The organism is Burkholderia sp. TSV86 (assembly GCF_001522865.1).
GTDB lineage: Bacteria > Pseudomonadota > Gammaproteobacteria > Burkholderiales > Burkholderiaceae > Burkholderia.
In genome coordinates this window covers 1-57671 of sequence record NZ_LOWB01000042.1, presented here as the reverse complement: position 1 = coordinate 57671, position 57671 = coordinate 1, and the positions used below count along the sequence as shown (strand labels likewise).

General features: G+C 64.0%; 51 protein-coding genes (1 of these 51 running past the window's edge). 21 read left to right on the top strand and 30 right to left on the bottom strand.

Annotation, left to right across the window (positions count from 1 at the left end; all coding sequences use genetic code 11):
- Window positions 1-176 carry the 3' portion of a YciI-like protein gene (locus WS68_RS07580; protein WP_059570210.1) on the top strand. The gene continues 115 nt to the left of window position 1, outside the view, so 176 of the gene's 291 nt are visible here — the last part of the coding sequence; the start codon falls outside the window, past its left edge; its stop codon occupies window positions 174-176.
- 15 nt (window positions 177-191) lie between these two features.
- Here WS68_RS07580 and corA read toward each other — a convergent pair whose 3' ends face one another.
- Window positions 192-1169: a magnesium/cobalt transporter CorA gene (corA, locus tag WS68_RS07575; RefSeq protein WP_059570209.1), complete on the bottom strand. Its 978-nt coding sequence runs from the start codon at window positions 1167-1169 to the stop codon at window positions 192-194.
- 186 nt (window positions 1170-1355) lie between these two features.
- Here corA and cydX point away from each other — a divergent pair, with 186 nt between their 5' ends.
- On the top strand, window positions 1356-1508 hold the full coding sequence (cydX, locus tag WS68_RS29350) for a cytochrome bd-I oxidase subunit CydX (protein ID WP_059570208.1): 153 nt from the start codon (window positions 1356-1358) through the stop codon (window positions 1506-1508).
- Window positions 1505-2125: an AAA family ATPase gene (locus tag WS68_RS07565; protein ID WP_059570207.1), complete on the top strand. Its 621-nt coding sequence runs from the start codon at window positions 1505-1507 to the stop codon at window positions 2123-2125. Before cydX ends, WS68_RS07565 begins: the two co-directional genes overlap by 4 nt.
- Before the next feature lie 119 nt (window positions 2126-2244).
- Here WS68_RS07565 and WS68_RS07560 read toward each other — a convergent pair whose 3' ends face one another.
- From WS68_RS07560 to WS68_RS07545, 4 genes are all read right to left on the bottom strand, one after another.
- Entirely contained in the window at window positions 2245-3345 is a 1101-nt protein-coding gene (locus WS68_RS07560; RefSeq protein ID WP_059570206.1) for a saccharopine dehydrogenase family protein, read from the bottom strand.
- Between the two features lie 201 nt (window positions 3346-3546).
- Window positions 3547-4935, bottom strand: coding sequence for a hypothetical protein (locus WS68_RS07555; RefSeq protein WP_197419552.1), 1389 nt, complete (start codon window positions 4933-4935; stop codon window positions 3547-3549).
- Window positions 4936-5124: 189 nt separating this feature from the next.
- Window positions 5125-7863 (bottom strand): hypothetical protein, encoded by a 2739-nt coding sequence (locus WS68_RS07550; RefSeq protein ID WP_156429393.1) that lies wholly within the window; start codon window positions 7861-7863, stop codon window positions 5125-5127.
- Between the two features lie 487 nt (window positions 7864-8350).
- Entirely contained in the window at window positions 8351-8815 is a 465-nt protein-coding gene (locus tag WS68_RS07545) for an Lrp/AsnC family transcriptional regulator (RefSeq protein ID WP_059570203.1), read from the bottom strand.
- Between the two features lie 256 nt (window positions 8816-9071).
- Between WS68_RS07545 and WS68_RS07540 the strand changes: the two genes are divergently transcribed.
- Together WS68_RS07540 and WS68_RS07535 are read left to right on the top strand one after the other, a co-directional pair.
- Window positions 9072-9542, top strand: a complete 471-nt coding sequence (locus tag WS68_RS07540; protein WP_059570202.1) for a Spy/CpxP family protein refolding chaperone — start codon at window positions 9072-9074, stop codon at window positions 9540-9542.
- A 151-nt stretch (window positions 9543-9693) separates the two neighbouring features.
- Window positions 9694-10125 (top strand): PGDYG domain-containing protein, encoded by a 432-nt coding sequence (locus WS68_RS07535; protein ID WP_059570201.1) that lies wholly within the window; start codon window positions 9694-9696, stop codon window positions 10123-10125.
- 44 nt (window positions 10126-10169) lie between these two features.
- Here the strand turns inward: WS68_RS07535 and WS68_RS07530 are convergent, their stop codons facing one another.
- The 7 genes from WS68_RS07530 to WS68_RS07500 all read right to left on the bottom strand — a co-directional run bounded on the left by WS68_RS07530 (window position 10170) and on the right by WS68_RS07500 (window position 17096).
- Window positions 10170-10532, bottom strand: a complete 363-nt coding sequence (locus WS68_RS07530; RefSeq protein WP_059570200.1) for a DUF3022 domain-containing protein — start codon at window positions 10530-10532, stop codon at window positions 10170-10172.
- Between the two features lie 13 nt (window positions 10533-10545).
- The gene (locus WS68_RS07525) at window positions 10546-11340 is read right to left on the bottom strand and encodes a YhfC family intramembrane metalloprotease (RefSeq protein ID WP_059570199.1); all 795 of its coding nucleotides are present in this window, start codon (window positions 11338-11340) and stop codon (window positions 10546-10548) included.
- A gap of 52 nt (window positions 11341-11392) precedes the next feature.
- Complete coding sequence (locus WS68_RS07520) at window positions 11393-12436, bottom strand: LacI family DNA-binding transcriptional regulator (RefSeq protein ID WP_059570198.1); 1044 nt, start codon at window positions 12434-12436, stop codon at window positions 11393-11395.
- Window positions 12437-12735: 299 nt separating this feature from the next.
- Window positions 12736-13713, bottom strand: coding sequence for an NAD(P)-dependent oxidoreductase (locus tag WS68_RS07515; RefSeq protein WP_059570197.1), 978 nt, complete (start codon window positions 13711-13713; stop codon window positions 12736-12738).
- A 4-nt stretch (window positions 13714-13717) separates the two neighbouring features.
- Complete coding sequence (locus WS68_RS07510) at window positions 13718-14995, bottom strand: MFS transporter (protein ID WP_059570196.1); 1278 nt, start codon at window positions 14993-14995, stop codon at window positions 13718-13720.
- Between the two features lie 251 nt (window positions 14996-15246).
- A complete protein-coding gene (locus tag WS68_RS07505; protein WP_059570195.1) occupies window positions 15247-16212 on the bottom strand; it encodes a sugar kinase in 966 nt (321 codons plus the stop codon).
- Window positions 16213-16325: 113 nt separating this feature from the next.
- A complete protein-coding gene (locus WS68_RS07500; protein ID WP_059570194.1) occupies window positions 16326-17096 on the bottom strand; it encodes a sugar phosphate isomerase/epimerase family protein in 771 nt (256 codons plus the stop codon).
- A 315-nt stretch (window positions 17097-17411) separates the two neighbouring features.
- On the opposite strand from WS68_RS07500, the gene WS68_RS07495 reads away from it, so the two are divergent.
- Window positions 17412-17765 (top strand): SdpI family protein, encoded by a 354-nt coding sequence (locus WS68_RS07495; protein ID WP_059570193.1) that lies wholly within the window; start codon window positions 17412-17414, stop codon window positions 17763-17765.
- Here WS68_RS07495 and WS68_RS07490 read toward each other — a convergent pair.
- The gene (locus WS68_RS07490; RefSeq protein ID WP_059570192.1) at window positions 17762-18703 is read right to left on the bottom strand and encodes a LysR family transcriptional regulator; all 942 of its coding nucleotides are present in this window, start codon (window positions 18701-18703) and stop codon (window positions 17762-17764) included. The two genes, WS68_RS07495 and WS68_RS07490, sit on opposite strands and share 4 nt — an antisense overlap.
- A 115-nt stretch (window positions 18704-18818) precedes the next feature.
- Between WS68_RS07490 and WS68_RS07485 the strand changes: the two genes are divergently transcribed.
- On the top strand, window positions 18819-19883 hold the full coding sequence (locus tag WS68_RS07485) for a YeiH family protein (protein WP_059570191.1): 1065 nt from the start codon (window positions 18819-18821) through the stop codon (window positions 19881-19883).
- A 117-nt stretch (window positions 19884-20000) separates the two neighbouring features.
- Window positions 20001-21740, top strand: a complete 1740-nt coding sequence (locus WS68_RS07480; protein WP_059570190.1) for a ClcB-like voltage-gated chloride channel protein — start codon at window positions 20001-20003, stop codon at window positions 21738-21740.
- 47 nt (window positions 21741-21787) lie between these two features.
- Here WS68_RS07480 and WS68_RS07475 read toward each other — a convergent pair whose 3' ends face one another.
- A complete protein-coding gene (locus WS68_RS07475; RefSeq protein WP_059570189.1) occupies window positions 21788-22408 on the bottom strand; it encodes a TetR/AcrR family transcriptional regulator in 621 nt (206 codons plus the stop codon).
- Window positions 22409-22604: 196 nt separating this feature from the next.
- Here WS68_RS07475 and WS68_RS07470 point away from each other — a divergent pair, with 196 nt between their 5' ends.
- The 3 genes from WS68_RS07470 (at window position 22605) to WS68_RS07460 (ending at window position 28620) form a co-directional block, all read left to right on the top strand.
- Window positions 22605-23723: an efflux RND transporter periplasmic adaptor subunit gene (locus WS68_RS07470; protein WP_059570188.1), complete on the top strand. Its 1119-nt coding sequence runs from the start codon at window positions 22605-22607 to the stop codon at window positions 23721-23723.
- Window positions 23720-26932 carry an efflux RND transporter permease subunit gene (locus tag WS68_RS07465; RefSeq protein WP_059570187.1) on the top strand — a complete coding sequence of 1071 codons (3213 nt, stop codon included), beginning with the start codon at window positions 23720-23722 and terminating at the stop codon, window positions 26930-26932. Before WS68_RS07470 ends, WS68_RS07465 begins: the two co-directional genes overlap by 4 nt.
- Before the next feature lie 215 nt (window positions 26933-27147).
- The gene (locus WS68_RS07460) at window positions 27148-28620 is read left to right on the top strand and encodes an efflux transporter outer membrane subunit (RefSeq protein WP_059570228.1); all 1473 of its coding nucleotides are present in this window, start codon (window positions 27148-27150) and stop codon (window positions 28618-28620) included.
- A 170-nt stretch (window positions 28621-28790) separates the two neighbouring features.
- Here the strand turns inward: WS68_RS07460 and WS68_RS07455 are convergent, their stop codons facing one another.
- Both WS68_RS07455 and WS68_RS27340 read right to left on the bottom strand, forming a co-directional pair.
- On the bottom strand, window positions 28791-29678 hold the full coding sequence (locus WS68_RS07455) for a hypothetical protein (protein WP_059570186.1): 888 nt from the start codon (window positions 29676-29678) through the stop codon (window positions 28791-28793).
- Window positions 29679-30114: 436 nt separating this feature from the next.
- The gene (locus WS68_RS27340) at window positions 30115-30264 is read right to left on the bottom strand and encodes a hypothetical protein (RefSeq protein WP_156429392.1); all 150 of its coding nucleotides are present in this window, start codon (window positions 30262-30264) and stop codon (window positions 30115-30117) included.
- A 100-nt stretch (window positions 30265-30364) separates the two neighbouring features.
- Here WS68_RS27340 and WS68_RS07450 point away from each other — a divergent pair, with 100 nt between their 5' ends.
- Complete coding sequence (locus WS68_RS07450) at window positions 30365-31393, top strand: MerR family transcriptional regulator (protein WP_059570185.1); 1029 nt, start codon at window positions 30365-30367, stop codon at window positions 31391-31393.
- Window positions 31394-31510: 117 nt separating this feature from the next.
- The gene (locus WS68_RS07445) at window positions 31511-32395 is read left to right on the top strand and encodes an MBL fold metallo-hydrolase (protein WP_059570184.1); all 885 of its coding nucleotides are present in this window, start codon (window positions 31511-31513) and stop codon (window positions 32393-32395) included.
- 179 nt (window positions 32396-32574) lie between these two features.
- On the opposite strand, the gene WS68_RS07440 is transcribed toward WS68_RS07445, so the two are convergent.
- From WS68_RS07440 to WS68_RS07425, 4 genes are all read right to left on the bottom strand, one after another.
- Window positions 32575-33393, bottom strand: coding sequence for an ABC transporter permease subunit (locus WS68_RS07440; RefSeq protein WP_059519397.1), 819 nt, complete (start codon window positions 33391-33393; stop codon window positions 32575-32577).
- Window positions 33390-34319 carry an ABC transporter permease subunit gene (locus WS68_RS07435; protein WP_059570183.1) on the bottom strand — a complete coding sequence of 310 codons (930 nt, stop codon included), beginning with the start codon at window positions 34317-34319 and terminating at the stop codon, window positions 33390-33392. The genes WS68_RS07440 and WS68_RS07435 overlap by 4 nt, the downstream gene beginning before the upstream one ends.
- Window positions 34316-35458: an ABC transporter ATP-binding protein gene (locus tag WS68_RS07430; RefSeq protein ID WP_059570182.1), complete on the bottom strand. Its 1143-nt coding sequence runs from the start codon at window positions 35456-35458 to the stop codon at window positions 34316-34318. The genes WS68_RS07435 and WS68_RS07430 overlap by 4 nt, the downstream gene beginning before the upstream one ends.
- A gap of 88 nt (window positions 35459-35546) precedes the next feature.
- Entirely contained in the window at window positions 35547-36641 is a 1095-nt protein-coding gene (locus WS68_RS07425) for a polyamine ABC transporter substrate-binding protein (protein ID WP_059570227.1), read from the bottom strand.
- Window positions 36642-37184: 543 nt separating this feature from the next.
- Between WS68_RS07425 and WS68_RS07415 the strand changes: the two genes are divergently transcribed.
- Window positions 37185-37388 carry a DUF1289 domain-containing protein gene (locus WS68_RS07415; RefSeq protein ID WP_059519392.1) on the top strand — a complete coding sequence of 68 codons (204 nt, stop codon included), beginning with the start codon at window positions 37185-37187 and terminating at the stop codon, window positions 37386-37388.
- A gap of 106 nt (window positions 37389-37494) precedes the next feature.
- Here the strand turns inward: WS68_RS07415 and WS68_RS07410 are convergent, their stop codons facing one another.
- From WS68_RS07410 to WS68_RS07400, 3 genes are all read right to left on the bottom strand, one after another.
- On the bottom strand, window positions 37495-38139 hold the full coding sequence (locus WS68_RS07410; protein ID WP_059570180.1) for an OmpW/AlkL family protein: 645 nt from the start codon (window positions 38137-38139) through the stop codon (window positions 37495-37497).
- Window positions 38140-38213: 74 nt separating this feature from the next.
- On the bottom strand, window positions 38214-39404 hold the full coding sequence (locus WS68_RS07405) for an NAD(P)H-dependent flavin oxidoreductase (protein WP_059570179.1): 1191 nt from the start codon (window positions 39402-39404) through the stop codon (window positions 38214-38216).
- A gap of 143 nt (window positions 39405-39547) precedes the next feature.
- On the bottom strand, window positions 39548-40984 hold the full coding sequence (locus WS68_RS07400) for an aldehyde dehydrogenase family protein (protein WP_059570178.1): 1437 nt from the start codon (window positions 40982-40984) through the stop codon (window positions 39548-39550).
- A 450-nt stretch (window positions 40985-41434) separates the two neighbouring features.
- Between WS68_RS07400 and WS68_RS07395 the strand changes: the two genes are divergently transcribed.
- The 3 genes from WS68_RS07395 to WS68_RS07385 all read left to right on the top strand — a co-directional run bounded on the left by WS68_RS07395 (window position 41435) and on the right by WS68_RS07385 (window position 43695).
- A complete protein-coding gene (locus WS68_RS07395) occupies window positions 41435-42274 on the top strand; it encodes an AraC family transcriptional regulator (RefSeq protein ID WP_231752968.1) in 840 nt (279 codons plus the stop codon).
- A 95-nt stretch (window positions 42275-42369) separates the two neighbouring features.
- A complete protein-coding gene (locus tag WS68_RS07390; protein ID WP_059570225.1) occupies window positions 42370-43008 on the top strand; it encodes a LysE family translocator in 639 nt (212 codons plus the stop codon).
- Between the two features lie 258 nt (window positions 43009-43266).
- Entirely contained in the window at window positions 43267-43695 is a 429-nt protein-coding gene (locus WS68_RS07385; protein ID WP_059570177.1) for a hypothetical protein, read from the top strand.
- A gap of 416 nt (window positions 43696-44111) precedes the next feature.
- Here the strand turns inward: WS68_RS07385 and WS68_RS07380 are convergent, their stop codons facing one another.
- Both WS68_RS07380 and WS68_RS07375 read right to left on the bottom strand, forming a co-directional pair.
- Window positions 44112-45704, bottom strand: a complete 1593-nt coding sequence (locus WS68_RS07380) for an ABC-F family ATPase (protein WP_059570176.1) — start codon at window positions 45702-45704, stop codon at window positions 44112-44114.
- A 359-nt stretch (window positions 45705-46063) separates the two neighbouring features.
- On the bottom strand, window positions 46064-48496 hold the full coding sequence (locus tag WS68_RS07375) for an AsmA family protein (protein ID WP_059570175.1): 2433 nt from the start codon (window positions 48494-48496) through the stop codon (window positions 46064-46066).
- Window positions 48497-48633: 137 nt separating this feature from the next.
- Here WS68_RS07375 and WS68_RS07370 point away from each other — a divergent pair, with 137 nt between their 5' ends.
- Both WS68_RS07370 and WS68_RS07365 read left to right on the top strand, forming a co-directional pair.
- Window positions 48634-49329 carry an ABC transporter ATP-binding protein gene (locus tag WS68_RS07370; protein ID WP_059570174.1) on the top strand — a complete coding sequence of 232 codons (696 nt, stop codon included), beginning with the start codon at window positions 48634-48636 and terminating at the stop codon, window positions 49327-49329.
- Window positions 49326-50144, top strand: coding sequence for an ABC transporter permease (locus WS68_RS07365; RefSeq protein ID WP_059570173.1), 819 nt, complete (start codon window positions 49326-49328; stop codon window positions 50142-50144). Before WS68_RS07370 ends, WS68_RS07365 begins: the two co-directional genes overlap by 4 nt.
- Before the next feature lie 53 nt (window positions 50145-50197).
- On the opposite strand, the gene WS68_RS07360 is transcribed toward WS68_RS07365, so the two are convergent.
- Window positions 50198-50743 (bottom strand): DUF6013 family protein, encoded by a 546-nt coding sequence (locus tag WS68_RS07360; protein ID WP_059570172.1) that lies wholly within the window; start codon window positions 50741-50743, stop codon window positions 50198-50200.
- Window positions 50744-51081: 338 nt separating this feature from the next.
- Between WS68_RS07360 and serB the strand changes: the two genes are divergently transcribed.
- Complete coding sequence (gene serB / locus WS68_RS07355; RefSeq protein ID WP_059570171.1) at window positions 51082-51927, top strand: phosphoserine phosphatase SerB; 846 nt, start codon at window positions 51082-51084, stop codon at window positions 51925-51927.
- Between the two features lie 57 nt (window positions 51928-51984).
- On the opposite strand, the gene WS68_RS07350 is transcribed toward serB, so the two are convergent.
- The gene (locus WS68_RS07350; protein ID WP_059570170.1) at window positions 51985-53172 is read right to left on the bottom strand and encodes a cystathionine beta-lyase; all 1188 of its coding nucleotides are present in this window, start codon (window positions 53170-53172) and stop codon (window positions 51985-51987) included.
- Window positions 53173-53556: 384 nt separating this feature from the next.
- Between WS68_RS07350 and WS68_RS07345 the strand changes: the two genes are divergently transcribed.
- Window positions 53557-53985, top strand: coding sequence for a DUF1801 domain-containing protein (locus WS68_RS07345; protein WP_059570224.1), 429 nt, complete (start codon window positions 53557-53559; stop codon window positions 53983-53985).
- A gap of 68 nt (window positions 53986-54053) precedes the next feature.
- Here the strand turns inward: WS68_RS07345 and WS68_RS07340 are convergent, their stop codons facing one another.
- The 3 genes from WS68_RS07340 to rimO form a co-directional block, all read right to left on the bottom strand.
- Complete coding sequence (locus WS68_RS07340) at window positions 54054-54644, bottom strand: hypothetical protein (protein ID WP_059570223.1); 591 nt, start codon at window positions 54642-54644, stop codon at window positions 54054-54056.
- Window positions 54645-54663: 19 nt separating this feature from the next.
- Window positions 54664-55848: a beta-ketothiolase BktB gene (gene bktB / locus WS68_RS07335; protein ID WP_059570222.1), complete on the bottom strand. Its 1185-nt coding sequence runs from the start codon at window positions 55846-55848 to the stop codon at window positions 54664-54666.
- A gap of 277 nt (window positions 55849-56125) precedes the next feature.
- On the bottom strand, window positions 56126-57463 hold the full coding sequence (gene rimO / locus WS68_RS07330; RefSeq protein ID WP_059570169.1) for a 30S ribosomal protein S12 methylthiotransferase RimO: 1338 nt from the start codon (window positions 57461-57463) through the stop codon (window positions 56126-56128).
- Window positions 57464-57671 lie beyond the last annotated feature (208 nt).

Below are 57671 nucleotides of genomic sequence, written 5' to 3'. Positions count from 1 at the left end.
TCGCGGGCGCGCTCGCCGAGCCGGCCGATGAAGCCGTGCTCGTGTTCGAAGGCGCGTCCGCCGCCGTCGCCGAGGCGTTCGCGCGAGCCGATCCCTACGTGACGCACGGCCTGGTCAGGCAGTGGCGGGTGCGGCCCTGGACTGTCGTCATCGGCAAGCATGCGCCGCCCGCGTGACGAAGCGCCGCCGCTTCACAGCCAGCCCACTTTCCTGAAGCGCCACCACAGGAACAAATCGGCCGCGAGCATTACGCCGACGCAGATATAAAAGCCGTAGCGCCAATGCAGTTCCGGGATGTTATTGAAGTTCATCCCGTAGATTCCGGCGATCATCGTCGGGATCGCAAATAGCGCTGCGAACGAGCCGAGTCGTTTCGTCACTTCGTTTTCGGCGAGCGAAATCATGCCGAGATTGACTTGGATCGCGGTAACGAGCATCTCGCGCCGGGCTTCGATCGTTCGCACGATCCGCAGCAAATGGTCGCAGACGTCGCGGAAATAATGCTCCATGCCCGCGCAAATCTGCGGAATCCGGCCGCCGACGAGCTTTGACAACGGCTCGACGAGCGGTGCGGTGTGCTGATAGAGCGCCACGAGCCGGCGCTTGAGCGAATACAGATCCTCGATCAGCGCGCGCGCCGCGGCTGTGCCCGATTTCGCGAAAATGCGGTCCTCCAGCGCCTCCAACTCGGCGCCAAGCGTCTCGAGCATCGGGAAATAGCGGTCGACCACCTCGTCCATCAGCGCATAGAGCACGAACGCCGAGCCCTCCCTCAGCAATCCGGGCTCGCGCTCGCAACGGGCGCGCACCGACCGGAAGTCCTGTTCCGAGCCGTTGCGAATCGACAGCACATAATTCGGCCCGACGAACACGTTCAGTTCGCCGAACTGGAATTCGCCGTCCGAATCAAGTTCGACCGTATGCAGCACCGCGAACAATGAATCGCCGTATTCCTCGATCTTCGGGCGCTGATGGCCCTTGCGCGCGTCCTCGAGCGCAAGCTCGTGCAGGCCGAACTCGTCGCCCATCCTTTCGAGTTCGGCCGGTTCCGGGTCCTTCAACGCGACCCACACGAAGCATTCCGGCTTCGCGACGTAGTCGCTGATATCGTCGATGTCGATGTCGGCCAGCTTTCGGCCATCCTGATATGCGGCGCAGTTGATCAGCATGCGGTTGCGTGATTGAAACGAATGGGCCGCTTAGTTTAGCGGCTTGCGGCCGTTGCGAGCGGCCCGCGCCTTGCGTCGTCCGTCAATATTGGTCATGATCGGTGTCGCGCGCACGTGCCGACGCTCAACGCCGCACGCGCGCGCCGGACGGCATGCCCCGCCCGCTCATCCATCAAGGAGACCGCAATGTGGTATTACTCATGGATTCTCGGCATAGGAGCCGCACTCGGCTTCGGCATCATCAATGTGATGTGGCTCGAAGCGAACGGCCAATTTCCGCGTGACGACGCCGACGGCGAACGCCGCGGGCCAGTCGCGCAGCAAGGGCAACACCCGTGACCTATCTGGTGTTCGTCTGTGGCCACGCAGGCACCGGCAAGACCACGCTCGCCAAGCGCCTGATCCGGCCGCTGATGCATGCGACCGGTGACGCATTTTGCCTGCTCGACAAGGATACGCTGTACGGCCACTATAGCGCGGCCGCAATGGGTGCGCTGACGCAGAACCCGAACGATCGCGACAGCCCGCTTTATCTGCAGCACCTGCGTGATCCCGAATATCAAGGGCTGCTCGATACCGCGCGCGAGAATCTGGCGCTCGGCATCAGCGTGCTCGCGGTCGGGCCGCTGTCGCGCGAAATTCGTGACGCTCGGCTGTTCGATCGTGAATGGCTGGGCATCGGGCCCGATGTCGTGCTGCGCGTCATTTGGGTGCATACGTCCGAAGCCGTCGCGCATGCGCGAATCGTCGCGCGCGGCAATCCGAACGACGCGTACAAGCTCGCGCATTGGGACGAATACCGGCAGCGCCGCTTCTCGCCGTCCGGTGAACGATGCGGCGATCTGCTGATGTTCGACAGCACCGCGCCCACCGATGCCGATTTCGACGCCCTGCTCGCGCGAATCGTACCGCCGCCGGCACGCACAAGCTTGACGGTGCCGCCGTTACCTGCCTAAAGCAGCATAAGAAAGCGCCGGGCGGCTCGATAGGCCGCCCGGCGGCGGATTCGGATGCCGGCCGGGCAACCGGAAAGCGGTCAGGCCAATCGGCGGGCCGGCCCGTTACCGTAGCCGAATTACGCGAGCGCGGGCATCCGCACTAGCGTCTCGCCTTCGTACAGCTTGCCGAAGCGATTCTGGAGGAATGCGGCGAGCGGCACCTGCTCCTGGCGCACGAAGCCGCTTTGCGGCAGCTTCTTTTCTCGGAACAAATCGAGCACCGCGCACATCGCGCCGGCCGTCGTGATCTGAATCGCGCTCATCGGCATCCCGCATACTTCCTTCGCGAAGATTTTGCGCGTAAACACATCCTGCACGAGCTGCCCGTGCTTGACGCCCGTCACCGTCACGAATACGAGCACAACATCCTGCTTCGTCGACGGCACCGCGCGGCGCATGATTGATTTCAGCGTGTCGCGATCGGTCGACAGGCGCAGATCCTCGAGCAGAAACTGGATGAGCGCGCGGTGGCCCGGATAGCGAACCGACTTGTAATCGAGCGTCTCGACCTTGCCTTCGAGCGTCTCGCAAAGCGTGCCGAGGCCACCCGACGTGTTGAACGCCTCGTACTCGGTGCCGTCGAGCGAGAAATGCTCGAGCCCTTCGAGCGGCTGCACCCACTGCCGACGCCCTTCGCGAACCGCTTCGCACGGCTGGCAGTATTCGTTGATCAAGCCGTCGACGCTCCACGTGAGGTTGTATTTGAGCGCATTCGTCGGATACTCGGGCAGCGCGCCAACGCGCATTTTCACGTCACGCACTTCGCTAAAGCCGTTGACGAGTTCATGCGCGGCAATGCCGATGAACCCCGGCGCCAACCCGCATTGCGGCATGAACGCGCGGTCCGAGCCCTCGGCCAGCTCGCGGATCGCATGCGTTGCGCGCACGTCCTCGGTCAAATCGAAGTAATGAACGCCCGCCGCCTTCGCCGCCGCGGCGACGTTGACCGCGAGGTAGTACGGCAATGCGTTGATGAGCGCATCGAACCCCTTCACGGCTTCGCGAATCGCCGACGCGTCGGCGGAATCGACGCGCTGCGTCGCGATGCCCAGGCTCGACAGTTTCGCAAGCACTTCCACATCGCGATCGAATGCGACAATTTCATAGTCGCCGGTTTCGCGCAACAGATGCGCGATGGTGTGACCGATAAGACCAGCGCCGACGATGGCGATTTTCATGTTGAGTCTCTCCTGACGAAATGGTTGTTGTAAACGGCGTGTTGCTCTGTCGGAGAGTGTAGGGATGTGCAAAAACAGTTTATAGATTAAATTTGATGCGAAACGACGCGTGTTTTCGACGAATCGTCATTCCATTTTGACGTTTCGTTGTAAACGGCATATCAACGCACATGGCGCGAGGCTACGAGACGGCGGTCTGCTTCAGTACGCGCTCCCGCGTTCGATCTTCGACGCGAGCGTTGCCGCCAACCCGTCCCACCCCCCCATCGTCTCGGGCCTGAGCAATTGCAGCGACGAATACCAGGGCGTCGCGCCCGCGTATTGTTCGTAGCGCCAATCGGCGCATCGCGCGTTGAGCAACAGATAGCCAGGCTTGTTCAACGCACCCGCCGCGTGAGACAGCACGCCGTCGTTGCCGACGAAGCCATCGAGCCGATCCATGATGCCGAGGGTTTGCGCGAGGCTCGTCGCCGCCGGCAGGTTCGTGCAGCGCCGGGGGTCTTGCGCGTAAGGGCCGTTATCCCAGCGCATGCGTTCGTGGCCGCGCTGCATGACGACCCAATGAATATCGTCGGAAACATCCCATAGCGGAGTGAGATGCGTCAGCCGCAAACTCCTGCTGGCATACAAGTTGTTCGATTCGATCGACGACCAGAAAATGCCGATGCATTGCCTGCCTTGCGCGCGCTGACGAATCGTGCGAACGATCTGCTCGACCCGATCGTCATCACCCGGCGCGAGATAGCGGCCCATTTCGCCATAGCCGAGCACGGGAAATAACGATGAGAACAGCGCAAATGCATGGGTCCACATCGATGTGTCGTTACGGCCGAACACGAAATCGGCGGCTTTGAGCTGCGACGCGAGATGGCGCGCATGGTCGTCGATCGGTCCTTCGTCCCAGAGCCCGTCGAACTGAGCGTCATAGGCGATTGCCACGCCAAGCGCCCGCAATACTCGCGCATATCGGCTCCATTGGATGAAATCGCCGAAGCCGCATGAGAATCCTTTGATGGTCAGGTGTTTCGGCAAATCGCGCTGCCCGCACCAGTAATGTTCCAGATCCTGGGCAGGCCATAGTTCGGCCACCGCCTGCCGGCTGCAATACGTCCGATGGAATGCGTCGATGCCCGCCGCGATACCATGCCGGCGCATGACGCTGCGCGCGCGATGATGCTCGCTCATGCAAGCCGCCGGCACCGACGCGTCGCGCTGCAATTCCAGCACCGCCTCGTCTTCGCCCAGATAATGATTGCCACACAGCCGCACGTAATATGACGATGCCAGACCCAATTCCGGTTTGGACGCCAGCATTTCAAGCCCGGCAATGCCGATATCTTTTACGCCCAAGTGCGCGCATATATCCGCGAAGCAATGAAAATGCATGCCGAACGCGCTCGCCTCACGCGTGAGCTTGAAGCACACGTCCGCCGCCTGCAAAAAACGGCTCGACCGATAATGCATTTGCGCAAGCCAATACCAGTACTCCGCAAACCCCGCATCCGACTCGCGGCGCGAGGCGAGAAATGCGCCGCATGCGTCAATATGGCCGTCAAGCAGCGCCGCTTGAAGCTGATCGTAGCTATTCACCTTCATATTCCGCGCCCCCGTCAGTCATAGAATAGCCGTGCAATGCCACTCGGCCGCCGATTTGGACGCAATGCCACTATGCGCGTGGCGGCGCTAAGGATTTCCTTTATCGATATCGGAGTGCGTCAAGCATCGGCGGCGGGCTCGGCCAAGCATACTCGACTTTCATATTTCAATTGCGCGAAGAATTCAATCCGACAATTCTCGAAATTTTTTTCCGCTCACGATTTCGACCATTTCATCGGGAATGCTGCCGAGCATATAAAATATTTCCTCCTCACGATTAACTGCGCTATTTCTGATTGCGGATGCTAAGGTTCCGGCGGTTATTTTTCCTTCTGAAATCAATCGAGGCCCATCATTTTTTATGATATCTTCGATCGTTCGAAAATTACGCGGGCTTTTGTCGGCATGTATCATGAATAACTTTCCTGCCTGCCGGCTGATCGCAAATTTTTTCGCCACAAATTTGTTCGCGCTGAGCGAAAGCACTCTACCCATCGAACCGCCTACCCTCGCGGAGTGTTTTATGCAGTCGATCAGATAATCATCACGAGATAATTCATCGACATGAGCCCATGGCGTGCCTAAATAATTTTTATCCACTACGGACGATTGCCCTCTAAACAATTTATCTGGAATTTTCTTCGCTGCCCGTTCGTCGATCATTTTCTTTATATCGGCAGGCGACATGACGTAATCAAAGCCCCGAGCAATATTTTCATAAATCTTATCGAGCGCGGTAGTTTGGTCGACGAGCTTTTTGAATAGTTCATCCATCTTTTTCAATTCACCGCCAATTATTTTCGCCACCCTGCTTTTTGGGATATTGAAGGCCGCGCGATAAATACTGCGCGCGGTAAAAACTGGTATTACAAAATCGGTCAGCTCTTTTCCCGCCACCAATAAGAAACTGCTGGTTTTAGAACCTTCGAGCGTAGCTTTAACGATGGCGGATGCCCTTTCGGTGGCGCTCGCTAGTTTTGCAGCCCTGGCGGCTCTCACTCCTGCCCGGATAGCTTTAAAACTCATTGTTGAACTACCGATCGTGGCAAGCGTCAAGCCCAGTTGAACGATATCCATTGCGATATCCTGAATTCGAACTTGATAACGCGGATCCAATTGAGCTTTATTTATCGTTTCGTAAAACGGAATGATAAAACTGAACAATGCCTCGGTTGGTGTCTCGGTGTACATACTGTCCTTCCACGCATCTATCAGCCTGATCATATGGCGTTTGACTTTGGCTTCCATGAGATCGCGTATCGAAAATGGACGATGCGGCATACTGTACAAACTGGAATGCAGCCTAAAATCAGAAAGATTGCACAAATCTTTCTTGTTTATATCACACATCGTTTCCCGACCGTTGCTGGTTATATTGCCAGAAAACTCCGCTCCCAAAGCAGTCAGCGCCATGTCTTTTTGAATTTCGTTATGCTTCACAATATCATTTGCATATGAAATCTCACCATCCGGTTTAATTAACAAATAATGATTGCCAGGGACCGGCAAGACCAGCGCCGGCTCGCTCGCATCTTGAATGAAATCCCGCGATTTCGCTACCGCCACCCCAATATATCGCTCGCTCACATCATAGATTTTCAGGCTTGCGTCCGATATGACCCAAGCCTTCTCGGGGCGATATTCAAGCGTCAACCTTCCGACCTTTGATTCATCCGCAAGAGCAAATACTTTTGCCTTAACAGTCGCATCCAGATTCTGTTTGATGAATTTATTAAATTGATTGAAATATTGGGTTGCAATTTCTCGATATTGACTGACTCGTTTGACGAGGAAATCGTATTCCACGGGCACCCATCTCTGAAGTCCGGTGTGAAAATGCTTCGATTCGATATTATTTTCCGCGATGTAGTCTTTTGCCAATTCGGTTCTATTCTTGAATTCCGGGGGCGGCGGCGAATTCAAGGCAATAAACCATGATTCTCGAAATATTCTCATTTTGGCGTATGTATTCATTTTCAATTCGTTCCCGCCATGCGCTGCCGCCCAATACGAGCACTCCTCTCCAAGAAGCGCTAAAGAAAGCGCTGCGGCGGTTTGATTGGCTGGGTGATGATACGCGTATTGATGAATACCATTCGCCAGTTCTAGCAACTGCTCGTCTTCATGATTCTCCGCCATATTCCCCAACAATTTGCGCACACCCAATATCCGTGCGCCGATCAACGAGCTGCCATCGATCTGCAGATCGCCCTGTAGCGTCTGGTCTTTCGGCGGCATGGACGTGGTGGGTATATCGGCGCTTCTTGCATATCGAGCGTTGGCTATTCCGGCCGACTCAGCCGGCGTTCCCAATTTCAAATATCTTTGAGGATGATCGACGGTATTCGATTCACTGGATTGCGTTGACGGCCCGGCTTTAACGCCGTATTTGTCATCGGGCTGGTTTTCACTGCTGATTTTGATTCGGTTACTACCCACATTGACCGGGAATTGCTCGATTCCGACACGAGGCGCTGTTTCAGCAGCGAAGTGGTCTAATTGAAATAGCTGATTTCGGGACGAATCGGCGAGCGGTTCGCTAATCGCTATCGCACGGTCGATAATATTTGCGTCCGGCGCGCCCCGGCGCCGGGGCAACAAATGTTCTTTTGCGCCAGCCGATGCCTGCTGCGCCATATCTGTTCTGACGCCTTCTTTCGGATCTGCCGCATGGAAACGCCGGCGAACCTGAGCATTTCCAACCGTTCGCACGGCAGCACACCCGTTGGCAACGTAATCGCCCGCCAATAACAAAGTAAAAAAAAGCGCCGTTTGTGCATTGCTTGCCGATATCGCGTGCGGTGCGGCTTTACGATGGCGTGGCGGCAGTAAATGATTTTGTTGCCAAGCATTATGGTCGTCAGTCATCTTCCTGCGAACATCCAACAACGGGTTGGGTGCCCTTGAAATATATCGTCTCATGGAAAATGCTCCTGACGGTTCATTAATGCATGAAATTTAATCGGAATTTTAATAATATATAAAATATACCCAGTTCCTGGCAGATGCTCATATTTACACACGGCGCAACACGCGAATCCGGCCGATTTTAAAAAGTCAGAACGCCCACCCAAGCAAGCATCGGCGCCGCACAAAACAATTCTTATTAATATTATTTTTTACCTGGGCCGTGCCATGTATTTGTCAAATTTAATGCGGCACTCCATGCCGCCCGGAAACACATTGAGGCTTGACTAAAAGCATCCGTGCCTGCGTCTGTCTTTTTTTAATCGATTAAACTCTGTCACCGAGTATATCTTGGCGATTATTAATGTTCGATCGACGAATTTCGCTTCGCCAGAACGATTTTCGCAGCGGCCGTGTTTCCACGAGTCCGGCCGGCTCGCTGCGATTTTCCCGTCGGCACGCGTTGCACGCGCCATCCGTGAGCCATCGCAGGTTCGTCGATCTAACCGCCGATCGTTCCGCGATCGATCTTGCGCGCCAGAATGATCGACGTGGTCGTGCGCTCGACGCCCTCGAGCGTGCCGATCTGATCAAGCAGATCGTTGAGCCGATCGGGCGAATCCGCCCTGAGCCATGCCACGTAGTCGTATTCGCCGCTGACCGCGCATAAAAGCTGAACTTCGGGCATTCGATCGAGGCGCTTCAGCACGTCCTTGCCGTACTTCGGCGCGAGAATGATGCCGACGTATGCGTAGATGCTCGCATCGAGCACGTCCTGGCCGAGCCGCACGCTGTAGCCCGCAATCACCTGCGTGCGCTCGAGCCGCGCGATGCGGGCAAGGACGGTCGTGCGCGCGACGCCGAGCTGCCGCGCGAGATCCGCGACGCTTGCGCGCGCGTTCGCCTGCAGCAGTGCAACGAGGCTGCGGTCGAGTTCGTCGAGTTGATCGAGTCGGGGAGGACGCATGGCGCACGAATGAATGGAATTGCCGCGATGATAGCGCCGAACGGCCGGCCGCCCAACCTTGGCGCACCGCGAAAGCAGATCCGCGCCGTCGATTTCGATTCGTTTCGGTTGTAAGCAGATGTCGCAACGATGTCCGGCGCCCAGATACCATGCTACTAATAGCGCGGAACGTGCGCCGTTCCTGCCGGCGCACCCGCGGCCCGTTATCGAACGAACCACGGCCGCACCACTGCTGGACCATCACTTAGGAGCCACAATGAAAAAGATCCCGCTGACCCTCGCTGCCGCCGCGCTTATGTTGTCGGCGGCGCTCTCGCACGCACAAACGCCCCCGGCCCAGCCCGCCGCGGCCTCCGCGGCTGCAGCCGCGCGCCACGAAGCGCGTGTCGAGGAGCGCATCGCGTATCTGCACAATCAGCTCAAGATCACGCCGGCGCAGGAGCCGCAATGGAAAGCGTTCGCCGACACGATTCGCGAGAACAACGAATCGATGGCGCGTCTCTTCCGCGACCGGCTCAACAACAAGAGCGCATCGGCGCTTGACGATATCAAGCAGTATGTCGAACTGACGCAAGCAGGTGCCGAGGGCGCGAAAAAGCTCGCCGACGCGTTCACGCCGCTGTACACGAGCTTCCCGCCCGAGCAAAAGGCGCTTGCCGACACCACGTTTCGCAACTGGCTGCAGCACCCGGATGCGGGCAAGAGCCGGGCGGGGGCGAAGGAATAAGACCGCCGGTGGACGACGCGCGGCGCGCGCCGTCCCGCCCATGTCGGTTTGCCCGGCGGTCCAGCGCACGTGGCGCCGCGCACCGGCGCGCGGCATTCCCGTGCGCGCCGTTTCACGTTAAAGTGTCGCGCTTTCATTGACGCCAACCGACATGATCGAACTGCAAAACGTCGACCTTCGCCACGATCCCGATGCGATGCGCGTCATCAAGGACGAAACGGTCCAGGTCGAGTTCGCCGCCCGGCCCGGCGAGCTGATGAGCCTCGAAGGCCCAAACCGGTATGCGGCGGGCGACGCGCTCGTCACCGGTTCGACGGGTGATCGCTGGGTGGTGTCGCGCGCGCGCTTCGATGCGAAGTACGTGCCTGCCGCCGATCACGCGCACGGCGAACCGGGCGCGTATCGCAATCTTCCCGTCGTCGTGCTCGCGAAACGGATGGATGCCCCGTTTTCGATCGCTCGCTCGGCAGGCGGCGACACGCTGCGCGGCGACGCAGGTGATTGGGTGATGCAGTATGCGCCCGGCGATTACGGCGTCGTGCAGGCCAAGCGCTTCGCGCAGGTATATCGCGCGGCGCCCTGAGCCGTCGTCGAGCGGCACCCGGGCGTGGCTGCCTGGGATTAAAATCAAGCAAACTCGTCGCCGAGTTCGACGAGCGCCTCGCGCGGCACCGCCTCGCCGTTCGCATGCCGTTGCTCGAGCGTGCCGAGCATGGCCTCGACATAGGCGCGCAGCACCGCATGACTGCGCGCGCGCTGCATCGGCTTCAGTTCGAGATAGCGCTTGAGCGCGGCCGGCGCGATGCGCACGTCGAGCGTCATCTTGCGCGGCGTGGCACCGAAGCGCATCGCCAGCCATTGGACAGCAAGAAACCGCTCGGCGTTATCGGTGCGCTCGGCAAAACGCGCCTGCTCCGGAAACAGGTCGCAGATCACGCGCGCGAGCACCTCAAACTCCGCGCTTGCGCAGTCGTACTGATAATCGTCCATCGCGCCCCCTCCTTCAGCCTGCTGCCTGCGCCGCCAGACGGCGGCACTGCTTGATCAATCCGAGCGCGAAACCTACGGCCAGCAGCAGATACAGCGCAACCATCGATTCAAACGGAATCGTGCCCGCGCCATACAGAATCGGCGGCAAATCGATCAACGGATGCACCACGATCAGTAGCGGCAAAATCCATCGCTTGCGCGCCTGCACACCCCGCCACATCCACATCGACAGCACGACCTGGAACAGGAACGCGGCGACGCGCTCGAGCACCGACACCGAGATCGACGAAGCCGACATTGTCGCCAGCATCACCTGGATGCGCAGTGCAAGATCGGGCGGCATCGTCGACAACTGCTCGTTGAGCGCGCCGCGGTTCGCGAGCCATGCGAGATAGGTCCATTGCGCGAGCACGACGACGCCGGCAAACCACGCCTGCGCGCCGCCGAAACCGAGCCCATAGCCGAGCCCGCGGCCGCCGCCGGCCGACGGGCCGTAGCGCTTCGCGGCAAAGCGCAGCCCCAGATAGCGGCCGGTTTCCTCGAACAGCGCGGCGATGAGCGCGCCCGACACGGCAAACGCGACAGGCTTGGACAGCCACGCCACCGCCGCCGGCTGGCCCAGCAACAGCGCATAGAGCCCGCGTTCGAGCAGCGTAGCGAACAGCGTGTAGGCGGCAATGCCGACGATCGCATCGCGCCTGTCGAGCGCGGCGCGCTTGCGGAGCAATCGATAGAGGCCGATCGGCAACAACGCCACGATCAGCGTGGCGACGACGAGCGCGGCCAACGTGACGGGAGCAACAGTCATGGCAATCCTTGTTCAAAACACGCACCGGCTCAGTGCGTGAGCCGCATGATACTCAGCTTGCGGTCGACGCGCGCACGCACAGCTCGCCGGGCAGCAGCATCTCGCGAAACGCGCCCGTGCCGCCGTCGATCCGCTCATGAACGAATTCGACCGCGCGATAGCCGATCGCGTAGGTCGGCTGGCGGATCGTCGTCACGCCGATCAATTCCGCCCAATCTGGATCGTCGATCGCGATCAGCGCGACGCGCGCCGTCCACGCATTGCCGAATCGCGCGTGCAGATGCCGCGCGAGCGCGAGCCCGACAGGCGCGTTCGCCGCAAAGAATGCCGGCCGCGTGCGGTGGCCGGCGGCCGCATCGATCCGTGCGTCGAATTCGCTCAGCGCGCCGCGCATCGCGTGGGCATCTTGCAAGTCGAGCACGAGCGTAGGTGCGAGCGAACGGCCGGACGCCGCAAGCTGCGTGCGGAACGCCGCCTCGCGCAGCCGCCGCGAGCTGACGTGCGAAAACGGCTGCACAACGAAATGAATCGATTCGAAACCCTGATCGAACAGATGCCGTAGCGCCAGTTCGACCGCGGCCGTATTGTCGAGCCCGACGATGTCGGCATCGAAGCCTTCAATGCTGCGATCGACGAGCACCGTCGGAATACCGCCGCCGCGCAGCGATTTCAGCGCATTCTCGTCGGCGCCGAGCGCGTTGACAACCATCCCCTCGACGCGATAGGTCGTCAGCAATTGCAGATAGCGGCGTTCCATCTCGAGTTCGTTCGCCGCGTGACAGATGAGCGGCATGTAGCCGAGCGCGTGACACGCGGCTTCGACGCCGCCCAGCACTTCGACGGTATAGGGGTTCGTCAGGTCGGCGGCGAGCAGTCCGAGCAGACGGTTGCGGCCGCGCTTCAAGCCGCGCGCCATCTGGTTGGGGCGATAGTTCAGGCGCGCAATCGCATCTTCGATGCGCTTGCGCAGGTCGGCAGACAATACGTTCGTTTCGCCGTTCAAATAACGTGAGACGCTGGTCTTGCCCGTGCCCGCTTCGCGGGCAACGTCGCTGATCGTCGCGGGACGCAACGAGCGGTTTCGAGAATTAGTCACAGGGTCGCCTCGCGACAAGCAGTCCGCGCCGCTGGCCAAACGAGCGGGTCATTGTTGTTCGACGGACCGGCCAACACGCGATGTCTGACGCCAGCCAAGTCCGGCCACGCAAAAACGATAGGAAACAGTGCATTCACACCGCGCCTTAGGTATATCGCCGCGCATTTCGCACGGGCGATGAGCGGCGATCATAACGCAGCCCATCGGGCCGTACCAAGATGTCCGGCTCTAGCGGGGCGCGAGCGCATCGCCTCAGTAAGCGGAATGAAGGTTACCGGACACGACGCCGGCCTCCCCGCTCATTGGCCGCCGGCGGCACGCGTCAGCACGTCGCGATTGACGATGTTGCGCGAGAGCTTGCCGTCGAGCGCGGCGATCAGGTTTTCCGCCGCGCAGCGCGCCATCGCGTGCCGCGTCTCGTGCGTGGCCGAGCCGATGTGCGGCAGCGCGACGACGTTCGGCAGTGCCAACAGCGGCGAATCGGCGGCAAGCGGCTCGTGTTCGAACACGTCGAGCCCGGCCGCACGAATGGTGCCGGCGGCGAGCGCGGCGGCGAGCGCCGCCTCGTCGACCACGGGCCCGCGCGACGCATTCACGAGGATCGCACTGCGTTTCATCGTCGCCAGTTCGCGCGCGCCGATCAGGTGGCGCGTCTCGTCGGTGAGCGGCACTTGCACGCATACGAAATCGGACTGCGCCAACAGCGTGTCGAGATCGACGCGGCGCGCGCCGTACCGCGCCTGCGCATCGGGATTCGCGCTGCGGTTCGTATATAGCACCGGCATCTGGAAGCCGAGCGCCGCGCGCCGCGCCACCGCCGCGCCGATGCGCCCCAGCCCGATGATGCCGAGCGTCTTGCCCTGCACGTCGGTGCCGTACAGCGCTTCGCCGATGCTCTGCCGCCAATTGCCCGCCTTCACGAACTCGGCGAGTTCGACGACGCGCCGCGCGCTCGCGAGAATCAGCGCGAACACTGTATCGGCGGTCGACTCCGTCAGCACGTCCGGCGTATGCGCGAGCACAATGCCGCGCCGCGTCAAATCGGCGACGTCGAAGTTGTCGAAGCCGACCGAGATCGTCGACCACGCGCGCAGGCGCGGCGCGCGCTCGAGCAACTCGGGCGTGATCTTGAGGCTCGCGCCGAGCGCGCCCTCGGCGTCGCCGAGCGCTTGCGCCAGCGCGTCGGCGCCGTCGACGATGTTCACGTGCGCGTGCTCGCGCAGATACGCGAGCACGTCGTCAGGCAACGGCTTGTAGACGACGATTCGATGCTTCATCGATTCATTTTCCTTGCAGCGGATGGGCGAGCGGCGGGGTCGTGTCAGCCTGCCGCACCGACAACGTCAGCACGACGGCCAGCACGAGCGCGGCGCTCATGAACGCATAGGAGGCGGCGGGCGAGCCCGTCGAGCCATTCAGATAACCGACGACATACGAGCCGACGAACGAGCCGAGCGCGCCCATGCTGTTGATCAGCGCCATCGCGCCGCCCGCGACGTTCTTCGGCAGCAGCTCCGGCACGATCGCGAAGAACGGACCGTATGGCGCGTACATCGCCGCGCCGGCGACCACGAGGAGCCCATAGGATATCCAGAAATGCGCGGTGCCCAGCGCATACGATGCGGCGAACGCCAGCGCGCCGACGAGCAGGAACGGCCAGACAAAACTCTTGCGCGAACCAAGCTTGTCGGACGCCCACGACGCCGCGAGCATCGCGATCGTCGCCGCCAGATACGGCAGCGCCGATAGCCAGCCGGTCTCGACCATGCCGAGCGACGAGCCGCTTTTCACGATCGACGGCAGCCACAGCACGAAACCGTACACGCCGATACTCCAGCAAAAATACTGCGCGCACAGCCGGATCACCGCCGGCGAGCGAAACGCGTCGCGGTAGTTGCGCACGGGCTTGAGCGCCGCTTGCTCGGCCACGAGCGCGGCATCGAGATCGCGCTTTTCGCCGGCGCTGAGCCAGGTCGCCTGCGCGGGCTTGTCCTGCACGATGAACCACCAGCACACCGCCCAGACGATTGCCGGCACGCCTTCGGCGATGAACATGTGACGCCAGCCGAATTCGTGCACGAGATAGCCCGAGACGACCGACATCCACAGCACCGTCACCGGGTTGCCGAGAATCAGGAACGTGTTCGCGCGCGAGCGCTCGCGTTTCGTGAACCAGTTGCTGATGAAGATCAGCATCGCGGGCATCACCGCGGCTTCGACGACGCCGAGCAGGAAACGGATCACCATCAGCGACGGGATGTTCGTGACGATCCCCGTCGCCGTCGCGCAGCCGCCCCACAGCACGAGGCTCCAGAACACGAGCTTCTTCACGCTGCGCCGTTCCGCATAGATCGCGCCCGGAATCTGAAAGAAGAAATAGCCGAGAAAGAACAGTGCGCCGATCAGCGACGACAGTGCCTTGCTGATGCCGAGATCTTGATTGATGCCGGCTGCGGCGGCGAAGCCATAATTCGCGCGGTCGAGATAGGCAAGGCTATACGTGATGAAGACGATCGGCATGATCGTCCACCAGCGGCGAGGCGCAAGTATTGCTGGCATGAAGCGTGTCCCCAGTGTCGATGTCGATGGGAGTTGGCGCTTCAGCGCTTACTCCCATCCCATGCCAAGGTTGGATGGAGTGCGTGCTTTAAGCACCTACTCCATCCCCTTGGCGGTCGATGGGAGTTGGCGCTTCAGCGCTTGCCCCATCCCTTGTCATCCGCGCGGTATCCGCTGCCGGCGCGCGGCTTGCCGCGATTACGTCCGCCCCGGACCGGCACGAACGGCTCGCCGCACGCCCGCCTATCCCGTCAATCGGCCCGATCGGCCGCGCTTTCGATCCGATCGAGCTGCGCGCGCGTCGGCAAGCCTTCCGAATCGCCGATCACCTGGATCGCGAGCGCACCGATGCGATTGCCGCGCACAACCGACTCGGCGATCGCGCGGCCTTCGAGCAGCGCGCTGACGACGCCGACCGCAAAGCCGTCGCCCGCACCGACGGTATCGACGACCTGTTCGACGCGCTCGGCCGCCACCGTACCCTCGTCCCCGTCAGCCGTCCGGAAGTACGCGCCTTCGGCGCCGAGCTTGATGACCACGCCGCGCGCGCCGCGCGCCAGATAGAACGCCGCGATGTCGGCGGGCGCGTCGCGGCCCGTGAGCTGCCGGCCTTCGGCAAGCCCCGGCAGCACCCAGTCGGCGAGCGCCGCGAGCGCGTTCAGCGTGCTGGCCATCGCGTCGGGCGACGGCCATAGCGTGGGCCGCAAATTCGGATCGAACGACACCGTCCTGCCTGCGTCGCGCATCGCGTGCGCGAGATGAAACGCGAGTTCGCGCGACGTATCGGACAGCGCGGGCGCAACGCCCGTCAAATGCAGATGCCGTGCGCCGAGCACGTATTCGGCGACGTAGTCGTCGAGCGACAGACGGCTCGCGGCCGAGCCCTTGCGGAAATATTCGACCGCAGGGTCCGCGCCGTGCATCGCGCGCGACTTCAACTGAAAGCCGGTCGGATAACGCACATCGACGCTCACGCACGACGCATCGATGCGCTCGCGCGCGAGCGTGTCGAGCACATAGCGGCCGAACGAGTCCTGGCCGATCCGGCTCACCCAGCCGACCCGAAAACCCAGCCGCGCGAGGCCGATCGCGACGTTCAGTTCGGCGCCCGCGATGCGCTTGGCGAAATGCGTCGCGCTTTCCAGCGGGCCGGGCTCGTCAGCGACGAACATCGCCATCGCTTCGCCATAGGTAACGACGTCGAGCGGGACTTGCATGATATTGAATGGCTCTTTCGTGATCGTGACAGTGTGGGCACCGTTGTGTGCGCCGCTCGCGGCGCGACGCAGGCGTCAAGCTTAGCCCGTTGCGGACCGGGCGGGCAGCTTCGTCATGCGGCCGCGAGCCACGCCACGCGCGTCGCTGCGTCGTCGGCCAGCCGCGCGGCGTCGAGCGCAAACTCGATGCCGCGCGGTGCGGCAGCCGGCAGCAGCGCGAGCACGTCGACGCAAAGCCGGTCGTGCACCGGCGGCGCGACCGCGAAACGGCGTGCACCCGTGCCGCCAACGGCCTTGCAATGCACGTATTCGACGTGCGACGCGAGCGCGCGCGCCGCGTCGAGCGGTGCTTCGCCCGCCCACAGCCAATTGCCGATGTCGAACGTCATGCCGACGAGCGCGGGCATCCGCTCGTCGCGCAGCGCGGCAAACAGCGACACGAACTGCGCGAGTGCGCCGCCTTGCCGCAATTGGCCGTTCTCGACGAGCACGCGCATGCCGGCAGGCGCGCGTTCGAGCAAGCCGGCAAGCGGTGCCGCCTGTGGGCGGCACGCGAAAGCGCCGAGCTGGAACTTCACGAAGCGCGCGCCGAGCGCGCCGGCTGCGTCGAGCGTCGCGGCAACGGCCTGGCGGTTCAGTGTGCCGTCATCCGCATAGAGCGTTTCGGGCGTCGAGTATACGGACCACAGGCCCGCCGCGGCGATTGCGTCGCCTAGATGCGCGAGCGCTCGCGGCGACGCGTCGTCGTCAGACGCGAACAACTCGCGCCGCACTTCGAAGCCAGCCGCACCGGCTTCGGCCGTCGCGTCGATAAACGCGCGATGCCCGTCGCGCCGCACCGCGTCCGTTCCGAATGCGCTTGCCACGATCACGATGTCGACCATGCTTCGCCCTTTTCCATGCCGATGAATGTCGTATTCGCTCAATGGAACCGGTTCCATTTGTATTCGCGCCCATGGTGCGCCGAGTGTTCGGCAGAGGCCATAGAGGAAATCCCTAGGCGGAAATCCCGCCGGCCCGCCGTCGCGTCGCGCCGGCACCGCGCGATCACGCGATCACGCGCGAGCGGCGCACAATATCGGATGAGAGCCACCCGGTGCGCCGGCGTGTTCCGTGTTGCGCATTCCGTTCGCGACGCGCGACGAAAACGCGCCGCACATTCGTCTGCCGCCGCCTCAAAGTCAAAAGGAGTCCGCCGCATGCCTGACCTTCCGCATACCGCGCTGTTTCTGCTTGCCGGCGCGTCGTTCTTCTTGATCGCCGTGCCGCTTGCCGCGCAATGGATCAAGCCCAACCGTTTTTACGGCGTCCGGCTGAGCGTTACGTTGCGCGACGAAGCGGTCTGGTATCGCTGCAACCGGATTTTCGGCGTCGCGCTGATGATCACGAGCGCCATCTATGTCTCCGCGCTCGAATATTGCACGCTCCGCGGCATCGCCGTGCCCCGCCACATGCCGCTGATAGCGCTGGCCGTTGCCGTCGCGATCCCGACCGGACTTTGCTTGATCGCGCTCAAACCGCCCGGCGGCCATCAGCGCGGCGCGCGCCTCTAAGCGCCGCCGCGCCTCGTCGCCGGCCGCCTGCCAAGCGCGGCCGGCACGCGCGCCATGCACAGCTCGAGAAACCGCGCGGCCGCGCGTGACGGCGTCGCGCCATGCGGCACGAGGATCGAGAAATGCCGTGTGAGCGGTTGCGGCGCGATCGATAGCATCGCGAGCGCCGCATCGTCATGCCTGAGCGACATCGCCGATACGAAACCGATTCCCATCCCCGCCCGCACCGCCTCCTTCACCGCTTCGACGCCCGCGATCTCGAAAGCGACCGACAGCGGCGCCGCGGCAAGCGCGAACGCGCGCTCGACAAGCTGCCGCACGCCCGAGCCCGCCTCGCGCAGCACCAGCGGATAGGCTGCCAGTTCGGCGAGCGTCGCGCCCGGCCGCTTGCCCGGGCGGGCGCGCGCGGCGAGCGGATGTGCGGCCGGCACGATCGCGACGATCTCGTCGTCGCACCATTGATGAACCGTCGTGCCCACCGGCAGCGGGTCGCCGGGGGGGCCTTCGATCAGCGCGACGTCGAGCGCCGCGAGCGATGCGACGACATCGGCCGTATTGCCGCTCATGGTCTGAATCGCGATGTCGGGCGCGAGCGGCTGGAATTCGGCGAGCAGATACGGCAGCAGATAGCTGGCGGGCGTCGTGCTCGCCCCGACGCGCAGCGTGCCGCGCTCGAGCCCGCGCACCGCGTCGCGGTACGCGCGCGCCTGGGCGAACGTGTCGCGCAATTGCGCGGCATGTCGCGCAAGCGCCTCGCCAACGGGCGTCAATCGCACACCGCGCCCGTCGCGCAGATACAGCGGCTCGCCGAATTCGTCCTGCAACTGGCGCAACTGGCCCGATACGGCCGGCTGCGACAAATGCAGCGCGAGCGCCGCTCGGCTGATGTTCCGATGCTCGGCGACGGCGGCAAACGTTATCAGTTGATCCGGGGTCATCTCATAAAAATATCGAGTTTTCCGATATTTTACGTCACAAATCACAATTTTTCATATTCATATATCCTAAATAGGATTAGGACCGTTACCATTCCGAACATATCGAAACCACACCATGTCCACGGTCCCTTCTCCTCATTTGAGCGCCGCGGTGCCGTCGGTACGCGGCAAGCTCAACGGCATCCTGTTCGTTGCGCTGTTCGCGCTCGCTGTCACGAGCATCGCGCAAATGCCCGCCGTCGCGCGCTTCGGCCTGAGCCCGTTAATCGTAGGCATTGTCGCGGGCGCGCTGTACGGCAACCTGCTGCGCGACGGCATGCCCGCGAGCTGGGCGGCCGGCGTCGATTTCTCCGCGCGCAAGCTGCTGCGGATCGCCGTCGCGTTTTTCGGGCTGCGCGTGAGCCTGCAGGAGATCGCACAAGTCGGGCTGCCGGGGCTCGCGGTATCGGCACTCGTGGTCGTCAGCACACTCGCCGTCGGCACCTGGGCCGGCATCAAGCTGATGAAGCTGGACCGCGATTCGGCGCTGCTCACCGCCGCGGGCAGTGCGATCTGCGGCGCGGCCGCGGTGCTTGCGTTCGAATCGACGCTGCGCTCGAAACCGCATCAGAGCGCGATGGCGGTCGGCAGCGTCGTGCTGTTCGGCACGCTGTCGATGTTTGCATACCCGCTCGCGTATCGCGCCGGCTGGCTGCACCTCGACGCGACGGGCCTCGGCCTTTTCTTCGGCGGCACGATCCACGAGGTTGCGCAGGTGGTCGGCGCGGCAAGCGACGTGAGCCCCGAAGTCGCGCGGGTGGCAACGATCGTCAAGATGACGCGCGTGATGCTGCTCGTGCCGGTGCTGCTCGTGCTCGGCGCGTGGCTCGCCCGCTCGGCCGCGCATACAGCGGCCGGGCACGGGGCGCGCAAGCTCGCGGTGCCGTGGTTCGCGCTCGGTTTTCTCGGCTTCGTCGTCGTGAACTCGCTGCAGATGCTGCCCGCCGACACGACGAGCGTGCTCAACACGCTCGACACGTTCGCGTTGACGATGGCGATGACCGCGCTCGGCATCGAGACCCGGATGTCGCAGATCCGCGCCGCCGGCCCGCGCGCGCTCGTCACCGGTCTGATCCTTTATGTATGGTTGACGATCGGCGGCTATGCGATCGTCTGGGCAACGCAGCGCTGGCTTGGCTAAACGCTCGCCGCTCTTTTTCGCCGCCGCGCCGCGCCGGCCGGGTCCACGTAACGGATTCGGCCGGCGCGGCGCGGTACTATTCTTCCGCTCGATTTCATTCGCCGAAGCGCTTCAGTCGTGCTCTCGTTCCTGCTAAAGCTGCGCACTCGCGCGCAAACCCTGTTCCGCCTGTCCGACGCGCACACGATGCTCGTCTGGTCCGTCATCGTCGGTATCGGCGGCGCTTTCGCGACGGTCGCGTTTCGCGAAGGCATCGAGCTGATCCAGCGCCTGCTGAGCGGATCGAGCGGCAGCTTTACCGAGATGGCGCGGCGCTTGCCGCCGCTCGTCCGTGTCGCGCTACCCGCCGCAGGCGGCTTCGCGGCCGGATGCGTGCTGCTGATCGCGCAGCGCGGCGCGCCGCCCGACGGCAAATCCGACTACATGGAGGCCGTCGCGCTCGGCGACGGCGTCGTGCCGGTGCGGCAAAGCCTCTGGCGCAGCGCTTCGTCGCTCGTGACGATCGGCAGCGGCGGCTCGATCGGCCGGGAAGGGCCGATGGTGCAACTGGCCGCGTTGGTCGCGTCGCTCGTCGGCCGCTTTGCGCACTTCGATCCGTCGCGGCTGCGCCTGCTCGTCGCGTGCGGCGCCGCGGCGGGCATCACCGCCGCGTACAACGCGCCGATCGCGGGCGCGTTCTTCGTCTGCGAGATCGTGCTCGGCTCGATCGCGATGGAGAGCTTCGGGCCGATCGTCGTCTCCTCGGTCGTCTCGAACATTGTGATGCGCGAGTTCGCCGGCTACCGGCCACCCTACGAAATGCCTGTGTTTCCGCCCGTCACCGGCTGGGAAGTACTGCTCTTCGTCGCACTCGGCCTCATTTGCGGCGCGGCCGCGCCGCAGTTCCTGCGTCTTCTCGACGCATCGAAGGCGCAGTTCCGCCGCCTGCCCGTGCCGCTGCCCGTGCGGCTTGCGGCGGGCGGCCTGGTCGTCGGCGTGATCTCGGTATGGGTGCCCGACGTCTGGGGCAACGGCTACAGCGTGGTCAACGCGATCCTGCATTCGCCGTGGACCTGGCAGGCGCTCGTCACGGTGCTCGTCTGCAAGCTGATCGCAACCGCGGCGACCGCGGGCTCGGGCGCGGTCGGCGGGATCTTCACGCCGACGCTTTTCACGGGCGCCGTGTTCGGCTCGCTGTTCGGCATCGCGCTGCATGCGCTGATGCCCACGCACGTATCCGCATGGTACGCATATGCGATGGTCGGCATGGGCGCGTTTCTCGCGGGCGCGACGCAGGCGCCGTTGATGGCGATCCTGATGATTTTCGAGATGACGCTCAGCTACCAGGTCGTGCTGCCGCTGATGGTGTCGTGCGTCGTCGCGTATTTTGCCGCGCGCGCGCTCGGCAAGACGTCGATGTACGAAATCACGCTGCGCCGCCATCGCGACGACGAGGCGCGCATGCGGCTGCGCGCCGCGCAAATGCGCGATCTGATCCAGCCCGCGGCAACCGTCGTGCCGCTGACGGCGAGCGTTGCCGACATGACGCGAGTGTTTCTCGAATATCCGGTCAAATACCTGTACGTGACCGACGAGGCCGGACGCTTTCGCGGCGCGGTCGCGCTCAAGGACATCACGTCGGATCTGCTCGAGAAGCGCGACACCACGCACAAGAGCGCCGCGAATTACCTGCACACGCCGTTTCCGCTGCTCACGCCGGACATGCCGATCGCCACCGCGCTCGAGCATTTCATGCGGTTCCAGGGCGAGCGGCTGCCAGTGATCGAATGCGCCGACGAGCCGACGCTCGCGGGGGTGGTCTACAAGACTGCGCTGCTCGATGCGTACCGGCGGATGAACGCCGATCTCGGGCGCTGAGCATGCCCGGGCGGCCGAGCCCCGCCGTCGCGCGCCGCGCAGGCCCGTCAGTCCGGCGCGCGGCCAAGCACCACGCGCGAGAAGAAACCGGCCAATACCGTTTGCGTGGTATCGGCCGTCACGCACCGCGGATCGGCGAGATGGTACGACTGCACGCCGTCGCATAGGCCCATCAGGCCGAGCGCGAGCACGTCGGCCGGCAGCAGCAGCGGCGTGCCCACTCGCTCACTGAACATGCGGATGTAGCGCGCCAGGTAGTCGAGCTTTTCCTTGACGAACTCGTTGTACTGCGCGCGGAACTTCGCGTCGCGCATCGCCTGCAGTTTCGCTTCGCCCCATAGCACGAGCGTCGGATCGTCGCGAAAGAGCCGGCTGTACAGGCGTAGCGCGTTCGCCTCCATTTGCTCGCGCGTGCCGCCGGCATCGAAAATTTCCTCGAGCTCGCGCTCCGCCCTTTCGTGGTCGCGCTTGAGCAGTTCGATCAACAGTTCCGCCTTGCTGCGGAAATTCGAATAGAACGCGCCGCGCGTAAAGCCTGCCGCCGACGCGATGTCCTCCACGCTGGTCGCGCCGTACCCCTTTTTCGCGAAAGTTGCATGTGCGGCGTTGAGCAGACGCTCGCGCGTCAGATCCTTGCTTTGTTCTCGAGTCAGGCGTGTCGGCTTCATGACGCGCAAGTCTAGCACTTTCCAAACAATCAAAACACCTTTGCATTCAGATACAACCCTGCATTAGAATGCATTCCGGTTTTTCAGTAAGCAAAAAGATCGTCGATTTTGCGATTACTGCCGCTTTCGACCCACCGGCATGTGCCGCCGGTCTGTCGCGCTCTTTCCGCTTTCCTCCAGCCGAGGAGTTACCGTCGTGAATCGTTCCGGTTTTCGCATTGTGCTGTCGATCGGGGCCGCGCTTGCCGTCACCGCGTGTCATCGCCCTGAAACGGCGCCGCCCGCCCCGCGCCCGGTGGTCGCGCTGCCCGTTCAAGCGGACGGCGCCGCCGCTGCCGCGTCGCTTCCCGGCGAAATCCAGCCGCGCTACGCGACGCCGCTGTCGTTCCGGATCGCGGGCAAGATCGTCGAGCGCAAGGCGCGCCTGGGCGACACCGTGCAAAAGGGGCAAGTCGTCGCGCGGCTCGATACTTCCGATGTGGCGAAAAACGCCGCCAGCACGCAAGCGCAGCTCGATGCCGCCACGCATACGCTGACCTACGCGCAACAACAGCTCGAACGCGACCGTGCACAAGCGCGCGAAAACCTGATCGCGCCCGCGCAGCTCGAACAGACCGAAAACGCTTATGCATCGGCGCGCGCGCAGCGCGATCAGGCCGCGCAGCAGCTCGCGCTCGCGAAAAACCAGCTCCAGTACGCGACGCTCGTTGCCGATCACGCGGGCTACATCACCGCCGAGCAGGCGGACACCGGGCAGAACGTGTCGGCCGGTCAGGCCGTCTATCAGCTCGCGTGGTCCGGCGACGTCGACGTCGTCACCGACGCGCCGGAAAGCACGCTGCCGCTCGTGAGCGTGGGGCACGCGGCGCGCGTGACGCTGCCGTCGCTGCCCGGGCGCGCGTTCGATGCGCGCGTGCGCGAAATCGCGCCTGCCGCCGATGCGCAAAGCCGCACGTACCGCGTGAAGCTCACGCTCGAAAAGCCCGATCCGGCGGTACGGCTCGGGATGACCGCGAACGTATCGTTCGCTGCCGCGCCGGGCAACGCGCCCGCCGCCGCCGTGCAACGCTTCACGCTGCCGTCGACCGCGCTCTTTCATTCGGGCAACGCGCCGGCCGTGTGGGTGGTGCGCGCCAACGACGATACGCTGGAGCTGCGCCGCGTCGCCATCGTGCGCTACAACGACAGCACCGTGACCGTCGCAAACGGCATCGCGCCGGGCGAGCGTGTCGTGCTGCAAGGTGTCCATACGGTCAGCGCCGGTGAAAAAGTGCGCGCCGTGCCGCCGCTCCACTCAGAGGACGTCGCGTCATGACGGTCGGCCGTGAAGAAAGCGCCCGCTTCAACCTGTCTGCATGGGCGTTGCGTCATCAGGCGCTCGTCATCTACCTGATCGTGCTCGCGACGATTGCGGGCATCCTCGCGTACACGCGCCTCGCGCAATCGGAAGATCCGCCGTTCACGTTCCGCGTGATGGTGATCAGCACGTTCTGGCCCGGCGCGACCGCACGTCAGGTGCAGGAACAGATCACCGACCGGATCGGCCGCAAGCTGCAGGAAACGCCCGCCATCGACAACCTGCGCAGCTACTCGCGCCCCGGCGAATCGCTGGTCTTCTTCGAGATGAAGGAATCGGCGCCGGTGAAGGACGTGCCGGAAACCTGGTATCAGATACGCAAGAAAGTCGGCGACATTGCCGCGACGCTGCCGCCCGGCGTTCAAGGGCCATTCTTCAACGACGAATTCGGCGACGTCTACACCAACATCTACACGCTCGAAGGCGACGGCTTCTCGCCCGCGCAGTTGCATGATTACGCGGACCAGTTGCGCACCGTGCTGCTGCGCGTGCCGGGCGTGGCGAAGGTTGACTATTTCGGCGACCCCAATCAGCGGATTTTCATCGAGCTCGACAACGCACGCGTGACACGGCTCGGCATTTCGACACAGCAAATCGCGCAAGCGATCAACGCGCAAAACGACGTCGCTTCGTCCGGCGTGCTGACGGCGACGCATGACCGCGTGTTCATCCGCCCGACGGGCCAGTACGGCAGCGTTGCCGAAATCGCCGACACGCTGATCCGGGTCAACGGCCGCTCGTTCCGGCTCGGCGATCTCGCGACCATCCGGCGCGGCTACGACGATCCGCCTATCACGCAGATGCGCGAGCTCGGCGCGGGCAAAGGCACTCCAGGCGCGACCGAGCGCCGTGCGGATGCGGCTGCGGCCGGCCGCGCGGTGCTTGGCATCGGCCTCACGATGCAGCCGGGCGGCGACGTGATCCGGCTCGGCCAGGCGCTCGATGCAAAGGCAAAGGAACTGCAGGCCCAGCTTCCCGCCGGCCTCACGCTGACCGAGGTATCGAGCATGCCGCACACGGTTTCACGCTCGGTCGACGATTTTCTCGAGGCGGTCGCCGAGGCGGTGGTGATCGTGCTGCTCGTCAGCCTCGTGTCACTCGGGCTGCGCACCGGGATGATCGTCGTGATCTCGATTCCGGTCGTGCTTGCCGTCACCGCGCTCGTCATGTATCTGTTCGACATCGGATTGCACAAGGTTTCCCTCGGCACGCTCGTGCTCGCGCTCGGCCTGCTCGTCGACGATGCGATCATCGCGGTGGAAATGATGGCTGTGAAACTCGAGCAAGGCTTCAGCCGCGCGCGCGCCGCCGCGTTCGCGTACACCAGCACCGCGTTTCCGATGCTGACGGGCACGCTCGTCACCGTGTCCGGCTTCCTGCCGATCGCGCTCGCGAAATCGAGCACCGGTGAATACACGCGGTCGATCTTCGAGGTGTCGGCGATCGCGCTGATCGCGTCATGGTTTGCCGCCGTCGTGCTGATCCCGCTGCTCGGCTATCACATACTGCCCGAGCGCAAACGCGAGCCGAAGGCTGCCGGCGCGCACGGCCACGAGACGGAGCACGGGCATGAGCATGAGCATGAGCACGATATCTACAACACCCGCTTCTATGCGCGGCTGCGCGTCTGGGTTCAATGGTGCATCAAGCGGCGCTTCGTCGTGCTCGCGGTCACGGGTGCGCTTTTTGTCGCCGCGCTCGCGGGCTTCACGCTCGTACCGCAGCAATTCTTCCCGAACTCCGATCGCCCCGAGCTGCTCATCGATCTGCGGCTGCCCGAGGGCGCGTCATTCGATGCGACGCTCAAACAGGCCGAACGCGTCGAAAAGCTGCTCGCCAAGCGGCCCGAGATCGACCACGCGGTGAGCTTCGTCGGCTCCGGCGCGCCGCGCTTCTATCTACCGCTCGATCAGCAGCTCCAATTGCCGAACTTCGCACAGTTCGTGATCACCGCGAAATCGGTCGACGCGCGCGAGCAGCTCGCCGCGTGGCTCCAGCCGGCGCTGCGCGAGCAGTTTCCCGCCGCGCGCACGCGGATCTCGCGCCTCGAAAACGGCCCGCCTGTCGGCTATCCGGTGCAGTTTCGCGTAAGCGGCGACAGCATCGCGACCGTGCGCGCGATCGCCGAGAAAGTCGCGGCGACGGTGCGCGCTGACGCGCACGCCGTCAACGTTCAGTTCGACTGGGACGAGCCGGCCGAACGCTCGGTACGCTTCGAGCTTGACCAGCAGAAGGCGCGCGAGCTGAACGTGACATCACAGGACGTCGCGGGCTTTCTCGCGATGACGCTGTCCGGCACGACGGTCACGCAATACCGCGAGCGCGACAAGCTGATCGCCGTCGATCTGCGCGCGCCGCGCACGGAGCGTGTCGATCCGGCGAGCCTGGCGAGCCTGGCCATGCCGACGCCGAGCGGCCCGGTGCCGCTCGGCTCGCTCGGGCGCTTCACCGACACGCTCGAATACGGCGTGATCTGGGAGCGCAACCGCCAGCCGACGATCACCGTTCAATCCGACGTGACGGCCGGCGCGCAAGGCATCGACGTCACGCATGCGATCGACGCGAAGTTGAACGCCCTGCGCGCACAGCTGCCCGTCGGCTATCAGATCGAGATCGGCGGCTCGGTCGAGCAAAGCGAGAAAGGTCAAAGCTCGATCAACGCGCAGATGCCGCTGATGGCGATCGCGGTGCTCACATTGCTGATGATTCAGTTGCAGAGTTTCTCGCGTGTGCTGATGGTCGTGCTGACCGCACCGCTTGGGATGATCGGCGTCGTCGGCACGCTGCTGCTGTTCGGCAAGCCATTCGGCTTTGTCGCGATGCTCGGCGTGATCGCGATGTTCGGCATCATCATGCGCAACTCGGTGATTCTCGTCGATCAGATCGAACAGGATATCGCCGCCGGCCATGGCCGCTTCGATGCGATCATCGGCGCGACCGTGCGGCGCTTCCGGCCGATCACCCTGACGGCGGCTGCCGCCGTGCTCGCGCTGATCCCGCTGTTGCGCTCGAACTTCTTCGGCCCGATGGCGACCGCGCTGATGGGCGGCATCACGAGCGCCACCGTGCTCACGCTGTTCTATCTGCCTGCGCTCTATGCCGCGTGGTTCCGCGTCAAGCCGCACGAGCGCGATGCGCAGCCGCCCGCCACGACCACGGGAGCCTGACCATGGGGCCGACGAATCTGCTTTCGCATCGTGTGGCGGCTGCCGTCCGGCACCGCGCGGACCGGGACGTGTCAGCCGATCCCACGGCGCAAGCCGCCGCAACCTGCTCAAACGCCGTTTGCGCGGAAACACACGCGGCGGCGCGCGCTTTTGCCTTCCGCCACGCGCATGAATCCCGCCGCGCCGGCGCCGCCGGCCGCGCACGCCCGGCCGCCGTGCGCACCACCGCCGTGGCCGTCGCGGCCGCCTTCGCGCTCGCCGGCTGCTCTCTGTTCGCACCCAGCGGCGCGCCGCCCGCGATGCCGTCGCCCGCGCATTACGGCGCGTTGCCGCTGCCCGAGCAGACGGCCGCCGCGCAGGGCGTCGCGCAGCGCTTCGACGTCGGCGCGCAGCCCGTGCCCGACTGGTGGAAACAATACCGATCGCCCGCGCTCGACGCGCTCGTCGACGAAGGCTTGCGCAACAGTCCGACGCTTGCCGCCGTCGACAAGAACCTGAACGCGGCGCGCGAGCAGTTGCGCGCCCAGGTCGCCAACTCGATGCTGCCGTCGATCGACGCGGGCGGTCAGGCGACGCGTCAGCGCGCGCTCAGCGTTCCGGCATTCGGCCCGCCAACCGTGCTCTATAACGTGTTCGCCGGCCAGCTCCGCGCCAGCTACACGCTCGACTTGTTCGGCGCCGCACGTTTCGCGAACCGCGCGCTCGGCAAGCGCGTCGACATGAGCGCGTATCAGCTCGAATCCGCGCGGCGCTCGCTCGCCGCGAACATCGTCACGGCGGCGATCACCGCGTCCGCGCTCGACGAACAAGTGACGACTGCCGAGCGGCTCGTCGCACTTGCGCGCGAGCAGGCAAACGACACGGCGGCCCGCTACCGGCTCGGCGCGGTGTCGCATGCGGACATGCTGAACGCACAGCAAAGCGCGGCGTCGCTCGAAGCCAGCCTGCCCCCGCTGCGCCAGCAAGCGCTGAGCACGCGCCACGCGCTCGCCGTGCTGCTCGGCCGCACGCCGGATCAGGCGCCCGCCGCGCTGCCGCTTGTCGATTTGCATTTGCCGGAGAACGTGCCGGTCGTCGTGCCGTCGATGCTGCTCAAGGCGCGGCCCGACGTGCGCGTGGCCGAAGCGGCGCTGCAGGCGGCCGCGGCCGAAGTGGGCGTCGCAACCGCGCAGTTGTTTCCGCAGCTGTCACTATCGGCGTCGATGGGTCAGGCCGGCTTCAACTGGCCCGCGATGCTCTCCGGCGCGGGCGCGATTTGGAGCATCGGCGCGTCGCTCACGCAGCCGCTGTTTCACGGCGGCGCACTGCTTGCGCAACGCCGCGCGGCACGCGCGACTTATGAAGCGGCCACCGAGCAGTACAAATCGACCGTGCTCGGCGCGTTCCAGAACGTCGCCGATTCGCTCGCCGCGCTCGAGCACGATGCGAGCGCGCTCGACGCGTCGAACCGCGCGGCTGTCGCCGCGCGCGGCGCGTTCGACGACGCGGCGGCGCGCGTGCGTCTCGGCGCGCTGCCGCCGGCTGCCGCGCGCGCAAGCGAGCAGCAATGGCGCAACGCGCGGCTCGACGAAATCCGCGCCACCGGCGCGCGGCTCGTCGATACAGCGCGGCTGTTCGATGCGATGGGTACGCCGCCCGGAGACGATGATGCCGGCACGAACGCGCACGCGCAGCAGGCCAAAGGATGATGCGACGCATGACAAGCGGCAACGGCACCGTTGCCGCTGCGGTTTTAGCACGGGTTGGACGACAGTAAAAAAGCCCTGCAACCATTCAAAGTGAAAAAAGTTGCAGGGCTTCGTACCCAACCGTATCGCGGGCCCGGCCTGAATCCGGTATGCGCTTGCGCAGCGTATTTTTATAGCTCGTCGTGTGGAATGGTCCCATTACAGCTACTCGAACAGCTAGGCTGCTGGCCGCGATTGACGGCCCGCACTGCCTCCCCTTCCGCCTGGCTGATCGCGACATCGTTGCGCGTCAGCGGCCGAGGGCTGCCTTCGTTGTGGCGGACCACCAGGAAATTCGCCAATATCTGGTTATCCACGCGGGCCATGATCTCAGCCTGGGCAGGGGCATTGCCGATCCGAATGAAAGGGTCGTTTCTATCAGTCGGGTGTGCAAGGCCCATGACATGGCCCAGTTCGTGTTTCGCCACCATTTTCAGCACATAATCCAGCAAACCGGTGCCGCCTCCCGCTACGAGCGGCATGCCGCTCGGAAGATTGAATGCCGGATTTCTGCTGTACAAATTATTCGGGGTATCGAATCGATAGGCCGGGTTATTAAAAAAATTTTGAATCCTATCGTGCAGAAAAGCTATTCTGGTGGGCGAATTCAAGCTTATGGCACCTCTGTTATATAAAAAGTCGTACCTCGTATTGGCAATCGCCAAGGGGTCGGCATCGTCGGTCGCCACGGAATCCCTCCATTCGAAAATCAGATTCGCCCGGCTTATATCCGTAGCCTGCTCGAAAACAATATTTGTTCCCGTTAGCTGCACCCGCCACTCTTGAATAGCCTCCAAAATCACCGGCACCAAATCCCTTCCATGCGCTACTCCGTCGATGTTGACCGTGGCGATCGTCCCGCCTGGAGCAAAAAACCACCGAATCGTTCCGCCATATGCCACTCCCGGATTAAGCGCCACGTTACCCACGCCCAGCAGCGGAACATTTAAATCCATTTGAGCCCGCGCTTGACTCAAAAATGCGAACATAAAAAATAACGCAATGATCAGCTTTTTCATGCCTATCTCCGATAAATAGTAAAGTCTCTATAGGAGTAACCGAAAAAAAGCAATCCCTCAAAAAGATCGTGGCATATCTTTAAAATTTTCATTGAATCATCTAATTAAAATCGTCTACCGAATCGTCACATGGACTTTTATCCGAGCGCAGCCTTCATATCATTCCCATAGGCTGAGATAAAAGACAAACCATTTTCAAACCCAACGATCGTAATGGATTGTGCAATTCCGAACCGCCCCGGGAGTCGTGGAGGCAAGTTGATTTAATTCAATGCCGGCACGGCAGCGGCATGACTGAGTGGCCGATCGCGGTTCGACCCTGCGTCTGCGGGCGGGATATCGCCAAGTGGTTCCGTCGGCCGACGAGGCTGGAACGAGGCTCTCCATCCAAGGTTGCCACCGCGCGGAATTCATAGTTTTTCAAGACGTTCGACGATCAATCAGCTTCACGTTCGTTATATAAACCGTCGATCATCGCAGCCAGCGCGTTGCCGTAGCCGCCGCCCCGGCCGGCGGGCGCACCGCGCCGGTTCAATGGCATCCGGAACGAAATCCTGGTATTCCGTCTGATAATCAGTCTGGTCATCAGCCGCGATCATCATTGCGCGATTCTTGTTCCACCGCGCTTGACCCTCACGCGACGTCAGGCTTCAATCTTCAACTGCGCACGAAATGGAGGCCCGGATATGCTGCTCAAAATCGGAGAACTGGCAAAACGCAGCGGACTGACCGTCCGCACGCTGCACCACTACGACGCGATCGGCCTATTGAAACCTTCAGCGCGTGCCGACAACGGCTATCGGCTGTACAACCGCGACGACATCGCCCGGCTCCATCAGATCCAGGCGCTGCGCCGTTTCGGCCTGACGCTCGCCGATGTCGGCACTCACCTGTCCCAGCCCGGCACGCCGCTCACATCGATCGTCGAGCGCCAGATCGCGATGCTTGATCGGCAGATCACGCAAGCGGCGCGGCTGCGCGAACGCCTCGCGCAACTGCATTGCGCGCTCGCCGACGGCAGGCAGCCGGAACTGGCCGATTGGCTCAACACGCTGGAATTGATGACCGTGTACGACAAATACTTTTCTGAAGACGAACTCGCACGCCTGCCGATGTACCAAAACAGCCAGACGCCCGACCCGGAGTGGGTCGCGCTCGTTGCCGACGTGCGCGGGCTGATGGAAAGCGGCGTGCCGCCCGAGGACGAGCGAGCGCGCGCGCTCGCGGATCGCTGGATGACGATGCTCGTGCGCGACACGAACGGCGATCCGCGCCTGCTCGCGAAGCTGAACCTGATGCACGACCAGGAACCGTCTATGCAGGCGCACATCGGCATCTCGACCGAACTGCGCGACTATGTGCTGCGCGCGTTCTCCGAAACGAAGATGCGGATCTACGGGAAATACTTGTCGCCCAGCGAGATCCGCTTCATGCGCGCGCACTACGGCGACAGCGCGATGGCATGGCCGCAATTGATGGGCGACGTGCGTGATGCGCTCGACGCCGGCGTGCCGCCTGCGTCGCCGGAAGGCCAAGCGCTCGCGCGGCGCTGGATCGCGCTGTTTCGCAGCTACGCCGGCGACGACCCTGCCACGCATCTCAAGTTCCGTCAGGCGCTCGCGAACGAGCCCGAGCTGATGACGGGCACCTGGGTCAACGATACGCTGCTCGATTTCGTGCGTGACGCCGTCGCGCACCTGACGCCGCCGCGCTGACCTCGCCGGCCGCCGCCGCGCTTGGCGAACGCGCGGCGGCGGCTCCCACGCCCGCAGCAGCCTGCGATGCGATAATCCCGCCAACCATTCAAGTCATCCGTTCGAAGGAGCCCATTCGTGACCACCGCGTCCGCGATTGCCGTCGAAGGTTTTTTCGATCCGGCGACCAGCACCGTCAGTTACCTGCTGCTCGACACCACCCGCAACGAATGCGCGCTGATCGACAGCGTGCTCGACTTTGACCCGAAGTCCGGCCGCACGCACACCGCGAGCGCGGACAAACTGCTCGAGCGCGTGCGGGCACTCGGCGCGCGCGTGCGCTGGCTGCTCGAGACGCACGTGCATGCCGATCATCTGTCGGCAGCGCCTTATCTGAAGATGCAAGTCGGCGGCGAGATCGCGATCGGCGCGGCCGTGGTGCGCGTCCAACGCGTGTTCGGCACGCTGTTCAATGCCGATGCGAGCTTCGCGCGCGACGGCAGCCAGTTCGACCGTCTGCTCGAGGACGGCGACAGGCTGCCGCTCGGCGCGCTGACCATCCGCGCGCTGCACACGCCGGGCCATACGCCCGCCTGCATGACCTATGTGATCGACGACGGCGGCGCCATCGCCGCGTTCGTCGGCGATACGCTGTTCATGCCGGACTACGGCACCGCCCGCTGCGATTTCCCCGGCGGCGACGCGCGCGCGCTGTACCGGTCGATCCGCAGGGTGCTGAGCCTGCCCGCCAACACGCGCCTTTATCTGTGCCACGACTATCAGCCGGGCGGACGCGCGGTGCAATACGTCAGCACGGTGGCCGAGCAGTTGCGCGCGAACGTGCACGTGCGCGACGGCGTGTCCGAGGACGAATTCGTGTCGATGCGCACCGCGCGCGACGCGACGCTCGATATGCCGATGTTGATGCTGCCGTCGGTGCAGGTCAACATGCGCGCCGGGCACCTGCCCGAGCCCGAAGACAACGGGGTGCGCTATCTGAAAATCCCGCTCAATGCGCTTTGACACGCCCGCGAACCGGCGACGGACAGGCATTGAAACGCCACGACAAGCCGGTGATAAAAAAGCCCGTGCGGTACACGCACGGGCTTTTTCCTGAATTTCCTTCGCCGTCGGATCGAGCGGCAGGCCGCGCGGCATCCGGCATCGCCGCACCTGCCGCCCCCCCGTCGCCGGCAACCGCGTCAAGCCACCGCCGCCGTCCTTTTCCGCTCCTGCCGCTGCATCACGAAATTCGCACCGATGACGCCGATCGTCACCGCGACGATGAAAAGCGTCGCGAGCGCATTCATTTCCGGATTCAGGCCCAGGCGCACGCGCGAGAACACCACGAGCGGCAGCGTCGTCGAGCCGGGGCCGGACAGGAACGCGGACAGCACCAGATCGTCGATCGACAGCGTAAACGACAGCAGCCACCCCGACACGAGCGCCTGCGAAATCAGCGGCAACGTGACGGCGAAGAACACCTTGAGCGGCGTCGCGCCGAGATCGAGCGCGGCTTCTTCGAGCGACGGATTCAGTTCGCGCACGCGAGACTGCACGATGATCGCGACATACGAGATGCACAGCATCACGTGACCGAGCCAGATCGTGAACACTCCGCGGCCCGCCGGCCAGCCGAACCATTTGCCGAGTTCGATGAACAGCAGCAGCAGCGAGATCCCCTGGATCACCTCGGGGATCACGAGCGGCGCGTTGATCATCCCGCTGTACAGCGCGAAGCCGCGAAAACGGCCCATCCGCGCAAGCACGAAGCCCGCCCACGTGCCGATGGCGACCGATGCGAACGCGGTCATCACGGCGATCTTCAGCGACAGCCACGCAGCGGCGATAAGCTCGTCGTCCTCGATCAGCGCCGCATACCAGCGCGTCGAGAAACCGGACCAGACCGTGACGAGCTTCGATTCGTTGAACGAATAGACGACGAGGCTCACGATCGGGATATACAGGAACCCGAAGCCGATCGCGAGCATCAGCACCTGCAGGAAGCGATTCGGTTTCATCGGCGCCGCCCCTCCTGCTCCTTCGCCTGGAAGTGCTGGAACATCGCCATCGGCACGAGCAGCAGCAATACCATCGCGCAAGTCACGGCCGACGCCATCGGCCAATCGGCATTATTGAAGAACTCATTCCACATCACGCGGCCGATCATCAACGTGTTCGCGCCACCGAGCAGCTCGGGGATCACGTACTCGCCGACGGCCGGGATGAACACCAGCAGGCAGCCGGCGATGATACCGTTCCTCGACAACGGCAGCGTGATCTGCACGAACGCTTTCCACGGCTTCGCGCCGAGGTCGTACGCGGCTTCCAGCAAGCGCAGGTCCATCTTCACGAGATGCGCGTATAGCGGCATCACGAGGAACGGCAGATACGAGTACACCATTCCAATATAAACGCCGGCATTGGTGCGATACAGCTCGATCGGCGCGCTGATGAGGCCCGCCCACATCAGGAAGTTGTTCAGCAGACCGTTGTTCTTCAGGATGCCGATCCATGCATACACGCGGATCAGGAACGACGTCCAGAACGGCAGCATTACCGCCATCATCAGCAGATTGCGCGTGCCGGGATTGGAGCGCGCGATGTAATACGCCATCGGATAGCCGAGCAGCAGGCACAACAGCGTCGTGACCGCCGCGACGACGACCGAGTTCACATAGGTCGCGAAATACAGGCTGTCGCTGAACAGGAATGCATAGTGCTTCAGGTTCAGCGCGATGTGCAGCACGCCGTCCTGGACCGACGTGAGTTCCGTGTACGGCGGAATGCCGAGCTGCAATTCGGCAAAGCTGATCTTGACGACCAACACGAACGGCACGAGGAAAAACAGCACGAGCCAGAAGAACGGGCCCGCGATAACCGCCGTGCGCCCGGTCAGGCCGAACCGCTTCACCGGCCATGCGAACAAAGACGAAAGCGCGCTCATGACGTCAGCACCACGCCGGCCGATGCGCTCCAGCGCACGTAGATTTCGTCGCCCCAACCGGGCGAATCGAGTTCGGCGATCGCAAGGCTCGACACGTTCGCGATCACCGTCTTGCCGGATTCGAGCTTCACGTGGTACAGCGAATAGCCGCCCATGTACGCGACATTCGAGATGACGCCGCGCCCCCAGTTGTACGCGCCGTCAGCAGGCTTGCGCGTCAGCGCGATCCGCTCGGGGCGCACCGACACCGTGACCGGCATCCCGAGCGGCCCCGTGATCCCATGGTTCACGTACAGCTGGCTCGGCAGATCCGCGGATTCGATGAACACGTGGTCGGGCTCGTCCTCGACGGTCGTGCCCTCGAACAAGTTCGTCGAACCGATGAATTCGGCCGAGAAGCGGCAGTTCGGATATTCGTAGACTTCGTTCGGCGTGCCGATCTGCACGATCTGACCTTCGCTCATCACCGCCAGGCGGCTCGCCATCGTCATCGCCTCTTCCTGGTCGTGCGTGACCATGATGCAGGTGACGCCCACCTTGTCGAGAATGTTGACAAGTTCGATCTGCGTGCGCTGGCGGATCTGCTTGTCGAGCGCGGACATCGGCTCGTCGAGCAGCAGCAGCTTCGGCCGCTTGACGAGCGAGCGCGCGAGCGCCACGCGCTGCTGCTGGCCGCCCGACAGCTGATGCGGCTTGCGGCCCGCGAAGCGGCTCATCTGCACGAGTTCGAGCGCGGCATGCACGCGCTCCTTCAGTTCGGCTTTCGGCACACCCTCCTGCTTCAGGCCGAACGCGACGTTCGCCTCGACCGTCATGTGCGGGAACAGCGCGTACGACTGGAACATCATGTTCACCGGCCGCTTATAAGGCGGCATCTGCGCGAGATCCTCACCGTCGATCAGGATCTTGCCCGACGTCACCGTCTCGAGGCCGGCGAGCATTCTGAGCAGCGTCGATTTCCCGCACCCGGAACTGCCGAGCAGCGCGAACAGCTCGCCCTTGTGCACGTTCAGGTCGACGTTGCGCACCGCGACGGTCTCGCCGAACTTCTTGACGACGTCGACGATCTGGACAAAATTTTCGGCGCGCGTATCCGCGCCCGTCACGCCTGCCGCAGGCGCGCCCGACTGACTATTCATGATCTGCTGTTTTGCTCCTACGTTTGACGAACAAAGCCCCCGGGAGCACCAGGGGCTTCAGGGGGCTGTCATGCTGCCGCGCGTGGCGTCAGCGTCCCGATTTCAGCTCGGTCCAAAGGCGCGTCTGCAGCCGCTGAATCTCAGGCGGCAGCGGCTTCAGCAGGAACAGCGTCTTCAGCACGTCCGGATGCGGATAGACCGCCGGATCGTTCGCGACGTCCGCGCGCACGTACTTGCGCGCCTCGGCGTTCGCGCTCGGGTAATAAACCGCGTTCGTGATCGCCGCGTGAACCTTCGGATCCTCGATGTAGTTGATCCATTGCAGCGCGGCATCCTTGTTCTTCGCATCCTTCGGAATCGCCATCACGTCGAACCAGACCGGCGCGCCGCCCTTCGGAATATAGTATTCAACCTTGTACGGCTTTTTCGCCTCGAGCGTGCGGTGCTTCGCGATCACGACATCGCCCGACCAGCCGAAAGCGAAGCAGATGTCGCCGCCGACCATGTCGTTGATGTAGCCCGACGAATTGAACTGCGTAATGTACGGGCGGATCTTCTTGAGCACCTGCATCGCGGCCTGGTAGTCGGCCGGGTTCGTGCTTGCCGGGTCCTTGCCGATGTAGTGCAGCGTCGCCGCGAACATCTGGTCCGGCGCGTCGAGCACCGACACGCCGCAGCTCTTGAGCTTCGAGATGTTCTCGGGCTTGAACAGGATGTCCCAGTTGTCGAGCGGCAGGTCGCCGAGCAACTTCTTCGCCTTGTCGATGTTATAGCCGAGGCCCGTCGTGCCGTATGCCCACGGCACCACATATTTGTTGCCCGGATCGGCGCCCGCGACGAGCGACATCAACTGGGGGTCGAGATACTTCAGATTCGGCAGCTTCGATTTATCGAGCGGCGCGAAAATGCCGGCCGCGATCTGCTTGCCCGCGTAATTGCTGGTCGGCACGACGATGTCGTAACCCGAATTGCCAGTCAGCAGCTTGGCCTGCAGCGTGTCGTCGCTGTCGTAATTGTCATAGCGGACCTTGACGCCCGTTTGCTTTTCGAAATTCGGGATCGTGTCCTTCGCAATGTAGTCCGACCAGTTATAGACGTTGAGCTGCGTATCCTTCGCCGCCGCCACCGACGCGCCCGCGCACAATGCCAGCGCCGCCAACCGGCCCGCCACCTTTGCCTTCATCCCGTTCTCCCAGATCGAACCGATTCGATCGCCATGAGCCTCGTCATCGCGGCGCATTGTTGCGCGCCGCCCCATGAAAACCCCGAAAGCTACCATTAATCCGGGGCCGCCACAAAGATTTCCCACCTTTGTCGCACAAACGGAACACATTCGGTCTGCCAGTTATGCCAATCCGGTGCAACAACGCGCTGCTATGCAATGGGTGCGCGCAATTTTATCGGGTTCTGACCGTGGGATCATCCGGAAAAACGGTCCGGCCAACCGGACAACGCTGGCCGGCGCAATGCCGGGGGCTGGAATTCGGGATGCCGATGGCCGGCATTCAATGGGCATCAATTGTGACAGCAAGATGAGACGCGGCGGGCATCGGCAGCCTACGGCGCCGGAGTGGCGCGGCGTTTCGGCGGAACACCGCGACGGCGCTCCACTTCGGCGCTCGTGCGCGCAGCCCCGGCAGGCGCGCGGGCATCGCGCCCGTCTGCGCGGCATGCGTTAACATAGCGGCTTGCCGTTCACGCCCGGCCCCGCCGAACTCGACGCTCAATGACCTCGAATCTTCACGACAAGCCCGACAGCCCATGCATCGGCGTCTGCTCGACGCTCTTCGACGAAATCTGCAAAGGCTGCGGACGCACGGCGGTCGAAGTCGCGAACTGGGTGTTCATGACCGATGCCGAAAAACAGGCGGTGTGGGCGCGTATCACGCGGGAAGGCACCGCCATGCGCTTCAAATACGACAAGCCATGAGCAGCACGGGCCGCTCCGCACGCGGCGCGCCCGAGAAGACGCAAAAAAAGACGGCACGCGTGCAGCCATGCCGCCAACCCCAACACTTGTTCGATGCTGCCAGGCGTCAGAACTTCATCCCAAGACCAACGCCGACGACGAGCGGATCGATGTTCAGCCGGCCGATCGGCTTACCGCCGAGCGTCGCATCGGTGTGCATCCAGATTTTCTTCAAATCGACGTTGACGAACAGCTTTTTCGTCACCTGCACGTCGACACCGAATTGCAGCGCCGGGCCAAAGCTATGGTTGCCGATGCCGACGCCCTCTCCGCCCGCGCGCAGACCGTTGTTGTAAAACAGCGTGTAGTTGATGCCCGCGCCGACATACGGGCGCACGCTGCCTGCATGATTGAAGTGGTATTGCAGCAGCAGCGTCGGCGGCAATACGCCGACGCCGCCCAGATTGCCGAGCGACGACGCGACCTGGTGCCGTGACGTGCCGAGAATCAGCTCGACGCCCAGGTAATCGCGAATCATGTACGTGAAGTCCAGTTCCGGGACGATCGCGTTGTTCACGCCGACATTCAGCGCTCCCAGCGTATCGCTTGCACGGTCCTGCGGCACGATGCTGATCGCGCGAACGCGCGCGATGATGTCGCCTTGATGGATGCCTTCGCCGGGCGAGGCCGCGTGCGACAGCGAAGGAACCATCGCAAGGACAGCCGCGTAGGCGATGGCATGGATGCGGATATGAGCGGTTTGACAACGCATGATGATTAAGCCCTCTAGGAACAGCCCCCATTTTCCCGGGAGGGGTTCCCGCTTGCCTTGATGCGCATCAAGCTTCAAGCAAGCGAGAACGATGGACGTTTTGCCGCAGGCTCAGGCTCGACGCCGGTCAGCAGCAGTTCGAGCAGATCGCGCACGCTGCGGATCGCGTGCCCGAACGGCAGCGCTTCGCGGCCGCGGAAGAACAGGCCGTTCGCAACGTCGCCGCGCAGCGCGGCGGCCAACCGCGTATCGATACAGAAATGGCCGAAACGCTCGACGCCGTCCCGCCATCCGCACACGCTCAGGCATTCGAGCGCGGATGGACAACGCTGCTTGAGCGCGCCGAGCTTCGCGCGGATACGCGTCTCATGCCGCAGATAGCGCTCAAGCCACGGCGTTTTCACCGCGCGCGCGGGCAGCCCCGTGACGCTGATGAACTCGACGATATCGTCGGGCGTCGCATTCGCGAGCACGTGCTTGAAATTCGGGTGCGCGTCGCCTTCCTCGGTGACGGCGAACGGCGTGCCCACCTGCACGCCGTTCGCGCCGGCGCCGAGCGCATCGCGCACCGCCCGGTGGCTGTTGATGCCGCCCGCGACGATGAGCGCAATGCGCTCGCGCTCGATCCCGAGCGTGGCGAACGTCTGCGCGGTTTCGTCGAGCACGCGCGCGAATTCGAAGCGCGCGTCGCCGATGTCATCGAGGCTCGCCACGCCGAGATGGCCGCCCGCGTGCGCCGGATGCTCGATCACGATCGCATCGGGCAAGCGGCCTTTCTTCATCCATTTCTTCAGCACGAGCGCGATCCCGCGGCTGTCCGACAGAATCGGAATCAGCGCGATGTCGTATCCATCAGTGAGTTCCGGCAGATCAAGCGGCAGCCCCGCGCCCATCACGATCGCGTCCGCGCCGAATTCGCACGCAACGCGCACGTAGTCCGCATGCGAGCGGACCGCTTTCATCACGTTGACGGCAATCATGCCGCGGCCCTCGCTCCAAGTCTTCGCGAGGCTGATCTCGCGCGCGAGCGCTTCGAGGTTCGCCGCCTCCAGCGTCTCGCGAACGGGTTCGCGCCGGCAGCGCTCGAGCAGATCCGCATGATGGTGGCGCAAATCGATGCTCGCGATCGTGCCGAGCGCACCTTCGCGCGCCACGCTGCCCGCCAGCCGGTGCGCGGAAATGCCCACGCCCATCCCTCCCTGTACAACGGGCAACAGCGCACGGCCGCGAATCATCAGCGGCGGAAAAGAAAGGGAAGCGATCATCGAAGCCTCGTCAAAACGGCAGAAAAGATTCGATGATCAGCGTTTGCGGCCGCCGCATATTGACCGCCATCAAAGAAAGACGGCATGCCGCGCAAGCAGGCGGCATGCCGTCGCAGATCGGCCGGAACGGGCGCGCGCCGCGCTCAGGCCGTTTTTTTGACGCGTAGCTGCATCGATTTGTATTCCAAATATTCGTCGAGCCCGTACACGCCGTTTTCGCGGCCGATCCCCGACTGTTTGAAGCCGCCGAACGGCGCAGCCACGTTCCATCCGCCGCCGTTGATATCGACCTGCCCGGTGCGGATGCGCCGCGCGACGCGCAGCGCGCGTTCGTCGCTGCCCGCCCACACCGCGCCGCCCAGACCGTATGGCGAATCGTTCGCGATCCGCACCGCGTCGTCTTCGTCGCGGTACGTGATGATCGACAGCACCGGGCCGAAGATCTCCTCCTGCGCGATCGCCGCATCCGGCCTCACGCGGCCGAATACCGTCGGCTTCGCGAAAAACCCGCGCGACAGCCCGTCCGGCATGCCGAGGCCGCCCGCGATAAGTTCCGCACCCTCGTCGAGGCCGCGCCGGATATAGTCCTGCACCCGCTTCTGCTGGGCCGCCGACGCAAGCGCGCCGAGCCGCGTCGCTTCATCGCGCGGATCGCCCGGGATGAAGCTCGCCGCCGCCGCCTTCGCCAGTTCGCGCACCTCGTCGTAGCGCGACTGCGGCACGAGCATGCGCGTGTGCGCCGAACACGTCTGGCCGGCGTTCAGATAGCACGAGGACACCGTGCCCTTCACCGCCGCGGCGAAATCCGCATCGTCGAGAATCACCGACGCCGATTTGCCGCCCAGCTCGAGCGCGACGCGCTTCACGCCGGCCGCGGCAAGCTCGGCCACGCGCTTGCCCGCGCGCGTCGAGCCGGTGAACGACACCATGTCGACCTGCGGCGCGCTGGCGAGCGCCTCGCCGACGACCGCTCCGTAACCGCACACGAGATTGAAAACGCCAGCCGGCAAGGCGGCGTCATGAATCGCCTCGGCAAGAATGAACGCGTTGAGCGGCGCGATTTCGGAAGGCTTGAGCACGACGGTGCAACCCGCCGCGAGCGCAGCCGCGACCTTCAGCGTGATCTGATGCAGCGGGTAGTTCCACGGCGTGATCGCCGCGACGACGCCCGCCGGCTCGCGCACGATGAGCGAATTGCCGACTTGCTCCTCGAACGCATGGGTTTCGGCAAGCTTCGCATACGCGCCCCAGTTGTATATCGGCGCGCTCACCTGGATGGCGCGCGACAGCTTGATCGGCATGCCGACCTCGCCCGTGATCGACTGCGCGAGTTCCTCGCTGCGCGCCTTCAGGTTGTCGGCGATCCGGCGCAGGTAGCGGGCGCGCTCGGCGGGCGGCGTCGCGGCCCAGCCGTCGAACGCGGCGCGCGCGGCCGCGACCGCGGCCAGCGCATCGTCGGCGGCGCCTTCGGGAATGCGGCCGATCGCCGCCTCGGTGGCGGAATCGATTACGTCGATCGTGCCGGCGCCGGTGCTCGGACGCCATGCCCCGCCGATATAGAACTGATCGTAGATTTTCATCGTCTCGCTCCTGGGTCGACGCAAACGAGCATTGTACTCAGCGCGGATGACGGGTGCGCGAGCAGCGCGACGCATCCGATACCGCGGGAGGCAATCCGTGCCGAGCCGCCATCGGCAAACAAATCGCGCCCATACGCGCCGCGCGCTGCCGCGCTTCGCGCCGACCCAATCCGCAGGCCGACCTGCGCGACCGGCTACCGCCCGCCTGCGTGGCGCGGCCCGCTATGCTCGGCATGCACGGCGGAGGAACAACGCGCCGCGGCATGTCCGCGTTCTGCGGCTTCGAATCGCGCGAGCTGCTCGAGGCGCGATGGCCGCGCCCTGCGGACTTGCGATGTTCAAGCAACCGCCCATTGCGGCGCGGCTTCGGCGCGCGGCGCCAAGCCTTCGTCGGGCCGGCGCGGCGGAAATGCTTTGTGCGACAATCAGCACGATCAGTCCAAGCCTTCCTTGAACCTGCCGCCGCCAGCCGATCCCATGCATGCCATCGCTCAATTCTGGCGTGACCCGGCGATGCCCTATGTCGAAAGTCGGCGCGCCTGCGATAGCCGCGCCTGTTATCGTCCGCACAGCCACCCGACCTTCTCCGTCGGCGCGGTCGATCGCGGCCGCAGCGTGTTCAGCGGCGCAACGCAAAGCCCCGTCGTACTGCGCCCAGGCTCGGTCGTCTTCGTGCCGCCGGCGTGCGTGCATGCGTGCAACCCCGAGCCGGGCAATGCCTGGAGTTACCAGATGCTGCATGTGGACGCGCACTGGTGGCAGACGCTCCGGCAGGAGGCCGCGGCTGCGCCTGAGCGGCCGCCCGTCGACGAGCCGGTACGCGTGAGCCGCGTCCCCGCCGATTACGTCCGGTTCTGCTGCCTCAACTCGTTGCTGTTCTCCGACGCGAGCGTTCACGAAAAAGAGGCGGCGCTGATCGAATTCGTCTGCGACTACGGCACACCAGGCGATCGTCTGGCCACGCGCGCGCAGCGCCGCACGTCGTCTGGGCCGCGCATCCAGCCGGTATTGGACGCACTGCGCTGCGGGCAAGCCGATGCATCGCTGAGCGAGCTGGCGGCGCTGGCCCGCATGAGCCGCTACCAGTTGATCCGCGCATTCCGCGACGCGACCGGGTTGACGCCCCATGCGTGGCAGACCAATCAACGGATCAACCAAGCACGCGAGCGGCTGCGCGCGGGTCACGACATCGCGCGCGTCGCGCATGACCTCGGGTTCTCGGATCAAAGCCACTTCCAGCGCGTGTTCAAGGCCTATACCGGCGTGACGCCCGGAAGCTATCGCCCCTAGCGCCGCGCGGGACGCGCGCAATTTTGTTCAATACCGGACCACACCGCGTCGGCACACTGCGGAAAAACGTCTTTCCGAACCGTGATACCGATCGCATGCAGCCGTTCCTGATGATTGCGGCAGCGCATTTCCTCGCGCTGCTATCCCCCGGCCCGGATTTCTTCCTGGTGGCGCGAACCTCACTCGCATCCGGCTGGCGCGTCGCCAGCGGCGCTTGCGTGGGCATTGCGCTTGCCAACGGCGTGTTCATCGCCGCCGCGTTCGCGGGCATCGCGATATTGCGGCACGGCAGTGCGCTGTTCATCGCCATCCAATCGATCGGATGCCTGTATTTGCTGCATCTGGGCTATCTGTTCATCCGTCATGCGGGCCGCGGATCGCTCGAACCGGGGGCGGGCTCATCGCAGCATGCGGGCGCGCCGCGCGCGGGCTCGTGGCCGCGCGCGGCCGGCATGGGCTTTCTGTCGGGCATCCTGAATCCGAAGAACGCACTGTTTTACGCAAGCCTCGCCGCGATGCTGACCGGTCCGCACGCAAGCACCGGCTGGAAACTCGTGTATGGAACGTGGATGTTCTGCGCCGTTCTGCTATGGGATATGACGGTGGCCGCGACGATCGGCAATCGCGCCGTGCTGCAGCGTTTCTCGCGCGCGATGCCGTGGCTGGAGAGAATCACGGGCGTGATACTGATGCTGATTGCGCTGGGCGTCGCCGCGATGTTGGCACTCGGCTGAGTGTCTCATCGCAATCCAACGGCTAAAGCAAAGTCATTTCCAAAGCGCCGTTGACACTTACGCAATCTCTACTACTATCTTTGTCATTCGCATCAGAAATGCATGTTGCTTTACCGCCGAGCCGCGAGCAGATTCAATATATTATTCCGCGAATAATCGATTCGATTTTCAATCGACATATCTGGAGTATTTTATCGATCGATAAATGAACCGCCACCCGCCGATTCGAGTAATCACCGCCACGGAAGGAACTCATCAATGAAACGTCTCACCTCAGCACTGGCCCCCTCGTTAGTCACGCTCGCTCTCGCAAGCACCGTCGCTTTGGTCGAACAAGCATCCTCAGCGTCTGCCGACAAGCCGATTCATCACGATATTTTCATTACGCTTAAAGACAAGAGTCCCGCCGCCATTCAAAAGCAACTCGAACTCGGCAGAAAATACCTTACCAATCATCCCGGCGAACTGTCGTTCTCCGCGACAGTCTTGGCGCAGAATCTAACGCGCCATCAACAGGTGTCCTATCTCTTCAACGAAGACAACTTTGACGTGGCTTTTCATTTAGTATTTTCCGGCCGAAACGCGCATGACAAATACCAAGTCTCCGACACGCACGTCAAGCACTTCATCCCGCAGAGCAATCCGAACTGGGTAAAGATCCGCGTCTTCGATTCCGTCGAGCCTTAACACATATGCACCGATTTCTAAGAATCGTCTCTTGAAAAACGTCCTATCTACGATTTTATTTAATTCCTTATGGGCACAAAAATAATGAAGGCGGCCGCCAATTTAATTCAATTGGCAACATCCGATCAATTACACCCGAATTGAGACAGAAAAAATACCACCACCGAGAAAAACAATTCTTTTATTTTTGCCTTGCCGGAGTCGAAATTCTCATTTATATAGGCGGCGGATACAAAAGTCGCGGTCGAAACCGGCTTGCCTTGCGCAAGCCGTGGTATTCGTCAGGCAATGCGATTCGCGATTCGCCGCGGATAAAGCGCCTGCTGCCGAACGCAAAGCGCTTCATCCCCGGTTGAAACGATAATGAATTATCGGATACTTTTACAGGCAAATTTCCATGCCAGCCAGGACACGATTTACTGAATACCCTTGCTTGCCAGAAAATCCTCGTAATTGCCGCCGAAGTCGACCAGCGTGCCGTCCGTGCGCACTTCGATGATCCGGTTCGCCAGCCCGCTGACGAACTCGCGGTCGTGCGACACGAAAATCAGCGTGCCTTCGAATTTCTCGAGCGCGATCTGCAGCGACTCGATCGACTCCATATCCATATGGTTGGTCGGCTCGTCCATCAGCAGCACGTTGTGGCGGCCGAGCATCAGCTTGCCCCAGATCATCCGGCCTTTCTCGCCGCCCGACAGCACCTTCACCGATTTCTTGATGTCGTCCGCCGAGAACAGCAGGCGGCCGAGCGTGCCGCGCACCATCGTCTCGTCGTCGCCGTCCTTGCGGTACTGGTCGATCCAGTCCATCAGCGTGATGTCGTTCGGGAACTCCTCGTAGGTGTCCTGCGGCATATAGCCGACGTTCGCGTTCTCGGCCCACTTCACCGTGCCGTGATCGAGCGCCAGGTTGCCGTACAGCGCACGCAACAACGTCGTCTTGCCCGCGCCGTTCTCGCCGATGATCGCGATGCGCTCGCCCGGCTGCACCGACAGATTGAAGTTCTGGAAAATCGTGCGCTCGTACTGCTTCGTGATGCCTTCGGCAACCACCGCGATGTTGTGCAGCTTCTTGTCGAACTCGAAGCGGATGAACGGATTCTGCCGCGACGACGGCTTGAATTCCTCGATCTTGATCTTGTCGATCTGCTTGGCGCGGCTCGTTGCCTGACGCGCTTTCGATTTGTTCGCCGAGAAGCGGCGCACGAAGTCCTGCAGCTCGGCCACGCGCTCCTTCGCGCGCGCGTTCGCCGCGGCCTGACGCTCGCGCGCCTGCGCCGACGCGAGCATGTAGTCGTCGTAGTTGCCCGGCCAAACCTTCAGCGTGCCGTAGTCCATATCGGCCATGTGCGTGCACACCGAGTTCAGGAAGTGACGATCATGCGAAATGATGATCATCGTCGAGTTGTAGTTGTTCAGCGTGTCCTCGAGCCAGCGGATCGAGTTGATGTCGAGGTTGTTGGTCGGCTCGTCGAGCAGCAGCACGTCCGGGTTCGAGAACAGCGCCTGCGCGAGCAGCACGCGCAGTTTCCAGCCGGGCGCGACCTCGCTCATCGTGCCGTTATGGAATTTCTCGTCGATGCCGATGCCAAGCAGCAGCGCGCCCGCGCGCGCCTCGGCGTCGTAGCCGCCGTATTCGGCGAATTTGGCTTCGAGTTCGGCGGCGTGCATGTAGTCGTCGTCGGTCGCGTCGGGATTCGCGTAAATCGCGTCGCGCTCGGTCATCGCGGCCCACATTTCAGTGTGCCCCATCATCACGACATCGAGCACGCGCACATCTTCATACGCGAACTGATCCTGGCGCAGCTTACCGAGGCGCACATTCGGCTCGAGCGCGACGTTGCCCGCGCTCGGCTCGAGATCGCCGCCGAGGATTTTCATGAAGGTCGACTTGCCGCAGCCGTTCGCCCCGATGAGGCCGTAGCGGTTGCCCTCCCCGAACTTGACCGAGATGTTCTCGAACAAGGGCTTGGGCCCGAATTGCATCGTGATGTTGGCGGTAGAAAGCACAGCGTTGCCCCGTTAAGAGGTATGGATCGACGGAAAACCGGATATTTTAGCAGGAGTCGATGAAGCCCATGCCCCGGATGTGCGCAGGCGCTCCGGTAATCGGGGATGCATCGGCCAATCGCCCCCGGCCGGCCCGACCGAATGGCCCGACGCTACATCGCAGCATATCGCGCGAATGGCCGGCGCGAGCAAACCGTATCAGCCCAGCGCCATGCGAAACCAAGCGATCCTGGCGATACGGGCCGGCCACGTCGACCCGCGCGGCTATTCGGGCTGCCGACTTGACCGCTGGCCGACAACCAGTGCGCGGCCCGCGGCGTGCGCGCGGCTCACGCCGCGGGCATCGGGCCCCGGCCGGACTATTTCGCCGCTGCGGTCTTGCCCGGCGCCGCCGCTTTCGGCGGCGTCCTGAGTTGCGCGAACATCTGCGCGCACGGCACGTCCTGATTATTGCTCGGCGCGATCAGCGGAATCAGCGCGGCGAATGGATTCAACAGGCCGAGCCCGACCATCGCGCCCGCCCGCAACGCGAGCGCGCTCACGTTCACGCCGACATCCGGCTTCGAAAACGTGCCCTTCACATAGAACGGCGAGCGTAGCGAAAAGATCCGGAACCCCTTCGTCTGCGGATGGATGACCAAATTCAGCGATTCGTCGCGCAGGCTGACGGTGCCGTCGACGCGAATCACCGCATCGTCGGTGTCGAGCGCGAACACCTTCGAATCGAGAATGCCGTTCGTCGCGACGAAATCGACGGCCGCGCAATTGATCTTGACATCACGCGCGCCGAACAATTTTTCATAGACGACGTTCGCGACGTTGAGCCCGGCGGCCTCCATCAGCAGCCGGCTGATCGCGCCGTTCGTGACGAGCGCCTTCATCTCGCCATTGGAGGTCGCCGCGAGCGCGGCGGGCGAATTGCCGGTCGCGGACAATGCGGCGTCGCCGTTGATCTCGCCCAGCGCCGATTGCATCACCTTCTGCGTCGGAAACAGTTGCTTGAGCTTCAAGTGGCGCGCCGCGACCGTGAACCGGCCCTTGAGCGGCGCGCTGCTGCCGTCGAGCCGCGCATCGGTCGCGAGCGTTCCGCCCGCGACGCCGAACTTGAGCGGCACGAGCGACAGCACGCCGTCCTGCATCACGATATGCGTGTACAGATCGGTGATCGGCAAAGCGCTGCGCTTGACGAGCTTCTTGCCGGTGAATTTCACGTCGACGTCGAGCGCGCGCCAGCGGTCGGTGCGAAACGTTTCGACCGGCAGCACGCGGCCGGCCGGCTGCTTCGTCGTATCGCCGCGCCGCGCTTTGCTTGCGGCGGTATCGGCGCCGATGATCGGCGCGAGATCCGAGAATCGCAGCAGATTTGACACGAGTTCGCCCGACAGCAGCGCCCGCGGCTCGCGCTGCGCATACGTGAGCGTGCCGCGCAGATCGCTGCCGCCGACACGCCCGTTGAAGTTCTCGTAGCGGAACGTGCCCGCGTGGCGTTTGAAATTGCCGACGAGACGCCCTTCGGTCGCGTAAGGCGGCGTATCGGGCAGCGTGATGCCGGCAAGCGGATACAGATGGGACATACTCGCGCCCTGCAGCCACAAGCGCAGGTCGAGTGCCGCGAGATGCGTGGGATCGGTGAGCGTGCCGACGATCGCCAAGCGCGTATCGCCGGCTTTCACGTCGGCCTGCAACGGAAACGGCCTCGATGCGTCCTGCAACGCGAGCACGCCGCCGAGCTTGCCCGTGCCGTCGATCGGCACGCCCTTGTAGCGGCCCTTGACGCTCAGGCCAAAGGCATAGGTGGGGCTGGCCGGCTTCGCCGGCGCGCTCGCGGAAGCAGCCGAAGCGCCGGCGTGCGCACGGCTCGCGCCGGAAGCGGCGGCGAGCTTGCCGGCTGCCGCGCCGCCCGCGCCGGACGAAACTGCGCCAGGCGAAGCCGAAGCCGCCGTCAGCGCAACCGGCTGCGACGACGTCGGCGATGCTCCGGACGGCGTCCCGCCCGCTCGCGCCGATGCAGCCTGGCCGCTGCTATTTGCCGCGCCAGCCGCCGCCAGGCCCGCGGCGGAAGCCGAAGAAGCCGACGCAGCAAGCGCGGCCGAAGCCTGCGCCGCCACCTGCGCCTTCGCCTTCGCGCTCAATTGCACGGCACCTTTCTTGCCGACGCGCTGCGCCGACGCCGCACGCGAGGTCTGCTCCTGCTGCGCGAGCACGTCGCCAAGTGCAATGGGCTGGCCGAGCGTATCGATCGCCACGGTCAGATCGGCCTTCGTGATCGCATCGCGATACGTGACCCAGCCTTTCGCAAAGCCGAAATTGTGCAATTGCACCTTCCAACGCGAAGGCTGCGCCGATTTCTTGAACTCGAAGGTCCAGTTGTTGCGGCCGTCCGCCAGGCGTTCGATGTCGATGGCGGGATTGACGAGTTCGATCGTCGGAATCACGACCTCGTGCGCCAGCAGCGGCAGCACGGCCACCGTGAAATGCGCGCCGTCGAGCGTTGCGAAATGGGGCGCCTTGGCCCAATCCGGATTGCCGACGGCAATGTCCGAGGCCGAGAACGTCGGCCACGGCACCCATGCGCGCCAGCCGGTTTCTGCGTCGGGACGCCGCCAGCCGACCGAAAGATCGCCCCGGATCTCGAACGGCCGGCCGATCGACTCGCTCACCTGTTCGTTGATCCAAGGCTTCGCGCGGTTCCAGTCGAACGCGAAGAGGAACACGCCGAGCGCCGCGGCCAGCACCACGATGACGCCGACGATCCACGCCACCGTTTTGCCGAGGGTTCGGGATAGCGTCATGCCAGATTCCGTCGTTGTTGTTCCTGTCTGATCCGGCAGCGCAAACGACATCGCCACCAGCGGACCAGTATTATGACGCACGGTATCCGGTCACCCGCCCCCATTAACCCTTTTTTGCTTTTTTTGCATCTCCATATATGCCAGCCGACGCCCTGATCGAAACGCAGCAGCTTGCCCGCCGCGACGCGGCAAGCGGCAAGACGCTCCTCGCGCCGACCGATTTCACGCTCAGGCCGGGCGAGCGGATCGCCGTCACCGGCCCGTCCGGCGCCGGCAAGAGCGTATTCCTGCGCGCACTCGCGCTGCTCGATCCAGCCGACGGCGGCACGCTGCTCTGGCGCGGCCAGCGCGTCGCGCGCGCGGCGATTCCGCGTTATCGGCGCAGCGTCGCCTATGTGCGGCAGCGCCCGGCCACCGCGGACGGCACGGTCGAGGCGCTGCTGCGCTACCCGTACTCGCTCGCCGTCTACCGCGACGCGCGCTTCGATCGCGCGCGCGCCGCGCGCCTCGCCGCTCAGGCCGGACGCGGCGACGATTTTCTCGACAAGGCGGCAAGCGAGCTGTCCGGCGGCGAAGCGCAAATCGCCGCGCTGCTGCGCGTGCTGCAACTCGATCCCGACGTGCTGCTGCTCGACGAGCCCACGTCCGCGCTCGACCCGGACTCGGCGCGCGCGATCGAAGCGCTCGTCGCCGCATGGTACGATGCCGCGCCCGGCGCGCGCGCGTATCTGTGGATCTCGCACGATCCCGCGCAGGCCGGGCGGATCGGCCGCCGGCGCCTGGCGATGCGCGCCGGCACGCTCGACGACGCGGCGACGCAGGCCAGCCGATGAACGCGCCGCTGCAAAACCTGAGCCTCGTCGACGTCGGCATTGCCGCGCTGCTCGTCGCGGTCAACGGCGCGCTGTCGGCCGCGCTGTCGCTCGGTCTCGGCCGCAAGCTCGCGTGGGCCGCCGCGCGCACCGTCGTCCAATTGCTCGCGATCGGCTACGTGCTCGGCTGGGTGTTCGGCCATCCGCACTGGTACGTCGTGCTGCCGCTCGTCGCGCTGATGACGCTCATCGCCGGCTTCGCGGGCGCCGCGCGCGGCAAGCGCACCTACGCCGGCCAGCGCATCGACAGTATCGTGTCGATCTGGGCGAGCTGCTGGCTCGTCGCGGCGGTCGGGCTGTTCGGCGTGATTCGCATCCATCCGTGGTACGAGCCGCAATACGCGATTCCGATCGTCGGCATGATTCTCGGCAACACGCTAACGGGCGTGTCGCTCGGCATCGAGCGGATGATGGAGGAGCTGACCGCGCGGCGCGATCGCGTCGAAACCGCGCTCGCACTCGGCGCGACGCGCTGGGAAGCCGCGCGGGAGGCCGCTCGGCAAGCCGTGCGCGCGGGCATGCTGCCGACGCTCAATCAGATGGCCGTGGTCGGCGTCGTGAGCCTGCCGGGCATGATGACGGGCCAGGTGCTCGCCGGGCAATCGCCGCTGCAGGCGGTCCGCTATCAGATCGTCATCATGTTCCTGATCGCGGCGGCATCGGCGCTCGGCACCGTCGGCGCAGTGCTGTCGACCTACCGGCGGCTCTTTTCCGCCGAGCACCGTTTTCTGGCGCAGCGGCTCGTCGAACGTGGCGCGGCGAACAACGGCGGCTGACGCTCGCGCCAGCCAATGCAGCGCCGGCGTGCGGCAGCCGCCGGCTCGATCGCCTACCGCTTGATCGACACCGTGACCTTCGTGCCGTCGCTCAACGTCATCGACTTCGAACCGCCCGCGGTCGGAATCGATATCCACTTGACCTGGCTCACGGTTACGACGTTCGGGCATTGCAGCGTCTTGCCGCCAGCCGTGACGGCTTTCGCACCGCTCGGCGCGCTCGCCTGAAAGCTGATCTGCACGTTCGCGATCCCCTTGCCGTCCACCGACGGCGCAAGCCGCACCTGGGTTTGGCGCACCATGGCGCCGTTCGCGTCGCGCGGCAGCGCGGCCGCGTTCGGACACGCGTCGGGCATCGGCACCGCGCCCCCGGGCGGCACCGACTTCCAGTTGAAGTCGTCGGTTTCGCCGGAGCGGATCTTGCGCGTTTCCTGCATCGTGCCGAACTGCTTCGATTCGACCTTGACCGTATAGCGAAGCTGGCCGTCGTTGCCGCCGAGTATGCTCGCCTTGATGGGCGGCGCGGCATGCGCGGCGGACACCGACAACAGCGCGGCCGCGCACGGCGCGACAAGCGCCGTCGAAATGCGTTGACTCATGCTGACCCTCCTTGGACGGCGACGGGCTGCGCGAATCGCCGGTTATCAATGCATGACGCTTCTGCCGGTACGCATCGGCACGCCGGGCCGCACCCAGCGTGCCGGCCGGCGCAAGGCCCGGCGCGGGCCTTGGAGCTTATTTCATATCAGTCTACCGCGTGAGGCCCGCCGCGCATCGGGTGTTACCCCTGCTTGCGCATCGCGGCAAACCGGTGTGCGCACCCCGGTGCCGCGCGCGCCGCCGCCCGTGCGCGGGCCGCCCGCCGCGACCGGCTACAATGCCGGTTCGCCGGATCGAGCATCGCGGCGTTCGTCATTGGCTCCACCGTGTCCCGTTCATGACCACGAATCTTGTCATCCAAAGCCTCGCGCCGCTATCCGACGCGCACCTCAAACCGCTCACCGCGCTTGCGCGCGGCGCGCGCGCCGTCCCGCTCGATGCTCACGCGCTGCGCATCGAGCGTGCGGACCCCGCGCAACGGGCCGACATCGCCGTGTATTGCAGCACGCATGCGCTCGACTACGCATTCGTCGACGCGAACAAGCGGCTCGCCGATTTCGGCCTCGTTGTGATGGATATGGACTCGACGCTGATCACGATCGAATGCATCGACGAGATCGCGGATTTCTGCGGGCTGAAGGCGGAAGTCGCCGCGATCACCGAAGCGTCGATGCGCGGCGAGATCGCGGATTTCAACGAAAGCGTGACGCGCCGCGTCGCGCTGCTGGCCGGACTCGACGCGAGCGCGCTCGAGCGTGTGTACGACGAACGGCTGCGCCTGTCGCCAGGCGCCGAGGCGATGCTCTCCGGCGTGAAAGCCGCCGGCCTGAAGACGCTGCTCGTCTCAGGCGGCTTCACATATTTCACCGAACGGCTGAAGGCACGGCTCAACCTCGATTATGCATATTCGAACACGCTGGAGATCGTCGACGGCAAGCTGACAGGCCGGATCGCCGGCGAGATCGTCAATGCGCACGTGAAGGCGCGCAAGATGCGCGAAACCTGCGCGGCGCTCGGCATCGAGCCGGAGCGCGCGATCGCGATGGGCGACGGCTCGAACGATCTGACGATGATGGCGAGCGCGGGCCTGTCGGTCGCGTTTCGCGCGAAGCCCGTCGTGCGCGACGCGGCGAGCGTCGCATTCGATCACGTCGGCCTCGACGGGCTGTTGCGTTTGTTCTGAGTCCCGACGTCGCGCCGCCGCGGCCGCGCGAGACGGCCGCACGCGGCATGGCCGGGATCACGCGAGCGTATCGGCGAGCGCGCGCTCGATATCCGCGCGCAAATCAGCCTCGTCCTCGAGGCCGATATAGAAGCGCACCAGCGTGCCGCGATGCGGCCATGGCATGGTGCGCATCGATTGAATGTCGTAAGGCACCGCAAGGCTGCGCGAGCCGCCCCAGCTCCAGCCGATCGCGAACAACGCCAGCGCCTCGACGAAGCGATCGATCTGCTCGGCGGAATAACGCGCGTCGAACACCACCGAAAACAGCCCGCCCGCGCCGCTGAAATCGCGAACGAACTCAGCATGGCCCGGACAGTCGGAAAGCTGTGGATGCAGCACCGCGGCGATCTCCGGGCGCGTCTTGAGCCACCGCGCGAGCGACAGCGCGCTCTTGCCGTGCGCGTCGAAACGCACCCGCATGCTCGGCAGGCTGCGCAGCACGAGCGCGCAATCGTCAGCCGACACGTTAAAGCCGAGCCGCATCCGCGCCAGCTTGAGCTTCGCGTGCAGATTCGCATCGGCGGTGATGGTCGCGCCCATCAACACGTCGCTGCCCCCCGATTGATATTTCGTCAACGCCTGCACCGAGATGTCGACGCCATGCTCGAACGGCTTGAACGCGAGGCCGGCCGAATAGGTGTTGTCGATCGCGGTGACGATGCCGCGCTCGCGCGCGAGCGCGGTGATCGCCGGCACGTCGGGCACTTCCATCGTCACCGAGCCAGGCGCCTCGAGCCATAGCAGGCGCGTGTTCGGCCGGATCAGCCCAGCAATGCCCGCCGCGCCGGCGAGCGGATCGTAAAAGCGCACGGTCAAGCCGAAATCCTTCGCGAGCCATTGGCCGAGATCGCCATTCGGACCATACGCGTTGTCCGGAATCAGCACGTCGTCGCCCGTCTTGATGAGGCCGAAATACACATTCACGATCGACGCGAGCCCCGACGGCTGCAACAGCGCGTGCTCGCCGCCTTCGATCCGCGCGAGCTGCTGCGCGAGCGCGAGCGACGTGGGCGTCGCATGCATGCCGTAACGCCATTGATCGTCGCGACGCCAGTCGATGCTGCGCATCGTCGCAAGGTCTGGGAAAACCACCGTCGACGCCCGTTCGAGCGGCGCGACGAACGATTCGAATCCGGCGGGAATACGGTCGTCCGGCTGGACGATGCGGGTTTGCAAAGCGCGTTTGGACTGGGAAGCGGTCATGACTGAGAAGGCTCGGTGCAACGCGAACCTGGAATGATGGCAATCCGGGTAGCTTACCGGATTCCCGCGGCGCGATCTGCACTGTCCGAAGTCGCTCGAAGCCAGCCGAAGCCCTCGCTAAGCCGCTCCAAGCGCAGCATTGCGTGTGTGTTCCGCGTGTGTTGCGCGACTCGCGCCCGGCACCGCCGGACGCTGGGCACCGCCGCGACCGTCGTCGAGAGCGGGCTGCGCTCGCTTATTGCACATACCGATGATCTATAGTGGAGTCGAAACGCCCATCCGATGACGATGCCCGATGCGGCATGGCGGCAAAGCCCGAGTAACGCGTCGATTACGCCAGCCCGATCTCATGAAACGATCCCCGAACTCTATCCGTCACGCACCATGAATCCAACGGAATGCATCGACCGCCTGATCGCGACAATCACGGACTGGCGCGGCGAAACGCTCGCCGGCGTTCGCCAGTGCATCCTCGCGGCCGATCCGGCGATCGTCGAGGAATGGAAGTGGATGGGCAGCCCGGTGTGGTCCCGCGACGGCATTATCGCGGTCGCCAACGCGCATAAGAACAAGGTGAAGCTGACCTTCATGTACGGCGCGAGCCTGCCCGATCCTGCCCGGCTCTTCAACGCGGGGTTGGAAGGCAACGCGAGGCGGGCAATCGATTTTTTCGAGGGCGATGAAATCGACGGCCGCGCGCTGAAGCAACTCGTGCGCGCCGCCATTGAATACAATCAGACCAAAACGAAGAAGAAAGCGCCTACGGGCGCTCGCTCGCGGAGCACGCCCAAAAACGCAAGAAAGAGCGCGTGAAGCGGCCGCACCGGCTTTGACTCCACGATATCGGTCCCCGGCCGCCCCGCCTGCGGCGCCCGCGCGGATCAGTCGGCCGTCGTCAGATTGCTCACACCGCCGACGCTGCGCCCCGCTCCTCGCGCGGCCGAGCCGCTCGCCGCCGACGGCATGGCCGCCGCGCGCGGCTTCGCCGCCGCACTGCCGCCCGCCGGATGCAACTCGACCGGCACCGGGTCCGATTGGTCCGCCTTCATCCGGTCGGCCGCCAGATTGCCCGACGCATCGAAACGGCCGATCCACACGCCGGTAATGTTCGTGCCGTCGTCCGATTCCTCGATTTCGAGCGTGTCGCCGTCGCGATCGCCCGCGAGCAGGACGACCGCGCCGGTATCGGCATACTGGCATTCGCCGTGCACACCCGGCTCGTCCGTCTTCGGCCCGAGCCGCACGACGATTGGCCGGCCACCCAGCGTTCCTTCGTAGCGAGGCAGGCGCGCATACGCAGGGTTCGGCTTGAGCGGCACGGCAGGCGGCGACGCGGTCGAGGCCGCGTCCGACGCGCCGGCGACAGCCGCCGCCGCGGGTTGAGGTTGAGGTTGAGGCTGCGCAAACGCAAACGCCGCCGCCGTCGCAAGCGCGACGCACGCCGCCCCGCGCATCCCGTCCATCCGCTTCACCCGCATATGCGCTCCCTCGTCACAGACGCTCGAATACCGCCGCAATACCTTGGCCACCGCCGATGCACATGGTCACGAGCGCATAGCGCCCGCCGATGCGTTGCAGCTCGTACAACGCCTTCACGGTGATCAGCGAGCCGGTTGCGCCGATCGGGTGACCGAGCGAGATGCCCGAACCATTCGGATTGACCTTCGCCGGATCGAAGCCTAGCTCGTTCGATACCGCGCAAGCCTGCGCGGCAAACGCCTCGTTCGCTTCGATCACGTCGAGATCCGCGACCGTGATGCCCGCACGCTCGAGCGCGCGCTTCGTCGCCGGCACCGGACCGATCCCCATATAGGCCGGATCGACGCCCGCGTGGCCATACGATACGAGACGCGCGAGCGGCTTCGCGCCGCGCTTTTCCGCCTCGCCGCGCTCCATCAGCACGAGCGCGGCGGCCGCATCGTTGATGCCCGACGCGTTGCCCGCCGTCACCGTGCCGTTCTCCTTGATGAAGACGGGCTTGAGCTTCGCGAAATCCTCGATGGCCGCATCGTGACGCACATGCTCGTCGGCATCGAAGACGATCGCGCCCTTCTTCGACGCGATCTCGATCGGCAGGATCTGCTCCTTGAAATAGCCCGCCTTCGTCGCCTGCGACGCGCGCCGGTGCGATTCGAGCGCGAGCGCATCCTGCGCGTCGCGGCTGATGCCATACTTCGCGGCGACGTTCTCGGCCGTCACGCCCATGTGGAACGATTCGAACGGATCGCTGAGCGCGCCGATCATCATATCGACGAGACGCGTATCGCCCATCCGCTGGCCGAAGCGCGCGGCCGGCACCGAAAACGGCGAGCGCGTCATGTTTTCCGCGCCGCCCGCGACCGCGATATCCGCATCGCCGAGCAGCACGCTTTGCGCAGCCGACAGGATCGCCTGAAGACCCGAGCCGCACAGACGATTGAGCGTCAGCGCGGGCGTGTGCTGCGCGATGCCGCCGTTGATCGCCGCGACCCGCGCGAGATACATATCCTTCGGCTCGGTATGCACGACATTGCCGAACACCACATGGCCCACCTCGTCGCCCGACACCTGCGCGCGCGACAGCGCCTCGCGCACGACCCGCGCGCCCAGCTCGGTCGGCGCGAAATCCTTCAGGCTGCCGCCAAAACCGCCGATCGCGGTGCGCACACCGCTTACCACCACCACTTCGCGTTGCATCGTTGCCTCCCTCTCTTCTCTCGATGAAATCCAATCGAGCACGCGGTCTTTGCCGCGCGCGTGATGCATTCGCCGATTGCCTCGGCAGGCCGCCCGGGTGACTTGCGGTCAGCCGTCGCTGCCCACCCTGGCAGCCTGCCTTCGCTGCGTGCCAAGGTTGTCCGCGGCCGCCGCCCGCATTTGCGAATCGTCCGCCCGCCCCGCGCCGCGCGGGTAGCCGGCGCCTCGCGCAGGCAGGTACGAGCGCCGGCTGCCCGCCCCGGCGCGCCGCATGACGTCAGACTTCGCCCCAGAGATCGTGCCCGTCGGCGCCGGTGATCTTCACCGACACGAAATCGCCGACCTTGTAGCGCTTCGACGCCTTCGTCGCCGGCTCGACATAAACAACACCGTCAATCTCCGGCGCGTCGGCCGCGGTGCGCCCGATCCCGCCTTCGTCGTTGACTTCGTCGACCAGCACCTTGAGCGTCTTGCCCACCTTGCGCGCGATGCGCGCGGCCGACACCTCTTCGGCAACCTCCATGAAGCGCGCACGGCGAGCCTCGCGCACCTCGTCGGGCAGCGCGCCGTCGAGATCGTTAGCGGTTGCGCCCTCAACCGGAGAATAGGCGAAGCAGCCGACCCGATCGAGTTGCGCGTCGCGAATGAAATCGAGCAGCGTCTCGAACTGCGCATCGGTTTCGCCCGGAAAACCCGCGATGAACGTGCTGCGGATCGTCAGATCCGGGCAAATCTCGCGCCACGCCCGCACACGCTCGAGCACCTTTTCGGCGTTCGCCGGACGCTTCATGCGCTTGAGCACATCCGGATGCGCGTGCTGGAACGGCACATCGAGATACGGCAGCAGATGCCCCTTGAACGGACCATCGGCCATCATCGGAATGATCTCGTCGACATGCGGATACGGATACACGTAATGCAGCCGCACCCACGCGCCGTACTGTGCGGCAAGCTCGCCGAGCGCGCCGACGAGTTCGGTCATCCGGGTCTTGACCGGCTTGCCGTTCCAGAAGCCCGTGCGGTATTTGACGTCGACGCCGTATGCGCTCGTGTCTTGCGAAATCACGAGCAGCTCCTTCACGCCGGTCTTGAACAGGTTCTCCGCTTCGAGCATCACGTCGGCGACGGGACGCGACACGAGATCGCCTCGCATCGACGGAATGATGCAGAACGTGCAGCGGTGATTACAGCCTTCGGAGATCTTCAGGTAAGCGTAATGACGCGGCGTGAGCTTGATCCCGGCGGCGGGCACGAGATCGACGAACGGATCGTGCGGCTTCGGCAGGTGGTCATGCACGGCCTGCATCACTTCGCCGAGCGCATGCGGACCGGTGACGGCGAGCACCTTCGGATGCACCTCCTCGATGAGTCCGGAGCCGCTCGCGCTCTTTTTCGCGCCGAGGCAGCCCGTGACGATCACCTTGCCGTTCTCGGCAAGCGCCTCGCCGATCGCATCGAGGCTTTCCTGAACGGCCTCGTCGATGAAGCCGCAGGTGTTGACGACGACGAGATCCGCGCCGTCGTAGGTGCCGGAGATCTCATAGCCTTCGGCGCGCAGCTGCGTGATGATCTGCTCGGAATCGACGAGGGCTTTGGGGCAGCCGAGCGAAACCATCCCGATTTTGGGCGCAGAACCTGCGTTGACTTTTGATTCCTGATGACTTTTCACCGATGCTTCCGTATATGTGAGGGACGTAGCGCCCTGCGCCACTAAATCGGTATTTTACCTTGCGCACCCCACCTTCCTATGAACGGTCCCGGTTTTCAGTGCCAAAGGCAGTGTTAGTCTTCGGCGTTCTGTTGGTCCGTCAGTTGGGCCTGCA

Excerpts from the sequence above, each read along its gene's own strand:
- WS68_RS07415 (WP_059519392.1), top strand. The coding sequence starts at position 37,185 with ATGACCTCGAATCTTCACGACAAGCCCGACAGCCCATGCATCGGCGTC.
- WS68_RS07425 (WP_059570227.1), bottom strand. The coding sequence starts at position 36,641 with ATGAAGGCAAAGGTGGCGGGCCGGTTGGCGGCGCTGGCATTGTGCGCG.
- WS68_RS07405 (WP_059570179.1), bottom strand. The coding sequence starts at position 39,404 with ATGATCGCTTCCCTTTCTTTTCCGCCGCTGATGATTCGCGGCCGTGCG.
- WS68_RS07510 (WP_059570196.1), bottom strand. The coding sequence starts at position 14,995 with ATGCCAGCAATACTTGCGCCTCGCCGCTGGTGGACGATCATGCCGATC.
- WS68_RS27340 (WP_156429392.1), bottom strand. The coding sequence starts at position 30,264 with ATGACCAGACTGATTATCAGACGGAATACCAGGATTTCGTTCCGGATG.
- WS68_RS07540 (WP_059570202.1), top strand. The coding sequence starts at position 9,072 with ATGAAAAAGATCCCGCTGACCCTCGCTGCCGCCGCGCTTATGTTGTCG.
- WS68_RS07440 (WP_059519397.1), bottom strand. The coding sequence starts at position 33,393 with ATGAAACCGAATCGCTTCCTGCAGGTGCTGATGCTCGCGATCGGCTTC.
- WS68_RS07505 (WP_059570195.1), bottom strand. The coding sequence starts at position 16,212 with ATGCAAGTCCCGCTCGACGTCGTTACCTATGGCGAAGCGATGGCGATG.
- WS68_RS07400 (WP_059570178.1), bottom strand. The coding sequence starts at position 40,984 with ATGAAAATCTACGATCAGTTCTATATCGGCGGGGCATGGCGTCCGAGC.
- corA (WP_059570209.1), bottom strand. The coding sequence starts at position 1,169 with ATGCTGATCAACTGCGCCGCATATCAGGATGGCCGAAAGCTGGCCGAC.
- WS68_RS07485 (WP_059570191.1), top strand. The coding sequence starts at position 18,819 with ATGTCCACGGTCCCTTCTCCTCATTTGAGCGCCGCGGTGCCGTCGGTA.
- WS68_RS07365 (WP_059570173.1), top strand. The coding sequence starts at position 49,326 with ATGAACGCGCCGCTGCAAAACCTGAGCCTCGTCGACGTCGGCATTGCC.
- WS68_RS07490 (WP_059570192.1), bottom strand. The coding sequence starts at position 18,703 with ATGACCCCGGATCAACTGATAACGTTTGCCGCCGTCGCCGAGCATCGG.
- WS68_RS07525 (WP_059570199.1), bottom strand. The coding sequence starts at position 11,340 with ATGACTGTTGCTCCCGTCACGTTGGCCGCGCTCGTCGTCGCCACGCTG.
- serB (WP_059570171.1), top strand. The coding sequence starts at position 51,082 with ATGACCACGAATCTTGTCATCCAAAGCCTCGCGCCGCTATCCGACGCG.
- WS68_RS07465 (WP_059570187.1), top strand. The coding sequence starts at position 23,720 with ATGACGGTCGGCCGTGAAGAAAGCGCCCGCTTCAACCTGTCTGCATGG.
- WS68_RS07360 (WP_059570172.1), bottom strand. The coding sequence starts at position 50,743 with ATGAGTCAACGCATTTCGACGGCGCTTGTCGCGCCGTGCGCGGCCGCG.
- WS68_RS07495 (WP_059570193.1), top strand. The coding sequence starts at position 17,412 with ATGCCTGACCTTCCGCATACCGCGCTGTTTCTGCTTGCCGGCGCGTCG.
- rimO (WP_059570169.1), bottom strand. The coding sequence starts at position 57,463 with ATGGTTTCGCTCGGCTGCCCCAAAGCCCTCGTCGATTCCGAGCAGATC.
- WS68_RS07455 (WP_059570186.1), bottom strand. The coding sequence starts at position 29,678 with ATGAAAAAGCTGATCATTGCGTTATTTTTTATGTTCGCATTTTTGAGT.
- WS68_RS07550 (WP_156429393.1), bottom strand. The coding sequence starts at position 7,863 with ATGAGACGATATATTTCAAGGGCACCCAACCCGTTGTTGGATGTTCGC.
- cydX (WP_059570208.1), top strand. The coding sequence starts at position 1,356 with ATGTGGTATTACTCATGGATTCTCGGCATAGGAGCCGCACTCGGCTTC.
- WS68_RS07475 (WP_059570189.1), bottom strand. The coding sequence starts at position 22,408 with ATGAAGCCGACACGCCTGACTCGAGAACAAAGCAAGGATCTGACGCGC.
- WS68_RS07385 (WP_059570177.1), top strand. The coding sequence starts at position 43,267 with ATGAAACGTCTCACCTCAGCACTGGCCCCCTCGTTAGTCACGCTCGCT.
- WS68_RS07430 (WP_059570182.1), bottom strand. The coding sequence starts at position 35,458 with ATGAATAGTCAGTCGGGCGCGCCTGCGGCAGGCGTGACGGGCGCGGAT.
- WS68_RS07515 (WP_059570197.1), bottom strand. The coding sequence starts at position 13,713 with ATGAAGCATCGAATCGTCGTCTACAAGCCGTTGCCTGACGACGTGCTC.
- WS68_RS07370 (WP_059570174.1), top strand. The coding sequence starts at position 48,634 with ATGCCAGCCGACGCCCTGATCGAAACGCAGCAGCTTGCCCGCCGCGAC.
- WS68_RS07410 (WP_059570180.1), bottom strand. The coding sequence starts at position 38,139 with ATGCGTTGTCAAACCGCTCATATCCGCATCCATGCCATCGCCTACGCG.
- WS68_RS07500 (WP_059570194.1), bottom strand. The coding sequence starts at position 17,096 with ATGGTCGACATCGTGATCGTGGCAAGCGCATTCGGAACGGACGCGGTG.
- WS68_RS07390 (WP_059570225.1), top strand. The coding sequence starts at position 42,370 with ATGCAGCCGTTCCTGATGATTGCGGCAGCGCATTTCCTCGCGCTGCTA.
- WS68_RS07535 (WP_059570201.1), top strand. The coding sequence starts at position 9,694 with ATGATCGAACTGCAAAACGTCGACCTTCGCCACGATCCCGATGCGATG.
- WS68_RS07545 (WP_059570203.1), bottom strand. The coding sequence starts at position 8,815 with ATGCGTCCTCCCCGACTCGATCAACTCGACGAACTCGACCGCAGCCTC.
- WS68_RS07450 (WP_059570185.1), top strand. The coding sequence starts at position 30,365 with ATGCTGCTCAAAATCGGAGAACTGGCAAAACGCAGCGGACTGACCGTC.
- WS68_RS07345 (WP_059570224.1), top strand. The coding sequence starts at position 53,557 with ATGAATCCAACGGAATGCATCGACCGCCTGATCGCGACAATCACGGAC.
- WS68_RS07530 (WP_059570200.1), bottom strand. The coding sequence starts at position 10,532 with ATGGACGATTATCAGTACGACTGCGCAAGCGCGGAGTTTGAGGTGCTC.
- WS68_RS07375 (WP_059570175.1), bottom strand. The coding sequence starts at position 48,496 with ATGACGCTATCCCGAACCCTCGGCAAAACGGTGGCGTGGATCGTCGGC.
- WS68_RS07560 (WP_059570206.1), bottom strand. The coding sequence starts at position 3,345 with ATGAAAATCGCCATCGTCGGCGCTGGTCTTATCGGTCACACCATCGCG.
- bktB (WP_059570222.1), bottom strand. The coding sequence starts at position 55,848 with ATGCAACGCGAAGTGGTGGTGGTAAGCGGTGTGCGCACCGCGATCGGC.
- WS68_RS07435 (WP_059570183.1), bottom strand. The coding sequence starts at position 34,319 with ATGAGCGCGCTTTCGTCTTTGTTCGCATGGCCGGTGAAGCGGTTCGGC.
- WS68_RS07350 (WP_059570170.1), bottom strand. The coding sequence starts at position 53,172 with ATGACCGCTTCCCAGTCCAAACGCGCTTTGCAAACCCGCATCGTCCAG.